This window comes from Pauljensenia sp. 20925_1_34 (assembly GCF_041432775.1).
In the GTDB taxonomy this organism is placed as follows: Bacteria; Actinomycetota; Actinomycetes; order Actinomycetales; family Actinomycetaceae; genus Pauljensenia.
In genome coordinates, this window is the sequence record NZ_JAPWAG010000016.1 from 1 (window position 1) to 55,972 (window position 55,972).

The window sequence follows — 55,972 nt, forward strand, 5'->3', positions numbered from 1 at the left end:
ACGCAGTGTCCTATCACCCTACCTATCCGCGAGGCGGAGCGCGTCCGGGCAAATAAAAATCCGACATCCGCGATCGGATGTCGGTGTGTGGTGGAGCTAGGGGGATTCGAACCCCCGACCTTCTCATTGCGAACGAGACGCGCTACCAACTGCGCCATAGCCCCAAGGACGGATATACCTTAGCACCCTCTCAGACGATCACGCAAGCCGACACGAACAGGCAGCCACCGGCCCACCACCGCAAGGCAAAGAACCGCGCCGCGAGCCAGGTGGCTCGCGGCGCGGCAACGACAGCAAGAAGCAGCCCTACTGGGCCCGGCGCGCGTCCAGGACGGCGTCCAGGTCCAGGGCGACGACCTGGTCTGCGACGACCTCTTCGGTGGAGCGAGCCCCAACCTGGGCGGTCTGCGCGATGGGGCGCGCGGGGATGGCCGCCGTGATGCGCGGAATACCGCGCAGGTCAGTGTCGGCATGGACGATGCGGCCGCGCACGCGGTCGCGGGAGGCGTAGGTCGGCGCGGGGATCGGGGCGACCGTCCATGCGCGCGCGGGGGTGTCGGCAACCTCAACGGCCTCGGGGACCTCGACGTTGAACACGAGGGAGGGCACGGAGCCAGTCGTCGGAGCAGACTCGGAGGCCGCAGGTGCGACATCAGACGACACGGACGCGCGCGGGGCAGCCACGGCCTCGTCGCGCGTAAACGAGCTCTGCGCGGGACGGGCCTTCGGCGCGGAGGCTGCGGGGCGTCCACCGCGCACGTCGGCGCGCAGCTTGGTCAGCAACTCAACCTCGCGCTCGGAGGCGCGCTGCGAGCGGATAGCCGCGACGCGGGAGGTCGACAGCGAGGCAACGAGAGCGGCAATCGGCAGGGCAATCCACGCCCAGGCGATCGAGGTTGCGGCAATAACGATGCCAAGGATCACGGTGGAGAGCGCGCACACGCCGGTGATGACCATGCGGCGGCGTCCCGCGGCGCTCTCGGCGGCGAGGCGCGCTGCGCGGCGGGCGCGCAGCCGGGCGATGTCTCGGACCGCCTTATTATTGCGGCGATCGATGACGGGCCGGGTACGTCCAGTGGTGGCCGTGTACATGCTTCCTCCGCTCGTCAGTGCGCGCCGAGCCAGGATCGTTCCACTGGCGCGATCGCACATATCTAATTCTGACGCATTCGTACGAATCATGCGCAGGCTCGGGGAGAATCGGTCAATTTCACGAGACTCAACGATGGCCATTCGGCGCGCGACCAACTGCGGTACGGTCGCGAGAAGCGAGACGAATACCGCTGCGATGACGAGTCCACCAATTTCCACCCCCTCAACGTAGGGTGGTTTGTGAGTAGCAAGTTTGCTCATATTGGGCGTGTCGGACTCTCAAACCTGACGGTAAGTTCTGAATCGATAACAATTATCACAGTAGTAACACGTGCCCCACCAGTATCGCCGAGGCCGGGGCAGTCAGCGCTCGACAGCCGCCCTTTCGGGACCCAAGGTGAGACTGTCGTCAAACATGCCTCCCTCTCCACACGAGAACACGACATTTCTCCCAAACGGTAGGGAACAACGGTGGACACCCACGCCTCGGGCCAGCATCCGCGCGGCGCCGACGTGCCGACGCCACGCACACCGTCAAACGCGGCCCACACACCCGCGCCCGCGCACTCAGCTAATCGCCGAGCTCCCCCAGCGCCGCTGCACGAGCCCACCCTCAGGCAGCGACTCGGCATCGATAAAGAACGCCACATGATCGGCCCACTGGCCCGCAATGTGCATGAAGCGGGGACGCAGCCCCTCCTCGACCAAGCCGAGACCTCGGCACACGCCCAACGAACGCTCATTCTCCGGGCGCACGCACACCTCAACCCGGTGCAGGCCGAGCTCCCCCACCACCAGATCAAGGACGAGCGCAGCAACCAGGGAACCCAGGCCTCGTCCCGCCCAATCCGACACGATCCAGTAACCCAGCATCCCCGACGACATCGCACCCCAGTGCACGTTGGAGACGGTGAACTGGCCGACGAAACGCCCATCGATCAGTACGCCAAAAACCAGGCCGGTCCCCTCGCGATGGTCGCGCTCGGCGCGGCGCATGTACTGCGAGAACGTGGGGATATGCTCGAGCGAGTCCGGAGGCAACGTCGCCTCCCACGGGCGCAGCCAGTGCCCGTCGGCGCGACGCACCGCATCGAGCGTCCGATGCTCCTGGCCGCGCACGGGACGCACGACGAGCTCGCGCGGGTTCGCGCTGCCGGGAGGGCCCGGACGTAGGAAACCGCGCCCGACCGGGTCAGCGACGCGCAGCGTGAGCATGTCGATGTCGCGCCCCCACACGCACCTGGAGCGCCGCAGGAAGCAGATCATTCGAGGACCAGGCACTGGAGGGTGTCCCCAGCGCGCACGTTCGTGACATCCTCGGGGACGACCGCCAGCGCGTTGGAGTCCGCGAGCGCGGACAGCAGCAACGAGGCCGGGGTTCCCATGACGGAAGCGTTGTAGCCGGCGCGCGGGGAGCCGGTCAGGCGCACGCGAACGAATTCACGGCGGCCGCGCGGGGAGTACCAGGAGCGGTCGATGACGGCGCGCACGACGGGGCGGTTGACGGCGGTCCAGCCCTGCATGTGACGCAGGGCGGGGCGCACGAAGACCTCGAAGCAGACCTGGGCGGAGACGGGATCGCCGGGCAGGCAGACGATCGGAGTGCCGGGGCGCCCCTCCTCGGCGCCGACGGTGCCCACGCCCATGATGTGGCCGGGCCAGGCGGCGACGCTGTCGAAACGAACCGTGCCGAGCGCCCCGAGGACCTCGCGGACCGTGTCGCCGCTGCCGTAGGAGATGCCGCCGGTCGTCAGGACGAGGTCGGCGCGCACCAGCTGGTCCTCGATCGTTTCGCGCAGGCGGCTTCGCTCGTCGGGGACGGCCGCGACGCGGAAAGTTTCGGCGCCGGCGTCAGCAACGGCGGTGGCCAGAGCGTGACCGTTGGCGTCGAAGACGGTGCCGGGGCGGGCCTCGCCGCCGGGTTCGACGATCTCGTCGCCAATAGAGATGATGACGACGCGCGGTCGCGGGTGAACGAGCACGTGGTCACGGCCCACGCCGGCCAGGAGTGCCATCTGGCGCGCGCCGATACGCGTACCGGCGCGCAGCACGGTGTCACCCTGCGCAACGTCCTCGGCGCGGCGGCGGATATTCTCTCCGCTGGCCGGGGCGGTGCGCAGGGCGACCTGGGCGACTCCGTGGTCGGTGAACTCGAGGGAGACCACGGCCTCGGCGCCCGAGGGCATGGGCGCGCCCGACGCGATACGGATCGCGGTGCCGGGCACGAGGGCGGCGGGGTCGACGGCCCCGGCGCGGATCTCCTCGGTGACGGGAAGCGTCACCGGCGTCTCCAGGGTGGCTCCCTCGCAGTCGCGCACGCGCACGGCGTACCCGTCACACGCGGACAGGTCAGCGACCGGGAGGTTGAAGGGGGCCTGCACGTCCTCCGCGAGCACGCAGCTCACCGCGTCGGCGAGCTTGACGTCGAGCGGGGGCACCGCGTGAGCGACGGCCTGGCAGTCCTGGTAGAAGTCGGCAACGCTTCGCATGGTTCTCAGTCCTCGAGCTTGGAGCGCAGGAACTCCCTGAGTTCCCCTCCAAGCGTCGGGTCCTCAAGGGCGAGCGTGACGTTAGCTTCGAGGTAGCCGAGTTTGTCCCCGGTATCGAAGCGTCGCTCGTCGATGACTACACCGTACAGCCCTCCACCCTGTTCTTCGGGGAGGTCGATCATGCGCGCGTACCCATCTGTGAGCTGATACTCACCGCCGGCGCCCGGTTCGATGTTTTCGAGGGCCGTGAACACGGCCGGGTCCAGCAGGTAGCGGCCGACGACCGCGTACTCGGACTTGACTTCCTCGAGCGGGGGCTTCTCGGTGACGTCCGTGATGCGCATGAGCTGGCCTTCCTCCAGCTCGACGCCCTCGGGAATCGGCAGGACCTCAACGGCGGTCGAGGCGTAGGCCGTGGCTTGCTCGGGGGTGACCTTGAGCAGGGCGACAACGCTACCGCCGAGCGCCTCGCGGACCTGGATCATCTTGCGCAGCAGCTGCGATCCCGGCTCCATGAGGTCGTCGGGCAGCAGGACCGCGAAGGGGGCGTCGCCCACGTGGGACTTGGCCTGAAGGATCGCGTGGCCCAGGCCCAGGGGGTGGCCCTGGCGCACGGAGTGGACGCGCGCGTACTTCTTGTACTCGTTGACGTACTCGAGAGCCTTTTCCTTGCCGGCCTTCTCCAGGTCGGCCTCGAGGCCGGGCTCGGCGTCGAAGTAGTCTTCGATGGCCTGCTTACCCGCGCGGGTAACAAACAGGACATCCTTGATGCCAGCGTCGGTGGCCTCGCGAACGATGTACTCGATCGAGGGGCGGTCGACGACGGGGAGCATCTCCTTGGGGACCGACTTGGTGATGGGCAGGAAGCGGGTTCCACGACCGGCCGAGGGGACAACGGCGTGCACGACGGGCTGATTTTTATCTGACATACTGCAAGGGTAGCGAAGAAACCGCCCGAAAGGGAGACGATGGCCACAAAAACAACTCTCCGCGCGGAGATTCGCGCTCGCCGCAGGGCTCGCCGCGCTGCCGCCGCGACCGACACCATCACACCCCCCTCCAAAACTAACCAAGCGCACACCTTCGTACACCACCGCGCCGAGGCGGCAGGAATCGCCTCCCAGGTACGCGCCCTGGCCTCGTCAATGGGCGGAGTCACCCTGCCCGCGCTCTTCGTCTCCACTCCCCTAGAGCCAGATCTCTCCCTCACGCTGGACCTGTTCCCTCGCGCGCTCCTGCCCATCCTCCTCGACGAGGCCGGGGCAGCCCTGCCGGGACCGCGCTGGGGCTTGTGGGAGGCTGGGCAGGCGTTGGTGATGCCAGGGCGGCCTCCCGCTCAGCCGCCCGGTCCTGCGCTCGGCGCGGATACACTCAAGAAGGCGGATCTGATTCTTGTCCCGGCGCTGGCGGCAAGCCCGGACGGGACACGCATGGGCCAGGGCGGAGGGTGGTACGACCGCACGCTCCCCCACCGCACGCCTTCGACGCCGGTGGTCGCCGTCGTCTTTGACGACGAGGTGCTCGCGCCGGGAACGATCCCCCGTGAGGGCCACGACGTGCCGATCGACGCGATCATGACGCCCACGCGCACGATATGGGTCCAGGACCGCTAAGACAGCCCCTTACAACGACCGGCGATGTACTTGACACTCGTTTGTCACGCAGCTCTCAGAGATTACTTTTCGGCTCAATTTCAGCAATCTTTGACCAAATTACAGAAAGTGCGACGAACATTACTCCCTAAATACTATCTTTCAGACCAAAGTCCCCCTAATGTTCTCCGTGGTAACAGCGCGCCCGCGTGGCGTCAGGCCCCGGCGGCTCCGGCCCGCCACGCCGATCCTCTCGGCGATCCAGTCTTGTCGGCAAAGCCGACACCCTTCACGACAGGAGATCCCATGCTTAAGGGCTTCAAGGAATTCATCGCTCGCGGCAACGTCATCGAGCTGGCCGTCGGTGTCATCATCGGTGGTGCCTTCAAGAACATCGTCGACGCCCTCGTTAACGGCGTTATCAACCCTCTCATCGCTGCCGCCGTCGGCAAGCCGGACTTCTCGAAGGCCTTCATCGTCACGTTCCATGGCACCGACATTACGTTCGGTGTTCTGCTGACCGCTGTCATCAACTTCCTGATCATGGCATTCGCGCTCTACTTCTTCCTCGTGCTGCCCATGAACTACCTGGCCAAGCGCATGAAGAAGTCCGAGGATGCGGCCCCCAAGGAGGTCTCCGACGAGGTCAAGCTCCTCACCGAGATCCGCGACGCTCTCGCCAGGGGCGACCGCGCCTGATCCTTGCCCCCTCTGGGGATAGCGGCGGGGCCGATACACATCGGCCCCGCCGCTTTTTTGTATCCACACGCCGACGTGTCGTACCCTCAACGCTGCAATGCGCCTCAGCACGCCTCAACGCAGCACACTGCCGCGCCGCAGCGCTGCGATGCGCCGCTGCACACAGCCGCACCCCCAAATCTCGCACGTAATTTGGGTACCCTTACTTTTCTGAGCACCCCAACAAACCGCATGATTCCAACGATGCGACTTCAAAATTTGAAATAGTCCGGGGGGAATTACGTGCGACATTGTTGGGGAACCATGCCTGAAGCGGCGTGACACGACACGTCATGGCGCAACGGAGCGTCGAGCACATTGCACACACGAAGGCGACAGAGGCCCCGCACCCGACAACTGGTCGCGCACACTCGTCGATCCGCAGCCGGGTCCCACAGGCGGGAACGCTAACCCGTCGATCCGCAGCTGGGCCCCACACGTGGGAACGCTAACCCGTCAATGCGCAGCTGGGCCCTATAGGTGGAGCATGGGCAACCTCGCCCATGCTCCACCTCAAGGGTTAACGTGCGCATCCAAGGGCGCGGGGCACCACCCATCGGGCCCATCAAGCCTCTCGCCTTGCTCAAAGCGCAGTCCACTTCGCCCAAATCGCGCCATTTTCGGCAATATTCACTGAAATGGACTGCGGTTTGGGACAAACCCCGATCACTGCACCGCACCGACACGCAGCCGGGCCCCACAGGTGGGAACGCTAACCCGTCGATGCGCAGCCGGGCCCGCAGGTGACCAGAAACAGGGCACCGGACAGAACTCGGCCTTAGGCTCGCGCCTGGGCGTGCGGGGGCACGTTGTCGAGCAGGCGCGCGTCGTTGGCTCCGTCGCCCCGCTCGGGGGCGTCGGCCATGGAGCCGGGGCGCGTGTCCTCGGGCCGTACGCGATCTTCCCAGGAGGGCGGCAGGCCCTCGGCAATGAGACGGCGGTCCACGTCGGACACGAAGCGCGCGACGCGGCGGCGCTTGCGCGGAGCGGGCTCACTCATCGCCGTAGCCCTCGTCGTCCGCGTCGGCGGCGTTGGACGCGGGCTTGGTACGGCGCACGACGTTGCCCAGGACAGCATCGGACTGGAAGCCGCGTCGCGTGATGCCCAGGGCCTCGCGCAGCTCTTCGGCGGTCTCCAGGTCGGTGCGCTCCACGCCGTCAGAACGCACCCAGGTGGCCATCTCGTCGAGCTGATCGTCGGAGTAGGCAGCCAGGGGCAGGCCCTTGGCGATCGCGGGTCGGGGCCCACGGTGCTCCTCGGAGGCGCGTTCCTTGCGCTTGATCTCCAGGAGCATGCCGGTGGTGTCCTCGTCGGCCTTCTTGCGGCGCTTGGATTCCTCGTCGAGGCCGTCGTCCAACATGGGCGGGCGCGGCTTGGCGGCGGGGGCCTCGTCAGGATCGTTCGCCGAGGCCGGGGCGTGGTCCTCGGAATCGGCGCGCTTCTCGGGATCGACCGGGTCGGCACGTTCCTCAGATTCGGTGTTGTCGTCAGCCTCGTCGGAGGCGGTCGGAGCTTCGGCAGGGGCCTCGTCCGCGTCGTCGTCGCTCACGCGCTCGGGTACGGCGACGGCGGGGACATCGGCGTGAACCTGCAGCTCGTCGAGGGCGTCCAAGACTGCGTCGACGATCGCGGAGCATTCCTTTTCCGGGTCGATGAACAGGGCCATGGACAGGGCGGTGTAGACGTGCCAGCCCTGGGCTTCGAGCCAGCGGGGTCGGGCGCGGTCGCGCACGCGCTGGCTGGGTTCGGCCAGGTATTCCTCGTCGTCGGTGAGGACCGCGAGGAGAAGGCGTCCGGGTGAGGCCGGGTGTCCGATGGCCAAGGGGACGCGCATGCCGCCGGGGATGCCGACGTTGGCGACGACCTCGAGGCCTCGGGAGTACAGGTGGTCGGCGAGGTCGACGAGCAGGCGGTCGGGTTCCCCGGCCAGGACCGGCCAGGCGTCCATGCCTTCGCCCGCGTGCCCTTCGGCGATTTCGAGGAGGTCCATGAGCATCCGCGAGCCTGCGTGGTGCAGTCGGTCGCGGTCGATGTCTTCGCTGTGCAGCGAGGACACGAGCGTGAGGTCGCCGCGCACGACGCGCAGCACCTCGGCCAGGGCGTCGGCTCCCTCCTCGGTGGACAGGATGCCGAAGTCGTGGATGACGCGTCCGTGGGGGGTCTTCGCGAAGCCGACGGAAAGGATCAGGGACTCGCGCGTGAGTCCGAGCGCCTCGGTGGGGCCGACAACGACGAAGGGTTCGGGGGTAGCGGGGTCGAAGAACGAGGCCAGGCCGGGCTCGTCGGAGCGCACGGCGTGCAGCGCTTCCTTGATGCGCCGCGCGTGACGGTCGGACATGGCGACGACGGCCAGGGAGCGCTCCGGGGATTCCACGGCGTGCTCGATGACGGCGTCGACGACGGCGCGCACTTCGGCCGTGGTCGATTCGATGGCGTGGGCACCGGGGGCGGGCATGCCGGTGGCCTCGACCCAGCGGGCGGACACGGGCGCGTTGGCGGCCGTCCACGGCACGGGGATGCCCGCGTGCTCGTAGCCGTAGCGGGCGAGCAGCAGCGCGACCTGGTCGTTGAGGCGGCGCGGGCCGGGCTCGACGCGCAGGGTCGGCAGGACGGAGGCCAGGGTGCGTGTCGCGCCGTGCTCAGAGGCGACCGCGAGGTCGTCGATGACGACCAGCTGGTGGCCGCGCGCGATGATGGGGGCCAGCTCCGCCAGGGGAAGCCCGTCGGCGCCGTCCAGTACGACCATGTCGAGGGTGCGGCCGGTAGGCGCCAGCATCGGCACCATCGCGGGGACCGTCATGAGGACGGGCAGCAGGTGGCGTACGAGCGGGTAGGCGATAAGTAGCTCGAGGTCGGAGGGCGCAGCCCCGTCCTCGAGGAGTTCGCGCAGCTCCTCGTACTGGCTGGGGCGAGCGGCCAGGGCGTTCGTGCGAATGCGGCGCACGCCCGTGATGGCCTGCGGGATGAGCGAGGCCACCTGGGCCTCGTCGAGGTCGCGTCCTTCGCGGGTCAGTTCCTCGAGGGAGGCGGGGTCGATGCCGCCGAGCGCGGGCTGGGCCGCGAGCATGGCGCGCAGCAGGGAGGCCCACCAGGCCAGGTCGAGCTCGGTGTCGATCTGGTTGTCGGCCACGGCGCGGTCGGCCAGGTCCTGGGCCAGCTTGTCGAGGCCGTGGACGGCCAGGCGCGAGCGCATCTCGAGGCGCGCGGGGATGTCGCGGGCGGCGGAGGTGTCGCCCGCCCACTTCTCGATGAGGGCCGACAGGCGCTGCAGGTGGGTGGCGACCAGGTCGGGTTCCTCGGCCACGAACACGGGGGCGATGGCGTCGAGGTCGTCGCGCACGGCGTCGGTCAGGGCCGAGATTTCTCCGATCTTGGCGGGCAGGATCGGCCAGGAGTCGTCGCCGCACACGGCGCACCAGGCGTCGCGGCGCTCCTGAACGCGGATGAGGGCGCGGTGCAGGTCGGGCACATGCACGCCGGGGCGCACGAGGTCCTGGGCCTGCTTGACCAGGCGCGTACGCTCGGCGCGGCTCATGGTGATGTCGTGGTCCTTGCGCCACTGCTTGGGGGCGGTTGCGATGACCATGTCGGCGGCGCTGCGCTCGAAGACGCGGGGCTTGAAGACGTCGAGGACGTCGGCGATGCCGTCGAACATGGCGAGCTGGCGGTCCCACTGGGCCAGCGTCGCGGCGGGCTTGATCCCGGCCTCGCCGGCGATGGCGGAGATGTGGACGCGCAGCTCAGGCAGGGCCTGAGCCAGCCGGTTGACGCGCACGAGAGCGTCGGAGGCCTGCTCGTCTGAGGTCAGGATCGCCGAGGACCAGGCGGAGGATGCGCCTGCGCTCAGGCGGCCGGAGTCGAGGGCTTCGCGCAGGAGAGCACGGGCGCTCTCGCCCTGGTCCGTGGCGATGTCGAAGAGGGCCTGCTCAGACAGGCGCACGCGCGTCGTTGGCGCGTCGTCACCGCTGGTGAGGTCTGTCAGAGCACGCAGCGCGTCGGCCGCGCACACGCCGAAGCGGCCGTAGGGCTCGTGCAGGGCGCGGGCGTAGGAGTCCAGGGAGGAGCGCACATGGCGCAGCCTCTGACGCATCGCGTCGACGGCCTCCTGGTCGACGACGGGCGCCATGTCGTCGATCGCTTCCTTGACGCGAGCGGCCAGGGAGCGCCTCGCGTCGGAGTATCCGTCAATGTTGGCGACGACGTCGGACAGGCCCAGGTCCGCCAGGCGCGAGTAGGCGGCGATCGAGCGCGAGGGCGCGGTGGACACATGCAGGACGGAACGCCCGGTCGCGGCGGCGTCCGCGAGGATCGCGGCCACGATGGAGGCGTCGTCGCTGTGGGCGGGAACGTCGATGAGGACGGAGCGCCCCTCGGAGGCGGCTTCGACGGCATCCTGCTGGACGGGGATTAGGTCGCCGACGCCCTTCTCGGCCCAGGGGTCACGGTCGCCGGGGTTGCGCGTCAGGGGATCGCCTGTCAGGTCGCGCAGCGCGTCCTGGTCCCCGGCGAGCGCGCGGATGACCGTGGAGTCAGCCAGGGCCTCGATGTCGGAGTCGAGGCTGGCGGACAGGGGGCCCGCGGGGTGGCTGAAGAGGCCGACGACCAGCTCGTCGCGCAGTTCGAAGCGCGCCAGGACGCCGCAGGCCTGGCGCAGGGCGCTCATGGCCTGGGAGGAGGAGAATCCATGGTGTCCGGTGGCCTGGGCGAGAATGTCGCGCCCGTCGATGTCGACGCCGGCGCCGCGCAGGGCGTTTTCGAGCTCGGGGGCCAGCAGCGCGCCGTGTCCGACGGCGATGAGCACGTCGTCGTCGCGCCGCACGAGGCGCACGGGGCGCAGGAGGGCGGGGGCGGTGATGATCTCGGTCCCGTGTCGCCACGACGCGGTTCCAATGGCCAGGTGGATGGGCCCTGTGCCGTGCGCGGCGGAGCGCTCCTCGGAGCGGGCGATGATCGCTCGGGCCCGGCCGAGCGCGCGTCCTAGGGCGATGGGTTCGCGGATGAGCAGGCTGAGGCGCACCGGGTGTTCGGTGAAGAGCTGGGCCAGGCCGCCGGGGTGGGCCTCGGTCAGCGACAGCGTCGGCAGGTTCTTGCTGTCGGCGGCGATGGTCTCCTCGAGTCGTGTGCGCCACGCGGTGCGCGCCTGACCGACAAGGGTGGTCGGGTGCGTCGACGTGGACGAGGCCTCGGTGACCTCGGGCTCTGGAGCGGAACGGCGCGAAAAGATACTAGGAACCACGTTTCCACCCTACGGCAGTAGCCCCTTATTGTGTGACGCGGCGCGCCCGGATGAGGTCGACCAGGGAAATGGTCACAACAGCTCCGATGATGAGGGCCATGCCGACGATGTCGGCACCCGTGTAGGAGCTTCCCATGATGAGGGCGGAAAAGCCGGTGGCAGCGATGGGTTCGACGCATCCCACGAGCGACGCGCGCACGGGTCCGATGCGGTCCACGCCCCACAGGTAGGCGGTGAAGGCGACAGCGGTGCCCAGCACGACCGTGATTGTCATGGCGAGTACAACGTCGGGCGTCCACGTGATCGAGTAACGCCAGACTCGCCCGACGAGGCCCACCCCGGCTCCGGCGATGATCAGGCCGTAGCCGACGACGAGCTCGGCGCCGTAGGCTGCGATGAGGCGCGCCGGTAGGAGCGTGTAGGTCGCGAGCGTGAGGGCGGCGACGGCTCCCCAGGCGAGCGTGACGGGCGTGAGAGCGAGGGTATCCAGTGACCCGTGCGTGGAGAGCAGAAAAGTGCCGGACAGGGCCAGGACGATGGCGACGACCTCGGCGGCGCGCGGCCAGCGGCGGTGGCTCAGGCACACCCAGACGACGATGAGAATGAGGCCGAGGTATTGGAGGACGGTGCCCGTCCCGGCGTTCGATGCGCGGATGACCTCCATGTAGCTAATTTGACAGGCGGCGAGGCCGAAGAGCGCGTAGACGACGAGGGTGCGCCAGTTGCGCGCGCTCGTGACGAGCTCACGATGGGCGGGGGTGATCCCACGCGAGCGAGCCAGGGCGGAGGCGATGGTGAGCACACCGGCAGTGAACATGCGACAGAAGCTAATGAGGGTGAGCTCAATGCCGTGGCCGGTCATCAGATAGTCGGCGGACACACCGGAGGCGCCCCAGCAGAGGGCGGCCACAATGGTCACAATGTACCCGACGGCATTGCGCATGAAAACCCCTCAACAGTGCCCCCGAGACGATTCGAACGTCCGACACCCGCTTTAGGAGAGCGGTGCTCTATCCCCTGAGCTACGAGGGCGTGACAAGTTGTCCGCGCCCACTGTAGCAAAGTGGGCGCGCCGTCGCCGCCTCATCCACCCCGGGAGGCGCGTCCTCGCGCGGGACATTGCGCACATAGACGAGGCCGGGGTCCCTTCGCAGGGACGCCCCGGCCTCGTCAGTGGCACCTTAGCGGCGTTCCCACTCCGTGTGGACGGCGGTCGCTCCCTCGCCCAGGTGGGCGGAGGGCACGACCATGACGGGGCAGGTGGAGTGGTGGAGCACGGTCTGCGAGGTCGATCCGAGGAGGACCCCGGCCAGGCCGCCGCGCCCGCGCGTGCCGACGACGACCAGGTCGACGGCGGTGGAGAACTCGATGAGCAGCGACGCCGCGGAGCCGTCAAGAGCGTGACGTGAGACGTGCATGTCGTCGCCGTCAAGGACAGCGTCAATGGCGGCGTCCATGCCTTCGCGGACCTGGGCGAGCAGCGCCGAGTGGTCAACGCCCGTCGGGGTCCACGCCATGACGGAGGGGCCAGCGGCGATCGGCACGGCCGAGACGGCGGTCACGCGAGCGTTCCACACGCGGGCCTCGTCGATCGCGCGCTTGAGGGCGCACGAGGGCTGGTCCGTGCCGTCGATGCCCACGACGATGCGATCGACGGGCGTGAACTTCTTGCCCGAGGTGTGGCGCGGAACCACGACGACGGGGCACTTGGCGTGCGCGGGCAGGGCCGAGGAGACGGTGCCAAGGAGACGATCGGCGAAGCCTCCCCCACCGCGCGAACCGACGACGATCATGTCGACCTCGGCGGAGAAGTCGATGAGGACGCCCGCCGGGTCGCCCGGCTCCGTCGAGCCGGACACGTGCGCGGCGCCGCGCTCACGGGCCAGCGCCTTGGCTTCCTCGACGACCTGTTCGGCACCGGCCTTGAGGGCCTCGTCGTCAAGAACGGCGTACCCGCCGTCGAGGGCGGCGGCAGAGTAGGAGGCCAGCGCGTAGGTGCACAGGCAATGGATGCGCGCTCCGGTGCGCGCGCCGCGATCAGCGGCCCATGTGACGGCGGCAAGGCTCTCCTTCGAGCCATCGACACCGACCAGAATGACTTCGGTAGAACTCATCATGTCCTCCTCGTGGTGGCAGTCACTTATATTGTGCCGTATTTTGACGCTGCGCGAAAGCCCAAGAGGCCGCAGACAAGACAATCGCCGCAGCCCGAGGGCTGCGGCGATTGTAAAGAGTTAACGCTGCTCAGTAGCGCACGTAGGTGGCGCCACCGCGCACCGGCGAGATCTGAGACAGGCGGCCGGGGACCGTCGCCTCAACCATCTGGCCGTTGCCGATGTAGATGGCGACGTGACCGGGGTAGGACACGATGTCGCCGGGCTGCGGGTCGGACACGATGGTGCCGCCAGCGGTCTGAGCGGAGGAGGAGTGGGGCAGGTTGATGCCAGCGGCCGCGTAGGCGTACTTGACCAGACCCGAGCAGTCCAGGCCAGCGAGGGTCTCGCCACCGTAGACGTAGGGGATGCCGGTCAGGCCCAGGGCGACGGACACGATGTCGGAGCCAGCGGCGTTCACGGCGGCCTGGCGGGCGGAGGTGTCGGTCGAGGTGGCCTCGCCGCGGGTCTCCGAGCGCGAGGCGGCGCCTTCGGAGTTGTCGTTGGCGGCGGCGGGGGCCGCAGCGGCGGGCGCCGGCTCCGGCTCGGGGGCCGGGGGCGCCTCGGCGGTGACGGACGCGACGACGTCATCCTCGGCGGTCCACGCGATATCGGGAACCTCAACCGTGGTGACATCATCGACCGCAATGGTCGTGGTGTTCAGGTCCGCGCTCTGCGGCTCGGACTGGGGGGTGGCCGGGGCGGCGTTAGCGACACCGGCGGCAATCGCGGTCAGCGCAACACCGGCTGCCGACGCGAAGGCGATCGGGCGAGCGGCGTTCGTGGGGGCCACGCCCTCGACCACAGCGGCGGTCATGGGGCGGCGTGCCAGGCGGTGACGCGGAGCAGGCTTAGAAGTCTTCACTCGTTTTCTCCCTGTTTCCCTGCGAGGTTAGCTGTCGGGTTCGGGCGGGAGGCCCGGCTCGGCGTGCGAGCTTCACCCCAAGGCTACGAGGAGCCGGAAATGGGTTCCCCGCGTGAGACGCTGTTTCCACACCATCCGTTGTCTCACTTCGGGTGCCGGATGGGCGGTTGGTCTGATGACCGGTACTCACTATAGCCTGCACAGCTGGTCAATGTCACGTTCCGGTAACACGTCAACACCCCTCAATACCCCACCGTTATCATTTCGTGACATTTGAGCCCTGCGATTTCGGGGAAAACTGGGCCTATCACTAACTCGTCACACTTATTCCATAATCCGAGATAGGCTCGTTTCCGTGCAAAACGAAGGCCGAGACCCGAATGGGCCCCGGCCTCGTCACACTCGCGCCTACTCGCCGCGCACGAACAGGTGAGCGGCCAGTGGCATCGCGATGGTCAGGTAACCGCGAACCTCCCCGGCCTCGTCGAGCGCGGAGACGCGCACGACGTCGCCGTGCGCCGACAAGCCCACGCGCGCGCCCGGACGCAGGCCCAGCTCGTCGAAGGCGGCCAGCAACTCAGGGGCAGCCTGGATGGGTTCGCCGATGCGCGCCAGGGTCAGCGCGCCCGACTCAAGCGAGCGCACCGCCAGCTCCGCGGAGTGCAGGCGCTCAGCACCGCTCACGCCCGGCAGGGGGTTGCCGTAGGGATCGAGCGTGGGATCGTGAAGCAGCTCCGCCAGGCGCGCCTCAACAGCGTCGCTCATCACGTGCTCCCATCGGCAGGCCTCGTCGTGGACCTGTGCCCACTCCAGCCCGATGACGTCGAGCAGCAGGCGCTCGGCCAGGCGATGCTTGCGCAGCACCTCGGTCGCATGCGCGCGCCCCTCCTCGGTCAGCTCCAGACGCCGGTCCCCCATCACGTGCAGCAGCCCATCGCGCTCCATGCGCGCGACCGTCTGCGACACCGTCGGCCCGGAATGTCCCAGGCGATCCACAATGCGGGCGCGCAGGGGCGTCACCCCGTCTTCCTCGAGCTCAAGAATGGTCTTGAGATACATCTCGGTGGTGTCAATCAGGTCTGCCACGTCGTCCTCCTTCAAGGGGCACCTACGAACACCAGGATAGGGTGACCTTCCTTTTCTTGGATGGAATCGACACACTCATGCGAAAAAGTGCGCGTCGTGACGTGCGCTTTTTCACCCTAATTCGATCAATGGGCATGATGGAAATAGATCCGCGCGCAGGGTTAGGCTGTGGACATGGTGGCTTTCCCCGACATTGACCCGGTCCTCCTGCCCGCCGACGGCCGCTTCGGCTGCGGCCCTTCCGTGGTGCGCATCGACCAGCTCGAAGCCCTCTTCACTCCCCTCCTCATGGGTACCTCCCACCGCGCGGCCCCCGTGCGCAGCGTCGTCGCCTCCCTCAAGGAGGGTCTGCGCACGCTCCTGAACATTCCCGACGGCTACGAGGTCGTCCTGGGCAACGGCGGCGCCTCCGCGTTTTGGGACGCGGCCTGCGCGTGCCTCATCTCCTCGCGCGCGGCCTTCGGCTCCTGGGGCGCTTTCGGAGCGAAGTTCGCCACCTCAGCCGAGCGCGCACCACACCTGGCCGCTCCCCTCATCGACGAGGCCGTGGCGGGTTCCCTGGTCACGCTAGCACCGCGCTCGGCCGCCGAGGGCGTCGACGCGTACGCCTACCCGCACAACGAAACCTCGACGGGCGTCACCTCCCCCGTCTACCGTGTGGATGCGCCCGGCGCGCTGACCCTCGTGGATGCCACCTCCATCGCGGGTGCCGCGCCCGTGGACCTCACCCAGGTCGACGCCTACTACTTCTCGCTGCAAAAGGCCATCGGTTCGGACGGCGGCCTGTGGGTGGCCATCCTCTCCCCCGCCGCCATCGAGCGCGCCCACGCTATCGAGGCCGCCCCGGGCGGACGCTGGATCCCCCAGTTCCTCTCCCTATCCGCCGCGATCGACAACTCGCGCAAGGACCAGACGCTCAACACCCCGGCCCTGGCGACCATCATCATGGCGCAGCGCCAGGTCGCGTGGCTCAACGAGCTCGGCGGAATGGAGGCCGTGAGCGCCCACTGCGCCCAGGCCTCGTCCCTCGTCTACGACTGGGCGATCGCACACCCGGCGCTCTACCCGTTCGTGGCCGAGGAGGCGTGGCGCTCGCCCGTCACGGCGACGATCGAGATCAACGCCGACGTCAAGGCCTCCGACCTGGCCGCGCACCTGCGTGCCCACGGCATCGTGGACATCGGCGCCTACCGCGGCGTGGGTGCCAACCAGCTGCGCATCGGCACCTGGCCCAGCGTGCAGATCGGCGACGTCGAGGCGCTCCTGGAGTGCATCGACTACTGCCTGGAGCGGGTCCTCTAAGCGCCTCGCGCCGCCGCGCGGTCCCCGGCTCTCAGCTCGGGTCGACCGAGCGGCGCGGTGCGTCCACAGAGGAACCACCCTCCACGCCCACCCACGGGAAAGAGGGACGTACCACGACGCGCCCCTTCCAGTGGATCATTGCCCACGCACCGCAGATGAGCGCGATACCCAGGGAGGCGATCCCGCCCACCAGGATCGCCCAGCGGGCCCCGAAAACCGCGCCCACACGGCCAATAATCGGCGATCCAATCGGCGTCGCACCCAGGTACACAAGCGAGTACATCGCCATGACACGCCCACGCATCTCCTGATCCGTACGCGTCTGCATGAGGGCGTTTGCACTCGTGTTCATCGTGAGCATCCCAAAACCCGTCGGGATTGACAGGAGAGCGAACCACCAGTAAGTGGGGGCCAGACCCAGCAGGATCTCGGCGCACCCGTAGAAGGCGGCACCCAGGATAATCGTGCGCAGACGAGGGATGCGGCGTGCAGCACCCGTCGCCCCCAGAATCGAGCCGAAAGCCATGAATGAGGAGAGTATCCCGAAGGAGCCGGCCGTCTTGCCAAACACGGTGGTCGCCATGAGCGCGCTGGTCATCTGGAAGTTCATGCCCAGGGCGCTCACGATGGCAATCAGCACGAGGATGATGAGGATGTCCGTACGCTGGCGTACGTAGGCTACGGCTTCGCGCAGCTGGCCACGAGCGCGCGGCACGAGCGTGCGCGGGTAGAGGCGGTCGCCGCGCATGAGCATCAGCGCGATGACGGGGGCGGCGAACATACCGGCGTCAATAAGGAAGACGGGACCCACCCCCCACCAGTCGATGAACAAGCCCGCGGAGGCCGGGCCAATGAGACGCGCCGCGTGGAACGCCGTGGCGTTCAGGGCGACAGCGTTCGCCATTTTGTCAAGCGGTACGAGTTCGCCGACGAAGGCCTGACGCGCGGGGGTATCCATTGCGGAGATAGTTCCCGAGACAAACGCCAGAACATACTGATGCCACAGCTGCCCCGTTCCTGTCAGGACGACGAGACCCATGATGAGAGAGACAACGCCGATGCCAGTCTGCGTGCACTGCAGGAGACGCCGCCCCGGGATACGGTCCGCGAGCACGCCCGCCCACGCGGAGAACAGGATGATCGGCAGGAACTGCAAGGCGGTGACGATGCCGACCTGCGAGGAATCGTGGTCGGTGAGGACCGTGAGCACGTACCAGTCTTGAGCCACGCGCTGTAGCCATGTGCCCGTCGATGCAATCAACGTTGCGGCGAACCAGTACCGATAGTTGACGTAGCGCAACGATGCAAACGTAGCCGACATGTCTTTCCTCCTCATCCTGTGCCCCTCCACGAACGAGGCCTGGGCGAAGCGCGCGATCCTCGTTCGTACGCGTTCTTTCAGAATACGACTGCCCCGCCGCAGCGACGCTGCGACGGGGCGACAAGTACGCGATAGGTGAGCAATCAGGCGGCGCCGAGGAGGCGCTGGATCGGACCCATCAGGAAGTAGATGACGAACAGGCCGGAGACCAGCCACATGAGCGGGTGGACCTTGCGGGCCTTGCCCACGACGAGCTGGATGACCGTGTAGGTCACGAAGCCTACGCCGATGCCGACGGACACGGAGTAGCCGAAGGGCATGAAGGCCACCGTCATGAAGGCCGGGATCGCGACCTCGGGGTCCTTCCAGTCGATCTCGAGGACCTGGGTCATCATGAGGTAGCCGACGAACACGAGGGCCGTGGAGGCGGACTCGGTCGGGACGAGCTCGACGAGGGGGGCCAGGAAGGTCGAGAGAAGGAAGAGCACGCCGGTGACCACGGAGGCCAGGCCGGTGCGAGCGCCCTCGGCGACGCCCGACGCAGACTCGACGTAGGAGGTGTTCGAGGAGACGCCGCCCACGCCGCCGGCCACGGCGGCCAGCGAGTCGATGATCAGGATCTGACGGGTCTTGGGCGGGTTGCCGTCCTTGTCGAGGAGGTCGCCCTCGGCCCCCACGGCCACCATGGTGCCCATCGTGTCGAAGAAGTCGGCGAGCATGAGGGAGAAGACCAGGAGGATGATGGAGACGACGCCGAGCTTGCCGAAGCCGCCAAAGAGGTCGACTTTGCCGAGCGTGTTGAAGATCGGAACCGCGATCGGGGAGCCCGTGAGCTCGGGGACGGTCTTACCCCAGCCGGTCGGGTTCGTCTCGGAGATGAGCTTGATGCCGGCGAAGAACTGGACGATGACCGCCATCACGGTGGAGGCGACGATCGAGATCAGCACCGCGCCCTTCACGCCTCGCACGTGGAGGATGATCATGAGGAACAGGCCGAACACGAAGACGAGGGCCGGCCACCCGTCGAGCGACCCCGAAATACCAAACTGGACGGGGGTCGCGCCCGTACGCACGATGCCCGCGTTGACCAAGCCGATGAGGGACACGAACAGGCCCAGGCCCACCGTGATGGCGGTCTTGAGGGCCGGTGGAACGGCGCGGAAGACAGCCTCACGGAAGCCGGTCAGAACCAGCAGGAAGATGAGGATACCTTCCCAGGCGATGACGCCCATGGCCTCGCCGTAGCTCAGGCCCGCGCCGCGCACCAGGGTGAAGGCGACGACGGCGTTGAGACCGAGGCCGGCGGCGAGCGCGAGGGGGTAGTTGGCGACGACGCCCATGAGGATCGTCATGATGCCCGCGACAAGCGCGGTGCCGGCGGCGATGCCCTCGTTCGTGATCGGACCGTCTTCGGGGACGGCACCGCCAAGAATCAACGGGTTGACGACCAGGATGTAGGCCATCGCGAAGAAGGTGACAATTCCACCGCGGATTTCGCGACCGATGGTCGAACCGCGCTTGGAAATCTGGAAGAACGAATCGAGTGACTGTGTGAAGCCGCCGCGGGACGGGGCGGTCTTTTCTTGGGTATTCACTGGTTAATCGTGCCTGGTCGCGCCCGGCGACGCAAACATACCCGCCGTGTTCCCACTTGTTGAGAAAGTACCCGGGAGTCGCCTCCCGGGTACTTCCTGTCAGTTCGTGTGCCGAGGCCTCAGTCGGCTTGACGCTGCCCGCTCTCCTCAGGGGTGTCCTCGGAGTGGTGCGCACCCTGCGCCTGCTCTGCCACGGCCTCGTCGGAAGGGGACTCCTTGACAGGGTGCGGCATCGGCTCGGCGTCCAGCGCGCCCTCATTCACGCGGGAAGGACGAACCGGCCAGGCCGTCCCATTCTTGGGCACGTCCGTCTCCGAATGGGAGCCGCACGTGTGATCCAGCGACACGACGGCACCGTCATCGGTCGCCCACTCGTTCGCGCACACGCCGAACATCTGGCGCATGCCGCCGCTCATCTTCACGAGGAAACCGCAGGTCGAGCAGGTGTTGCGCGCACGACGCCCCGCCTTCGGGCCGCGCTCCGACTCATACCAGCGCTTCGCAGCCTGGCTGCGCCCCTCCTCGGATAGGACGCGCGGGCGCCCCATGCCGGGTTCGCGCACGACCGGCAGGTCCGGGTCCTCGCTGGTGTCCTCGAAGCTGTGCTCCAGGCGCTCGTCGTCAGCCACGTAGGGCAGAGTGTCCTCGCGCGAAATATCCGAAGGCCGCAGGCGCTCCTCCCACGGCACCCACTCGGGGGCCAAGAGCGCGCCCTCGCGCGGGGTCATGTCGACCTCGCACACGGTGGCGACGCGCCCGCGCGGCACGCGCGCCACTGTCACCGCCCAGCACCAGCCCACGTAGCCCGCATCCGTGGAGGCGAAGTAGTGCGTACCCAGGCGATCCGACACCATCTCGAAACCCACGTGCTCACCGACAGGGCGCGGGTGCGCCACGGCCTCGGCGCCCGCGCGTGCCACGTCGAGCGCGGCCTCCAGGACGGCGTCCTTTTTCACTGCCCGCGTGCGGGCCACAGTCTTAGGCATCAAATTCCTCTGCGACGGCGCGCAGCACCTTCGCGATCTTGGTCGCGTTGTCCGGGTAGGATCCGCGGCGCAGCGCGGCGCTCGAGGAGTCGAGGAGCTTGATAAGGTCCTCAACCACGGGCACCATCGCCTGCGGCTTGCGGCGCTTGGCACGGGCAACGGAAGCTGTCTCCTTCAGGAAACGCACGCTGAGCGCCTGCGGTCCCTTGCGTCCGTCGGCCACCGAATACTCCACGCGAGCACCCACCCTGGGACTGCGCGCATCGGCCGGCAGCGCGGACGAGTGGAGGAAGACATCCGCCCCGTCGTCTCCCGCGATGAAGCCGAAACCGCGATCAGCGTCGAAGAACCTCACTTTACCGGTGGGCATGGTCCCCTCCTTCTCTCAATAGTCTCTCAGCCCTATGGGCTCCCCCTATCATAGGGTGCTCTCCCGCCCGGCGTCGGAGCCTTACGACTGCCTGTAGCGAACAGCACCGCTGCCCCCTCTTTCGCGTACACTGACCCTCAGCAGCACCCACGTTTCGCATAGTGCGTCACATCGCTGACCAACGCGCGCGCCGTGGTGTACGTTAGCCTGTTCACCACAATGCAGGAGGACCCCGTGTCACGAATCCGCCGCTTCAGCGTCGCCGCTATGCTCACCTCGCTCCTGATTGCGCTCGGTGCCCCCGCGTTCGCCACCTCCCCCGTTACCACGACCGGCATCGTGACCGACCCGACGGGGTGGCTGACTGACTCCGACCGCACCACCATCGAGACCGCTGCGCGCACCGCCCGTTCCAAGGGCGTCTCCGTCGATGTTGTCATCGTTGACAACTTCTCGAACATGGACGCGGCTCAGTGGTGTGAACAGACCCTGAAGAACTCGGTTGCCTCCAACGGCACCATCATCTACTACATCGGCTACGAGACACGAAAGGACGGGTCGTGCGTCAAAGGCGGATCGATTTCATCGAGCGTGCGCGCCGAGGCCCGCGCCGTCGCCGAGGCGAAACTCTCCAGCAACCCCCTGACGCCCTCCGACGCCGCAGCAGGAGCCGTCGCCTTCATTGACCACGTCGCTTCCAACAAGAATTCGACGACAAGCTCGACGGGCTCACACTCCTCGAGTTCTTCTAGCTCTTTCAGCTTATTCGGCACCGGACGTTCCTTGCTCCCCTCGATCCTGGTTGGATTCTTGCTGATCTCATACTTTGTTCGACGCAACTCGCGCCGCTCCGTTCCCACCGCCGCACAGACTCCCACCCAGCCCAGCAAGGTACCCGTCGCGAACGCGGCAGAAATGGCCACGTTGGCCAACCGTCAGCTCCTGGCCGCCGACGAACAGGTGCGCAGCGCCTCCGACGAACTCGACTTCGCGCGCCTCCAATTCGGCATCGCGGCAACGGACGAGTTCTCCCGCACCCTCGAGGCCGCCAAGGCCGCCGTCTCGCGCGGCTTCGACAACCAACAGCGGATGGAGGACGCCCACAGCGACGCGGAGAAGGCGTCCCTGGCCTCGGCCATCATGCGTGACCTCGGGACGTACATGAACCCCCTTAGCGCCATGCAGGACTCCTTCGAGCACAAGCGCTCCGAGCAGGCCAGCCTCCCGCGCCGTATCAGCGAGGCCTCCGAGCGCCTCGCCGAGCAGCGCGGCGACCTGGAGCGGGCGTCCACCGAGCTGGTCTCGATCAGCGGCATCTACCCCGCCCAGATGCTCGCTTCCCTGCAGGACAACCCCGAGCAGGCCCTGGCGCTCCTGGCAACCGCTGAAACCGCTATCGCGACTGCGAAGCGGGAGGTGGACAGCGACCGCACCCTGGCGGAGAGTTCACTGGATACGGCTCATCGCGCGCTCATGATGGCCAAGCACCAGACCGACGCGATCTTCTCCGCCAAGTCCGACCTGGACGCGATCCGCGAACGTCTGAGCACCGCTATCGGCTCCATCTCGGCCGACATAACGGACGTGACGAGCCTGGGCGCCGAGCCCGCCGTCTTCGACCCGCTGGTTGCCGACGCGCGCACCGCCATCGCCGAGGCCCAGGCCGCCCTCATGAACACGGGCGACCCGCTGGCTGCCCTCGAACACCTGCGCGCCTCCGAGGCCATGCTCGATTCCGCCCTCGCCCCCCTGCGCACCCAGCGCGAAAACAACCAGAAGGCACGCGCGAGCGCACAGTCCCAGATCTCCCTGGCAGAAACCGCCATCGAGCGCGCCCAGCGATACGTGCAGGGCCGACGCGGCGCCATGGACCTGAGCGTGCGCTCCACGCTCCACTCCGCCGAGCAGTCCCTCAAGGCCGCGCGCGAGAGCCTGGACGCAGACCCCGCCAAGGCCTCGACCCTGGCATCCGACGCCCGCGCCAGCGCCGATCGCGTCCTGGCCACGCCCCTGAGCGAGGCCGGTGCCCCCTGGGACAGTGGCCAATCCTCGCGCTCCACCTCGACGATGTCCTCGGTTGGCTCCTCACTCGGCGAGGCGCTCCTGTGGTCGATCCTCATGTCCAACTCCGGCTCGTCCTCCCACCACAGGAACAGGTGGGACAACGACCACGACTCGTGGAGTTCGGGTTCGAGCTGGGGCGGCTCATCGGGCGGCGGGGGCGGGATCTCCTCCGACCAGGGCAACTTCTAGTTGGCCGAGCGAGTGGCGACCATGGCCTCGTCGACTCAGCGCGGGTCGCGTACACTTGCCATGGAGCCGGGCAGCGTGACACAAAATACAGCGCACTGTCGACAAATCCGAGCGTGACAGTGTATTTTAATCTGTTCACCATCAACCAGGAGGGCACCGTGACACGGATCCGACGCCTCAGCATCGCCGCTGCTGCGACAGTGGCGATGCTCCCGTGCGCCGCTCCCGCGTTCGCCGTCGAGCCCCTGAGCGCCGACGGGACCGCCACCGTCGCCACGGCCGTCGCATCCCAGGCCTTCGGCAACGCGGCCTCAGCAGCGCCCGCGGCAACCGCGACCGGATCCGCATCCACAAACCCGACCACCTCCCCCAGCACATCGTCCTCATCCTCGTCCAGCAGCTCGTCCTCCTCCGGTAGCGGATTCAAGTGGGCGATGTTCGGCCTGGCGGCCGGCGTCTTCGGCTTGATCTCCTCGATCATCAAGCGCAAGCAGGACCGGGAGGACGAGGACCGAGCCACCCGAGCCTCCCAGGAGAGGTGGCAGGCCGCCACGCAGGCGGCGCAGTACACCGTCGAAGAGGCCAACCGCCGGTTGCTTGAGGCCGACGAGGAGGTGCAACGCGCCGACAACGAGTGCACCTACGCGAGGGCCCAGTTCGGTATTTCGGCCACCGAGCAGTTCGAGCGCCTCGTGACAGACGCGAAGGAGGCCGTCACCCGCGGTTTCGCCACGCTCGGCCGCATCCACGCGACCAACAACCCGGAGGCCAAGACGGCGCTCGCTACCGAGATCGTCACCGCCCTGGAGACGACCCTCGTGCCCCTGCGCGACGCCCAGCGCACCTTCGGTGCCAAGCGATCCCAGCAGGCCGCGCTCCCCGAGCGCATCGCGCAGGCCCGCGAACGCCTCGTCGAAGAAGCGGCAGACGTGGAGCGCTCACGCGAGGAGCTGTCGAGCATCGCGAGCATCTACCCCGAAAAGACGCTCGCGTCCCTCCAACCCAACCCCGACAAGGCGGCCGCTCTCCTCGAGTCCGCCCGCACCGCCCTGGACGCCGCCGAGCTGGCCGCCGACACGGACGCCGCGCGAGCAGCCTCCTCCCTGGACACGGCAGAGCGCGCGCTCCTCATGGCTCGCCAGCTCACGGACGCCATCCTCACCGCCAAGTCCGACCTGGACGCGATCCGCGAGCGCCTGGGAGCCGCCATCGCGGCCGTCACCTCCGACCTGGCCGACGCCGAACGCCTCCAGACCGACCCCGACCTCTTCGCGCCGCTCATCGCCGACGCGCACGAGGCGATTACCGCGGCGCAGTCTGCCCTCATCACGCTCGACAGCCCGCTCGGTGCCCTCGAGCGCCTGCGCCGCGTCCAAGCCAGGCTGGACGCCACCCTCGACCCCCTGCGCCACACGGACAGGGCCACTCCCCATCCTCCCTCCCACACGGGAAGGGGATGAGCACGCCCCTGGCGCGCCAGTAAGGGCCACACCATTCACCCACCGACCTGCGGGGCCATGGCCTCGCGCTCAACCCGCGCACGAGCGCACACCACACAAAGGAGAACATCATGGCTGAGAAGCAGACGATCCTGGGCCGCATCACCCAGCTGGCCAAGGCAAACATCAACGCGCTCCTCGACAAGGCCGAGGACCCGCAGAAGATGATCGACCAGCTCATCCGCGACTACACCAACTCGATCATCGAGGCCGAGAACGCGATCGCTCAGACCCTGGGCAACCTGCGCATGGCTGAGAAGGACTACGAGGAGGATGTCAAGGCCGCGGCCGACTGGGGCCAGAAGGCTGCCGCCGCCTCCGCGAAGGCCGACTCCCTGCGCGCCGGCGGTGACGAGGCCGGGGCCACCAAGTGGGACGACCTGGCCAAGGTCGCCATCGGCAAGCAGATCCAGTTCGAGAACGAGATCAAGACCGAAGAGCCCGCCCTCGCGGCCCAGCGCGAGGTCGCCGAGCGCCTCAAGAAGGGCCTGGCCCAGATGAAGGACAAGCTGGCCGAGCTCAAGTCCCGCCGCGATCAGCTGGTCGCCCGCGAGAAGACCGCCAAGGCTCAGGCCCAGGTCACCGACGCTCTCAACTCCATCAACATCCTGGATCCCACGAGCGAGCTGGGCCGCTTCGAGGACCGCGTGCGCCGCCAGGAGGCCATGGCTCAGGGCAAGGCCGAGCTGGCCGCCTCCAGCCTGGACGCCCAGTTCGCGGAGCTCGAGACCGACTCCTCGCAGCTGGAGATCGAGGCTCGCCTCGCCGCGCTGAAGAACAAGCAGTGAGCGGCGCGGCCTTGGCCGCGTGACAGACACACAGGCCGGGCGGCCCCGCGAGGGGCCGCCCGGCCTTGCTGTGCCGTTGTGGTATCTGTGAGGGTGCCGCGCACCCGGCACCGGGTCCTGCTTACAGGAAGGCCATCGGGTCGAAGTCGTCGATGTCGATGATGTGGAGCCTGGGCAGGCGCACCTGGAAGGCGCGCACGTCGTACTCGAGGTCGATGATCTCCAGGCCTCGTTCCTCCAGGTCGTGGAGCTGGGAGGAGAGGAACTCCTTGAAGCACATGACCGCGACGCGCCGACCCTGGTCCAGCAAAGTCTCGATCTGGGGCAGGAAGTCGGCGTCATGGCTGGCCAGGATGACGTCACCCGAGTCCAGGGAGGCGATCGCATCCATCGTGCGCTGGAGGCCAACGTCCACGACCTTCATCTCGGAGGGGCCCGACAGGGGGATCACCTGGTAGTCCATGGCGGTCAGCGCCTGGACGAATCCCATCGGCAGGAAGCCGGAGGAGCCGTTCAGGAAGAACAGGCCCTTGGCGCGCTGGTGCCAGCGCCCGTGCGCGCACTCAAGCACGCGATCCCAGCGGGGGCGCTCCTCGGGGTTGGGGCGTCGATCCAGGACCGACAGTCCCAGCGTCGCGTCAATATTTTCGCCGTCAACGACGAGATAAGTCGTTTGTTTATTAGAGCTTTCCATGGGGTCAATTGTAGATGACGCGGCGAGCGCCACTGTCGGCCTTGGGTCCTAGGACAGTGCCGGGGGCGGGCTCGAGCGCCGGACGGCTCACACCCCGTCGATGAAGTACGGGGCTTCGATCGCTTCGTGGGCGAAGCGCTGCGCCTCCTCACCGGCTCCGAGTGCCGGCGGACCGTCCAGGACAAGGGTCGCGAGGCCGTGAATGTAGGCCCACAGGGTAACCTCCGCGCGTGGGTCGTCGGTCCCGTATGCGAGCGCGGCCAGCGAGCGTAGTTGGGAGCGCGCAGCCAGGCTGGCCGCGTGAAGGCCCGGGTGTGCGCCCGCGTCGTACATGTCCGATCGGAACATGATTCGGAAGACCCCGGGGTTCGCCAGCGCGCAGGTGAGGTAGGCGTGTCCCGCGGCGCGCGTTGTGTCCTGCGGCGTACGCCCCTCGCTCGTCTCCCTCGCCTCACGCAGCGCCCGTTCGAGGGCGCGGTATCCCTCCTCGACGAGGGCGACGAGGATGGCCTCGCGCCCTCGGAAGTAGTGGTACGGGGCCTGGTGGGTGCAGCCCGCGCGTCGTGCGACCTCGCGCATGGACAGGGATGATGGCCCGCCCTCGTTGAGCAGATCGCGACTGATTGTGAGGATCGTCTCGCGCAGACCCTCGGGAGTCGTTGAGCGCGTCATGATCACAGTGTAGCCGAAACACCCCCGCGACTTGACAGCGTCTAGTTGGGCATGGTCCCATAAGTAGACACTGTCAAGTTTTGGGAGTTCTCATGTATGACGCCATCATCATCGGCTCCGGCATCGGCTCACTCACCACGGCCGGACTGCTCGCACGCACAGCCGGAGCGCGCGTCCTCGTCCTCGAACAACACACCACCCCCGGCGGCCTCACCCACTCGTTCCGTCGGATGGGCGCTTCCTGGGATGTCGGGCTGCACTACGTGGGAGACATGGAACCCGGATCACGCCCACGCCAGCTCTTCGACTACCTCACCGACGGCGCCCTCGCGTGGAACCGCATGCCAGCAGGCTACGACCGCTTCTACCTGCCCGGCCACGGCCTCGACGTCACAATTCCCGCCGGCGCCGACGAGTATCAACGCCTCCTCACCTCCCTGTTCCCCCACGAAAAGACAGCCATTCGCCGCTACTGCAGGGACGTGAAGCGCGCCTATTCCTGGATGTCACTGCACTACGCCCGCGAGATGGTGCCCCCGCGCGCCGCCCCCGCCGTCCGCCTCGCCCAACGCGCGCTCGCAGGCCACGCGCTCGAGCGGACGCAGCACTACATGGAACGCAGATTCCGCGACCCCGCGCTTCGCGCCCTCCTGACCACTCATTGGGGCGACTACGGCGTCGAACCCGCGCGCAGCGCCTTCGTCGCCCACGCCATGATCGTCGGACACTACATGAACGGCGCATGGTTTCCCCGCGGCGGAAGCTCACAGATCGCGCGCATGATCGAGAAGGGAATCACGAGCGCCGGCGGACGCATCCGCCTCGGGCAACACGTCGAAGAGATCCTCGTCGAGGACGGGGCCGCCGTCGGCGTGCGCGTCACCGACCACTCCGGTGCCGTGCCTCTCACCTACGAGGAGCGAGCGCCGATCATCATCTCCGGCATCGGCGCCCGCGAAACCTACCAGCGCCTGCTCCCCACAACCGGGCCAACCGGAGGGCTCACAGCGCGCGTGCGCGAACAGGTCACCGGCCTCGGCCACGGCGGCTCCGCCGTCACCGTCTACCTCACCCTCGACCACTACCCGGAGGGCGTGACCGGGGCGAACGTCTGGATCAACACGGACACGGGCCGCGCCGACCCGGCCCGTATGACCGCCGACCTCCTCGACGGGCACCCGCGCTCGGCGTTCATCTCCTTCCCGGGCATCAAGTCCGGGGAAGCGCACGCGACAGCGGAGATCATCTCGTTCGTCACGCCCGAGGCCTTCGAACGCTGGGAGGGAACGCAGCCGAAGCACCGAGGCCGGGACTACGAGGCCCTCACGTCATCCATGGCACGCGCACTCATCGACCTCGCCGAGAGCGCCGTGCCCGGCCTGACAGACGCCGTCCGATACGTCGAGGTGGGCACGCCGCTCACCGTCGAACACTACACGTCCCACGCCCGCGGCTGTTTCTACGGGCTACCCCTCACGCCCGAACGATTCCACGCAGACCTCGGCACGCCCTCGACCCCCATCACCAACCTCATCCTCACGGGACAAGACGCGGGAATGCCCGGAATCGTCGGGGCCGCCATGGCAGGACTCTCCGCCGCCTGCAAGGCCCTGGGACCCGCGGGATACCCGCGCATCAACCGGGCGCTGCGAACCGCACCCACCGGGGACCGTGCGCCGCACACCCCAACCCCGCAACCACGCGGCGACGCCGGGGCAGGCAGATACACGGCAACAGTGGAGCGCGCCAGCTGGATAACGCCCACCATCCGCGACATCACGCTCCAACTCCCCACGCGCGCGACATGGGAGCCGGGCCAGTACGCGCTCGTGCGGGTCGCCCCCTACCAGTGGCGCCCCTACTCCCTCGCAACACCCTCCGGGCGCTTCGTCAGGCTCCTCGTGGACACGCGCACGCGCGGACACGGCGCGGCGTGGGCCACCCACGCCACACCCGGGGACCAGGTCACCCTCGAACTCCCCTACGGACACTTCCTCCACGACGCGGCAACCGGCGACACCCACCCGGACGGCACTCCCCGCCGACGACGCATTTTCGTTGCCACTGGAACGGGTATCGCACCGTTCCTCGCGGAATTCGAGCAGGGTGTACGAGCAGATGACGTCCTCCTCCTCGGATTGGCCACCACGAGCGAGGACCCAACAACGCGTCTGGACACTCCCCTCCCGCGCGTCGTCCACTGCGTGAGCCGCGAGAATACACCCGGAACCTTCCACGGTCGCGTCACCCACTACCTGCGCGCCCACGGCATCGACACCCGCGCCGACTACTACGTGTGCGGCTCACCCCTCATGGTCGCCGACGTCACCCGCCTCATCCGCGACGCAGGCGGGCACGTCCACACCGAATCCTTCTAGCTCCTCACCACGCGCCGCACACGGCGAGGCCGGGACCGCTCGCGCAGCCCCGGCCTCGTCCCTCCGTCAGGAACGCGATCACTTCACGTCTTCGTCCACCCAGTCCAGGGTGCGGGTGACGGCCTTCTTCCACAGGCGGTAGGTGCGGTCGCGCTCGGCGGGCTCCATGGTGGGCGTCCAGCGCTTGCCTTCCTGCCAGTTGGCAACGACGTCGTCGGTGCTCTCCCAGTAGCCAACCGCCATGCCGGCAGCGTAAGCGGCACCCAGGGCGGTCGTCTCGATGACCTTCGGGCGAACGACGTCCACGCCGCACAGGTCGGCCTGGAACTGCATGACCAGGTCGTCGTGCGTCATGCCGCCGTCAACCTTGAGTTCCTTGAGCGGCACGCCGGAGTCGGCGTTCATCGCGTCGAGGACCTCGGCGCTCTGGAACGCGGTCGACTCCTCGACGGCGCGGGCGATGTGACCCTTGTTGACGTAGCGGGTCAGGCCCACGATCGCGCCGCGGGCGTCCGAACGCCAGTAGGGGGCGAACAGGCCGGAGAACGCGGGGACGAAGTAGACGCCACCGTTATCCTCGACCGTGCTGGCCAGCTCGCCAATGTCCGAGGACTTGACGATCATGCCCAGGTTGTCGCGCAGCCACTGGACCAGCGAACCGGCGACGGCAATCGAGCCCTCAAGGGCGTAGACGGCCGGCTGATCGCCGATCTTGTAGGCCACGGTGGTAAGCAGGCCGTTGTCGGAGAAGACGGGCTCGGTGCCGGTGTTCATGAGCATGAAGCAGCCGGTGCCGTAGGTGTTCTTCGCCATGCCCTTCTCGAAGCAGGCCTGGCCAAAGGTCGCGGCCTGCTGGTCGCCGAGGATGCCGGAGATCGGGGTGTCGATGAGCAGACCGTTCTTGCGTCCGTAGCCGTAGATCTCGGAGGAGGACTTGATCTCGGGGAGCATCGACATGGGGATGCCGAAGATCTCGCAGACGTCCTCACGCCACTGAAGGGTGCGGATATCCATGAGCATGGTGCGCGAGGCGTTGGTGACGTCCGTGCAGTGCACGCCACCGTTAATGCCGCCCGTCAGGTTCCACAGGACCCAGCAGTCGGTGTTGCCGAAGAGCAGGTCGCCGGCCTCGGCGCGCTCGCGAGCGCCCTCAACGTTGTCGAGGATCCACTTGATCTTGGAACCGGAAAAGTAGGGAGACAGGCCCAGGCCGCAGATCTGGCGGAAGCGGTCCGGGCCCTCGTCGCCCTCGAGTTCCTTGACGATGTCGGAGGTACGCATGTCCTGCCAGACGATCGCGTTGTAGACGGGCTCGCCGGTGTTCTTGTCCCACACGACGGTGGTCTCACGCTGGTTGGTGATACCGACGGCCGCGAGGTTGTGGCGGTTGATCTCCGCCTTCTGCAGGGCCTCGGCGACGACGGTGCGGGTGGTCTCCCAGATTTCGATGGGGTTGTGCTCCACCCAGCCCGGGTTCGGGAAGATCTGGGTGAATTCCTTCTGTCCGACGGAGACGATCTCGCCGGAGTGGTTGAAGATGATCGCGCGGGTCGAGGTGGTGCCCTGATCGATGGCGAGAACGAACTTTTCGGTGGGGGTCATGAGTGTCCTTTCGGAGGCGTTATCACGTCGTTGTGTGTGCCGCGCCGGGCCACCTGCGCGGCTTGAGGGGCATCAGCGCCCCTGCGAACTTGTTATTCCCCAGCGCTGGGGATGGTGCGGGCGAGGCCACCGTGGCCTCGCCCGCGCACTCACTCTCAGGCGAGAATGAGGTAGTAGAGAACGGTGCCGACGACGGCGCCGATGATCGGGCCGACGACGGGAACCCAGGAGTAACCCCAGTCGGAGCCGCCCTTGCCCTTGATCGGCAGGATCGCGTGGGCGATACGGGGGCCGAGGTCACGGGCCGGGTTGATGGCGTATCCGGTGGGGCCGCCCAGCGAGTTACCGATGACAACGATAATCAGCGCGACGCCGAGGGGGCCGACGTGGGTCTCGGTGTAGCCGGAGACGAAGATCCACAGGATCAGGACGGCGGTGCCGATGGCCTCAGTGAGGCAGTTCCAGCCGTAAGAGCGGATCTCGGGGCCGGTGGAGAAGACACCGAGCTTGAGGGCGGGGTCGCAATCCTCGTCGAAGTGCTTCTTGAAGGTCAGCCAGCACAGAACGGCGCCGGCGAAGGCACCGAGGAACTGAGCGACGATGTAGACCGCGACGTTGGTGCCGGTGACGGGAATGTCACCCGCCAGGGTGACCTTGGGGTCGAACATGTGGGCGACGACCTTGGCGATCGTCACCGCGGGGTTCAGGTGGCCGCCGGTGCGGAACGCGACGTAGACGCCGGCGAAGACCGCCAGGCCCCATCCCCAGTTAATGAGGAGCCAGCCGCCGCCCTTGCCCTTGGACTTGGGCAGCAGGTTCGTGGCGACAACGCCGCCACCGAGGAGCAGCAGGATCGTGGTGCCGAGGAACTCAGACCAGAAAATCTGGCCCGTGGTAGGGACAGCCGCCTCTGCGGCTGCTGGGAGCAGTGTTGAGAGCATGTTTCCTATCTTTCTCCGACGCGCCTTCACGTCGGGTCACGGTGGTATTCCGCCGATAACTGTGTGCCATCGAACAGTATCCACGCGGATATTGTTGACGGATCACACCAAGTATTGCACTTCATGCACGTTAGCCCAAACTGAATGCACGTTCGTTCAATACCCAATATGTGACCCTGACCATCTGTCGCACTAAATGTAGCTTCATCGCGACACGGATGAATACTCAAAATCACACATCTGCACGCTTGTGCATGGCACACTAGAAAACGTGACAATACGTGACGAACAGGCGCACGAGGCAGCCTCGATGTACTACCTGCAGGGGCAGACGATGGAGACAATCGCCCGCCACCTGCAGATATCGCGCTCTTCCGTATCCCGTCTGCTCGCACACGCGCGAGAGGTCGGGCTCGTTCGCATCTCCGTGTCCGCTTCCCCGGGCACGAAGGGCACGCTCGCTGGGCAGATCGCCGACCTGTTCGGCGTGCAAGTCTCCGTCGTCCCCGTCCACGACGTCCACACCGAGGTCAACCGCCTCCACAACGTCGCCCTCGTCGCCGCCGAACACCTCGTCGACATGCTCTTCCCCGGGGTCACCCTGGGCATCGCCTGGGGCAACACAACCGCGGAAGTCACTCAGGCCATGCCACACGTGTCCTTCGCTGGTTCGACGGTCGTCCAGCTCAACGGCGCCTCGACGGCCACGGAATCTGGCATGCCCTACGCCGAGGCCATCATCTCCCGCGCCGCCAAAGCCATCGGCGGGCGGATCGTCAACTTCCCGGTGCCCGCCTTCTTCGACTACGCCGACACCAAGAAAGCACTGTGGCGCGAGCGCTCCGTCCAATCTGTCCTCGACACGATCGACAACACGGACGTCGCCCTCTTCGGCGTCGGATCTATGTCCGCGCGCCTGCCCTCCCACGTCTACTCGGGAGGCTTCCTCGAGCCCATCGAAATCGCCTCCGCCCAAAACGATGGGGTCGTCGGCGACGTGTGTACCGTCCTCATCCGTGAAGACGGCTCCACCAACATGCCCCTCAACGAGCGAGCCTCCGGCCCCACACCCGACACCCTCAAGAAGATCCCCCGACGCCTGTGCGTTGTGTCCGGCGCCTCCAAGGCCCTTCCCCTCCTGGGTGCCCTGCGCGCCGGAGTGGCCACCGACCTCGTTCTCGACGACGGCGCAGCCCACGAGCTCCTCGACCTCGTCCACACGCGCGCCCTGCACTCCCGGACGCGCCTCTAACGCCCGCGCGCACCTGACAGCGAGAAGGGCCCCAGCCTCGTCCATGGAAGGAACGAGGCCGGGGCCCTTTCGTCGACTCAGATCAGCCCAGGCGCTTGACCAGCGGGAACGGAATCGTCTCGCGGATGCCCTGGCCGGTCAGGACCATGAGCAGGCGGTCGATGCCCATGCCCATGCCGCCGCACGGCGGGAAGCCCTGTTCCATGGCAATGAGGAAGTCCTCGTCCATGACCATGGCCTCGGGGTCGCCGTTGGCGGCCGCGAGGGCCTGCGCCTCGAAGCGCTCGCGCTGGACGACCGGGTCAGCCAGCTCGGAGTAGGCGGTGCCCGTCTCGAAGCCGCGCACGTACAGGTCCCACTTTTCGGTGAGGCCGGGGCGCGAGCGGTGGTAGCGGGTCAGCGGGGAGGTGTCCTCCGGGAAGTCGTAGACGAAGGTCGGCGCCCACAGCTTGGAGGCGACGAGCTCCTCGAAGATGTCTTCCACAATCTTGCCGGACACGGCGTAGTCATCGACCTCCAGGCCGATGCGCTCCGCGTACTTGACGAGGGTCTCGCGCGGCGTCTCCACCGTGATCTCCTCGCCCAGGGCCTCGGAGGTGGAGCCGTACAGGTCGATGCGGTCCCACTGCCCCGACAGGTCGTACTCGGTGCCGTCGGCCAGGCGCACGATTTCCTCACCCTCGGACAGATCGAAGGCGTCGCGCGCGGCCTGCTGGATGAGGTCGCGGGTCAGGTCGGCCATGCCGTTGTAGTCCGAGTAGGCCTCGTAGGCCTCCAGGGACGTGAACTCGGGGCTGTGCGAGGAATCCATGCCCTCGTTGCGGAAGTTGCGGTTCATCTCGAAGACGCGATCCACGCCGCCGACGACCGCGCGCTTGAGGTAAATCTCCGTGGCGATACGCAGGTAGAGATCGGTATCGAGCGCGTTCATGTGCGTGATGAAGGGGCGGGCAGCCGCGCCGCCGTGAATCATCTGCAGCATCGGCGTCTCGAGCTCGATGTAGTCGCGGCGGAAGAAGTTCTCGCGGATCGAGCGGTTGACGGCCGCGCGGATGCGGACCATGTCGCGCGCGGCGGGGCGCGTAATGAGGTCGAGCTCGCGGCGGCGGATGCGCTGATCCTCGGACAGGGTGACCTCTTCGCCGTCCTCGGTGGTCCACGTCTTGGGGAGGGGGCGCAGCGCCTTGGAGGCGATGGCCCACGACGCGTCGGGGGCGGGCAGGGCGCTCGAGGCGGCCTCGTAGGCGGCCTGAGCCTCGGGGGTGACCTCGGCGGGGGCCGCGAAGATCGAGAGCTCGCCGCGGCGCGAGGAGATCACGCGGCCGTGAACGAAGAGGTGGTCGCCCAGGTCGACGTCGTTCTTGTAGGCGGCCAGGGACTCAGCGCCGACGGAGGCGGCGGAGAGCATGACCTGGATCTTGTTGCCTTCGCCGTCCATGAGGGTCGCGAAGCACAGCTTGCCGCCGTTGCGCGCGAGAATGACGCGGCCAGCCAGGCCCACGTAGTCCGCGGTCTCTTCGCCGGCCTCAAGGTGGGCGTACTTCTCGCGCACCTTCTTAATGGTGGTCGTGATCGGCAGGAGTACGGGGTAGGCGGGGATGCCAGCCTCCATGAGGCGGGCACGCTTGGCCGCACGAACCTTGACCTGCTCGGGGGTGTCGTCGGCGGGGGCTTGCGTGGGGGTGGAAGAAGAATCGGTCATGCGCCCTATCGTAGCGGGTTATGAGGACGCGACGAGGCAGTGGCCCGGTTGGGCAGATCACGAAGTGTCCGGCCCGTTTCCTTCTCGCGCTGCCAGTGGGACTCCCCGACGTTCGTTCATTAGGCGGTGAGAGCGGCCAGCGAGAACGTGGTAACCCCACCCCCGAGCGTCATCGTTGGACCATCAGCCGTCACGACAGCAGCGAAGGAAGGCGCCCCCATGCGCTCATCGTCAACCACCTCAAGGAATCGCATCAGACTCTTGGCTCCAGCAGGTATCGCGGGCTGTCCGAGCTTTACCTCAATCACTCCCCATCGACCGTCAGGGAGCTCGACAACCACATCGACCTCGCGTCCCGCCTTATCTCGGTAGTGCATAACATGCCCCCCAAGCTCCTGCATGTAGGTGCGCAGGTGCTGGACAACCATCGATTCGAACCAGAGTCCCGCCGTGTTCAAGTCCGCGAGCAGCTGACGCGAGGATGCTCCCAAGGCCGCAGCAGCCAGCGCCGGATCAACAAAGTGAACCTTAGAGGCGGAGCGAATAGCAGTCTTCGAGCGTATCTGCGGAGACCACGCGTCTTGTTCCTCGACAAGGAAGATACGTTCCAACGAACCGATGTACCCGCTCACGGTACGCGGCTGAATATCACCCACGCCTCGCATATCCGCCGCGATCGTTGTCAGCTTCAGCTCGGACGACAGGTTGCGCGCCAGCGAGCGCAGCAAGGCTGTCACTGTTCGCGGGTTACGGCGAGGTTCATCATCCAGGCGCGCAATGTCACTGACAGCAACATCCTCAAGGTACGCGCGCAGATTACGCTGGGCGTCCTTCTCTACCACATCAAGGTCTGCGGGCCACCCTCCATGCACGAGGGCAGAGAGCATTGTGGGAACATCCATCGGCGAGGTGAGAGCAGGGGTGGGCAGATCACCGTTAAAGAGGCCCCCGAGCGAGACCGTTCCAACTCCTAGCCCACGCTCTTCGAGAGTCATAGGGCGCATCCGCAGACGCACGAATCTGTGTGCACCGGAGTGTCGCATCGCATCTGGAGCGGGAACCGACGACCCGGTGAAGATGAACTGCCCCTTCATGCCACGCCGATCAATCTCATGCCTGGCCGTATTCCACAGCTCGGGCGCCAGCTGCCACTCATCAACGAGGCGCGGCGTCTCGCCCTCGAGCAGCAAGCGCGGATCCACCTGGAGAGCAGCTGCAACACTAGGCGAACCATCATCGAGGATCACAACCGATGCGGCGTGGTGGCGCCCCGTCTGTGTCTTGCCGGACGCACGGACACCATCGATCAGCACACCACCCGAGGCTCGCAATGCAGATTCGACGCTGCGATCAAGAATACGCGACCGGTACATTTTCCCTCTCTTTCAAGGAAAAAGTAGCATATAAAGCTGTTGTAGCGCATGTTTTGGCCATATTTCATCGCATGTTTTGGACGAACATTAGCGCATGTTTTGGCTGCATTGTAGCGCGCGTTTCGGACGTAAAGGTACGCATGTTGCACCTACCTCGGCTCCGGCGTCACCTCTTCACGGCAGCTGGGCCCCACTGGTGGCAGTGGTAACCCCTCTCTGCGCAGCTGGGCCCTATAGGTGGAGCATGGGCGACCCCGCCCACACTGCCACCTATCGGGTTAACGTGCGCATGAAGGGGCCCAGGCACCCACCTATCAGGCGTTCCCGCCTATCGGGTTGCCGCGCTCTCATGAGCGCGACTCACGGCGTCGCGGGTCCCCACGATCCGTACTGCATCGACATTCAGGAGCAGAAAGCGCCCCAGATACGCGAAGCACCCACTGTCACCAGTGGGCGCTTCGCCGTGCTGTCACGCGTTGGTTAGACACCGGAGCTCTTCAGGCCCAGCTCGCGGGCGCGCGGACTGTCCTCGGGGACGGTGCCCGCGTGATCGCCGGCGCAGACGATCCGGTTGGCCTCGTCGACGAAGACGACGGCGGGCGTGACCTGGCGCACGAGGGATTCGGGCACCTGGGCGTAGGCCATGATAATGACGAGGTCACCGACACTCACCTTGTGGGCGGCCGCGCCGTTGAGCTGGATCGTGCCGCTGCCTCGCTCGCCCGCGATCGTGTAGGTCGAGAGTCGCTCGCCGTTGTTGACGTCGACGATGTCGACCTTCTGCCCGGGCACGATGTTCGCGGCGTCCAGCAGGTCCTCGTCCACGGTGATCGAGCCGACGTAGTGCAGGTCGGCGCCGGTGACGACGGCTCGATGGATCTTACCGATCGCCATCTCGCGGGTCATTTCCATCATGCGAGGTCTCCCGCGCGCTCAGCAAGGCGAGCGTCAGGACCGGAGGCGTCGCGCAGCGGCACCTCCATGTTGTCGATGAGGCGCGTCGTGCCCACCTTGGCGGCGATGAGGATGCGTCCCTCGCGCGAGCCGTCGGACAGGATCGTGGGCGCGGCCGCGCCTTCTCCGACGGGCACGGACTCGGTGCCGGCCAGGATCTCGAAGGTGCCCGCGTCCACGAGCGCGATGTAGTCCAGGTCGATGCCGCCCTCGGCGTCAATCACCGAGCGGCACTGCGCCACGATGTCCGCGGGAGCGGCCCCGGCCTCGGCGGCCTCGGCGCCGCGACGAAGCGCGCGCGAGAGGGCACGGGCGCGGATGCGCTCGTCGTCGCTCAGGTACTGGTTGCGGCTGGACAGCGCGACCCCGTCTTCCGCGCGCACAATCGGCACAGGGTGGACGCGCACGGGGACGTCCAGCTGGGTGAAGACGGTGCGCAGGACGGCCAGCTGCTGGGCGTCCTTCTGTCCGTACAGGGCCACGTCGGGGCGCACGAGGTTGACGACCTTGGTGCACACGAGTGCGACGCCCGCGAAGTGCGTGGGGCGCGTCTTGCCCTCGAGAACGCGCGCGATGGGGCCCGGGTCGATGGTCACGGTCGCGGGCGCGGGGTACACGTCCTGGGGCGCGGGCGCCCACACGAGGTCCGCCCCCACCGTCTCGAGCGCGTCCATGTCCGCGTCCAGGGTGCGCGGGTAGGCATCGAAGTCCTCGCCGGGCGCGAACTGCGTCGGGTTGACGAAGATCGTGACGATCACGTGATCGGCCAGTTCGCGGGCTTCGCGCACGAGCTGCAGGTGCCCGTTGTGCAGGGCGCCCATGGTCATGACGAGGGCCTTCGTGCCAGGCAGACGCGTCAGGGCGTCGGCCAACTCTGCGCGCGTGTGGGTGAGGATGGGACGATGGGTCATGTTTCTATTCTTGCAAATCGTGACCCTTCGGCGCGAAATAGAGTCGCTATCCTCACGCCCGCGTTATGGACGAGGCCTGGGCGCAGTCGCGCTGTGTCGCGCAGGAAGGGCTGGGTCAGGATGCCCGGCACGTTCAGGCGCCGGGGTCGAGGAGGGCGGCTTCGACGGCGGTCGCGGCGCGTTCGTCGAGGAGGCGAGCCTCGCGCAGCAGCCGGGTCAGGGCCCGAGTCATGTCGGCGTAGGTGTCGCGCTCTCCCGCGAGCGCGTCGCGGGCACTCAGGCAGCGGGCGTGCGCGGCGATTGTTCCGGCGTCGCCTCGGGCGGCGGGTCCGGAAATGCCGGCGGTTCCTTCGGTGAGGGCCCGGTCGAGGGCGGCCTCCAGGAGGGGGCGGGCGTACAGGGCGGGGTCGGAGATGCCCGCTTCGGTCAGGATCCGCATGGTCTGCACGGTGATTCCGGCGATGAAGTTGGCGCCGTGGGCCAGGCCCGCATGGTAGAGGGCACGGTCCTCCTCGGCGACGACGACGGGCTCGCCGCCCATTTCGACGACGAGGGCCTGCGCGATCGGCAGGAAGGGGGCGGCTGCCGTGACCGCGAAGGGCGTGCCGACTAGGCGCGCGACGTCCACGCTGGTGCCTGTGAAGGTCATGGCCGGGTGGATGGCCAGGGGAATTGCCCCGGCGCCCGCGGCCGCGCTGAGCAGGCCGACGCCCGAGGCCCCCGACAGGTGGATGACGATGTGGCCACTCTGCCAGGCGCCGAGGTCGGCCAGCCCGGAGGCGAGAGGGCCGATCTGGTCGTCGGGGACAGCCAGGATAACGACCTCGGAGCGTCGGACCACCTCCTCTGGGGAAGCGAGGGGCACCCCGGGCAGCATCGCGTCGGACCGCTCGCGCGAGGCGTCCGAGGAGGCGCAGACGGCGACAATCTGATGTCCGACGGCGCGCAGGGCTGAGCCGATGACGGGGCCGACGTGGCCCATGCCGATGATGCCGATGCCGAGGCGTCCGGGGGTATTCATGGTGTCATTGTCGCCGATCCGCGCCTCACTCGCCGCTCGCCGTCGGCCGAGAGGTCGCCTCGACAATCTCGGTGACGCGCGAGAGCCATCGCTCGGGGGCCTCGGCCTCGCGCCGAATCTTCGAACCCTCGGACAGTTGCGTGCACAGGCGCAGTGAGCGGCCATCCCCGACATGCTCGGCCGTGGAGGCGACCCTGCCGGGCACCAGCTCGGCGCGCACGGTGGCGACGCGGCGCCAGCGCTGGATGGGGCCCTGGTGCAGCGACACGGACTGGATGTGCGTGAGCGGGATGATCGAGAATCGCAGGTTGAAAAAACCGTCGCGAATCGCGAACACAGCGTCGGTCACGCTGAAGGCTCGGCGGCTGTAGACGATGGGGTCCAGGATGCGCGCGCTGGGCGGAATCGGGGTCATCCAGCGGTCCTCGCGCGTGCCCGCACGCAGCGACGTCAGGAAGCCGTCGGGATCGTCAACCCCCAGGTCTGGAATCGCGATCGCGATGGCGCGCAGGAGATCGGCGCGGTTACCAACGGGCAAAAGCACGTCGGAGGCAACGTCCACTTGCATGCGATCCTTGTTGTTCGACTCATCGTTGGTCGTCTTGGCGTTGCCCGCCTGCGTGATCTCGACGCGATACCAGCCGAAGATGCGCCAGATAAGAGGCTGGGTGACCTCCAGTGCATGGATGCGCCCCGGAGGGATCGTCACGTGACGGCGAGCCGTCAGGCCTCGCTTGATATGCACGCCGTCGGCCGCGATCGAGGCCGTGAAGCCGAACTCACGGTCGAAGCGCGCCCACACGCTACACAGGAGACTGAAGGCGCCAACGAGGATACCCACGAAGCTCATGACCGACTTGACGCCGACGTAACCCACCAGGAACCCGTTGAGGAACAGCAGGAAGACACCAGAGATAAGCGCCACCGCGTTGTTGAAGGTCGCCAGCATGGAGGCCAGCAGCTTGACGAACCCGACCTTGAACACGCGACGCTCGGGGGCTTCCAACGGCGAGGCACCGCTTCGGCGGCCCACGGTCGAAGCCACGGCATCGGCAGAAGGATCCACGACCTCGTCAATCGCGCCCGAGGCCAGGGCGAGCAGGAGGGCACGCAGCTCCTCCAGGCGGCGGGCACGCAGCAGGCCCAACTTGATGCTCGAATCCGCCCCGCCCGCGACCTCAATATCGAGAAATCCGAGGCCGACGATGCGGCCCAGCAGCGAATACGACACGTTGACGGCCTGGATGCGCGACAGCCGCGCGTGACGCTGCGCGCGACCGAGGATGCCGCAGCGATACCACACGGCCGTGGAAGTCACCGCGTAGCGCGTCGTCTTCCACGACAAGTACCAATACAGGCACGACACAGCAGCGACGATCGCGGCAATCGCCGCGATGCCCAGAAAAATAGCGCCAACATTGAACTCCGAGGCCACCTCGTCGCCCGACATCCAGGAGACGATCGCCGAGGCGTTGGCCACGGTCGCCACCCCCACGGCACTGACGACCGTGCCCACCACGCGCCGCGCATAGGTCAGCGGATGAAGATGGTGCCAATCCTCGGGGGCAATCCCGTGCGCGGACAGGTCCTTGCTCATAGGCCCATCAGCTCCGCCGAACCACGCTGGGCCAGCACGTCACGCAGACGGGCCGCCTCGGCGACCGGCACGCCCTCAAGCTTCGCGTCGGTGTGCGCGCTCGCGGTCGAAAGCTTGATGGTCGCGATGCCCATGAAGCGCAGCACGGGCCCCTGGTAGATGTCGACATACTGGATACGGCCGTAGGGAACCATCGTCAGCCTGCGGAAGATGATGCCTCGGCGGATCACGAAATCAGTGTCGGCCAGGGCGTAGCGCAGGGCGCGCACCTGGGCGAGAACCAGCAACAGGCGCAACAGGGCGATGAACGCTGGGATGAGCATGAGCCACCACAGCGCGTTGATATCGACGATGAGGACGAGCACTGAAATCGCACCGCACAGGGCGCCGCACAGGGCAAACGTGTTGCCGAGGCGCAAGGCCGCGAGCTTGGTGGAGACATGCTGAAATTCGACACCCTCGGGGGAGAGGATGTCCACTTTGCTTCGAGATGACATGCTTCAATTCTTGCATAACCTATCCGCGCTTTTTCTTGTTGGCAGGAATGAGCCTCCGCCAAGCCTGTGACCAAGCAAACGCCCAACCTCCCACCATTCACACCCAACTATCAGGAAACACCCAGGCTCATCCGGGACACTACAACCATGAGCACCACTGGAACCGAGGCAAAACTGCTCGTCGTCGACGACGAGCCGAACATCCGCGACCTCCTCGCCTCCTCCCTGCGCTTCGCCGGCTTCGACGTCGTCACCGCCGAGGACGGCAGCGGCGCATTTCACGAAGCACAGGCCTCGCGCCCCGACCTGATCGTCCTGGACGTCATGCTCCCCGACATGGACGGCTTCACCGTCACACGCCGCCTGCGCGACGCCGGCATCACCACCCCGGTTCTCTTCCTCACCGCCCGCGACGACATGCGCGACAAAATCCAAGGCCTGACCGTCGGCGGCGACGACTACGTCACCAAGCCCTTCGGACTCGAAGAGGTCGTCGCCCGCATCCGCGCCATCCTGCGCCGCACCATGGGCGCCGAAGAAGACGATGCCTTCCTGCGCGTCGGTGACCTCGTCATCGACGAGGACGCGCACGAAGTCACGCGCGCCGGCGTCCAAATCGACCTGTCCCCCACCGAGTTCAAGCTCCTGCGCTACCTCGTCATCAACGCCGGACGCGTCGTGTCCAAGATGCAGATCCTCGACCACGTATGGGAATACGACTGGGACGGCGAGGTCGCCATCGTCGAGTCCTACATCTCCTACCTACGCCGCAAGCTCGCAGTCGAGGGCGCCTCCGGCGAACTCATCCACACCAAGCGAGGCGTGGGCTACATCCTGCGTGCCGAGGAGTAACGTGCACCCCAGCCTGGCTCAACGCGTCGAGGCCTGGTGGGACGCCAAACCCCTCGCCTCTCAGCTCGTCACGCTCATCACGCTCCTGCTGGCCACCGGCCTCTCTCTGTCCGGCACGGTCATGATCGGACTCCTCCAGCGCCATCTCACCTCGCAGATCGACGACCAGCTGATCGCGACCGCGCACACGATCCAGATCTCCGCGTCCTCCGCGACCTTCGCCGCCGACGGCCAGGGCGGCATCCCCACCCTGTACTACGTCCACATCCGCGACGCCAACGGCCAAGACCGCTACCTCTACTCCGAGGACACGCTCAAGGCCTCGGGCACGCCGCTCCTGCCCGACCTGGTCGACACCTCGTCCGCGCCGGTCTCCTCCTTCCGTACACTGCCCGTGACCGTCTCCTCCTCGAAGATGGGCCTGGGCTGGCGCGCACTCGTCGTGCCCGTGTACGACCAAAGCACCGGGACATTCTCCGGCTACATGACGATCGCCCTGCCCCTGGCTGACGTCCAACACACCCTGCGCACCACGGCCTCGTACTTCGCGGTCGCCGGCTCCATCATCGTCGTCATCGGAGCCTGGGCGGCCCGCTTCCTCGTGCGCCGAGCCCTCCTCCCCCTGCGCTCCATTGAATCCACGGCCGGAAAGATCGCCGCGGGCGACCTCACGAAGCGCGTCACACCACACCCCCCGACCACCGAGGTCGGCTCCCTGTCGCTCTCGCTGAACTCGATGCTCACCCAGGTCGAGCAATCCTTCGAGGCCCGCCAGGCCTCGGAACAAAAGATCAAACGCTTCGTCTCCGACGCCTCCCACGAGCTGCGCACGCCCCTGGCCGCCATCTCTGGATACTGCGAACTCTACTCCATGGGCGGCGTGCCCCCCGAGCGCTTCGAGGAGGTCATGGGACGCATCGGCTCCGAATCCGCGCGCATGGCCACGCTCGTCGAGGACCTGCTCACCCTGGCCCGCCTCGACGAAGGCCGTCCCCTCGACATCACCGAGATCGACCTGGTCAAGCTGGCAGACAACGCCGTCTTCGACCTGCAGGCGCTCGACCCCACGCGCACCGTCGGCCTGACCGGTATCAGCGGGCGCACTCCCCCCATGACCCTCATCGTACCCGCCGACCGCGACCGCATCTCCCAGGTCTTTACCAACCTCATCGGTAACATCGTGCGCTACACCCCCGACGGATCCCCCGTCGAAATCGCGCTCGGCCGCAGCGGCGACACCGCCATCGTCGAGCTGCGCGACCACGGGCCCGGCATCGACGAAACCGACCGCGGTCGCGTCTTCGAACGCTTCTACCGCGCCGACACCTCGCGCAACCGCAGGTCCGGCGGATCGGGCCTCGGCCTGGCCATCGTCTCCGGAATTTTGGCCGCACATCGCGGAAATGCCTCGCTCACGAAGACCAAGGGCGGCGGCCTGACCGTGCGCATCGAGCTGCCGATGACGTGAAAGACGTAACGAACCGGCAGGCAAGCGCCCGCTTTCCGCGCGTTTTTCACCTTTTTTAGCCCGACAGTTGCCAATAAACCTTAAAATTTGTGCTCGTTTTCTTACCAGCGAACGTGACCGCGAGGGAAAATCGCACTAGCATGGCTCGGGTATTCCTCAACTAGGAGAGTGGCCCATGGGTGCACAAGCACCTCAGTGGCTGCTGACGTCGTTCGTCGACGCCATGCAGCAGATCGGCGCGACCGCGACCGAGACAGACCTTGAACATGAGGGCGCAGACCTCATGCAGCGCTGGAACGCACCCAACCGTCAGTTGCACAACGTGCGTCGGCTCATGAACACGCTGACCCATATCGACGAGATCGCATCGTCCGCGCACGACCCCGACATCCTGCGCGTCGCAGCGTGGTACCACGGCGCCTTCCTCAACAAGGCCCTTGAGATCAAGCTGGGCGGCTTCCAGGCGAACTTCGCGGCCACTCGCTGCATCGACCACGCGCACAACCGCCTCACCAACCTCGGCGTCGCCGACGAGGTCGTTGCCCGCATCGACGAGCTGATCGCGTTCCTCACGCGCCACCGCGCTCCCCGCTCCGACTTCGACGCGCAGGTGCTCGTGGACGCCGACCTGGCTGGCTTGGCGTGCAGCCCGCAGGACTACAAGAAGCTGCGCACATCCCTGCGCGCCGAGCTGAGCGAGCTCGACGATCTGCAATTTGTCAAGGCGCGCCTCGCTCTCGTCAAGAAGCTCCTGAGCTACGAGACCATCTACCAGTCTCCCCTGGGTTCCGCTTGGGAGAACACCGCCCGCGCGAACCTTGAGGTCGAACTGACACGCCTCGACCGCGAGAGGGCTCAGCTGTGCGCGGCCACTCCGACCGAGGACGCCGACGATTCGGATGACTCCGATGACGTGGAAGAGGTCGAGGATGATTCGGTGACCTCGACGGGCACGCTCATCATCAAGCGCCGCTCCATCAAGAAACGCATCCCCGTCGTGTCCCCCGACAACGAGGTCACGTCGACCGGCGTCCTTCCTCGCAAGATCGAGGATCTGCACGACACCGACGAGGACGAGGAAGCCACCTCCTCCCTCGAGTCCGCCGTGGAGTCCCTGGACCTGCCCAACGCCGACTGAGCGTTTCACGCTTGTTTCACGTTCCCCCCGTCCGTTGGCGCTGCCAACGGACGGGGGGAATTGCGACCATAGAGCTTCGACACGCCGGCGACACGCCGACGCAAGGCTTCTATGGTTGCAAAACCCCCCGCGCCAACTCATCCCGCGCAGCGGCTTCCTGCCCCCCACCCTGGGGACGTATCCACAGGGACAAGCCACGGCCTCGTTTATGCACAGGCCCTGCGCGTGTCGCTGCCCTATCCACAGGGCACGGATTGGGGCTCGACTCGCATCACTCGCGAGCGTAGCGTCGATGGTGACGGGCCCACCCGGGGCCCCACAAAGGAGTGACATCATGACCGCTTTCGCCGTTGACGCCGCCGAAATCTCCACCGCCTCAGCGCGCGCCTGCGCAACCGCAGCCACGATCCGAACGGAGGTCGACAGCCTCATGACCCAGCTGCTGGCTCTCCAGGATTCCTGGACGGGCGGGGCACAGGTCAACTTCCAGGAGACCATCACTCAGTGGGAGGCCATCCAGACGCAGACTCACGACAGTCTCGACACGATCTCGACCCAGCTCGAGTCCGCCGCCTCCACATACTCGGACGCGGAGGCGCACACGACCGCCCTGTTCGACGGGTGCTACTGACGCGTCGGGGGCGGGACTCTCACGAGTCCCGCCCCCCAGGCGTGTCAGCGTCGAGCTAGGTGGCTCAGTACATGCCGCCCATGCCGGCGCCCGCGTCGTCGCCACCGGCGGCCGGAGCCTCGGGCTTGTCGGCGACAACAGCCTCGGTCGTCAGGAACATGCCCGCGATCGACGCGGCGTTCTGCAGCGCGGAACGGGTGACCTTGACCGGGTCGGAGATGCCGGCTGCCATGAGGTCGGTGTACTCGCCGGTCGCGGCGTTCAGGCCGTGGCCGGGCTCCATGTTGGCGACGCGGTCGGCGACCACGCCACCCTCGACGCCCGCGTTCTCAGCAATCTGCTTGAGGGGGGCGGAGACGGACAGGCGCACGATGTTGACGCCGGTCGCCTCGTCGCCGGTGAGGGAGTCGAGCGTGGGCAGCGCCACGGCGGCGGCCTGGATCAGGGCGACGCCGCCGCCGGCGACCAGGCCCTCTTCGGAAGCCGCGCGAGCGTTACGAACGGCGTCCTCGATGCGGTGCTTGCGCTCCTTGAGCTCGACCTCGGTGGCCGCGCCGGACTTGATGACGGCGACGCCGCCAGCCAGCTTGGCGAGGCGCTCCTGGAGCTTCTCGCGGTCGTAGTCGGAGTCGGTGTTGTCGATCTCCTGGCGGATCTGGCGCACGCGGGCGTCCAGCATGTCCTTGTCGCCAGCACCCTCGACGATGGTGGTCTCATCCTTGGAGACGACGATCTTGCGGGCGCGGCCCAGCAGCTCGAGGTCAGCGTTCTCGAGGGAGAGGCCGACGGTCTCAGAGATGACCTGGCCGCCCGTCAGGATGGCCATGTCCTGCAGCATCGCCTTGCGGCGCTCGCCGAAGCCGGGGGCCTTGACGGCCACGGACTTGAAGGTGCCACGGATCTTGTTGACGACCAGCGTGGCCAGGGCTTCGCCCTCGACGTCCTCGGCGATGATCGCGAGGGGCTTGCCGGTCTGCATGACCTTCTCCAGGACGGGGACGATGTCCTTGACGTTGGAGATCTTGGAGTCCATGAGCAGGACGTAGGCGTCCTCGAGGACGGCTTCCTGGCGTTCCTGGTCGGTCACGAAGTAGGCCGACAGGTAGCCCTTGTCAAAGCGCATACCCTCGGTGGTCTCCAGGGTGGTGTCGAAGGAGTTGGTCTCCTCGACGGTAACGACGCCTTCGGCGCCGACCTTGTCGAAGGCCTCGGCGATGAGCTTGCCGATGGCGGGGTCGTTGGCGGAGATCGAGGCCGTGGCGGCGATCTGCTCGGTGGTCTCGACGGGCTTGGCGTCAGCGTGCAGCTGGGCGACGATGGCCTCGACGGCCTGGTCGATGCCGCGCTTGAGGGCGATCGGGTTGGAGCCGGCGGCGACGTTGCGCAGGCCCTCGTGGACCAGCGCCTGGGCCAGGACGGTCGCGGTGGTGGTGCCGTCACCCGCGACGTCGTCGGTCTTCTTCGCAACTTCCTTGACCAGCTCGGCGCCGATGCGCTCGAAGGGATCGTCGAGGTCAATTTCCTTGGCGACGGAGACGCCATCCTTGGTGATCGTGGGGGCGCCCCACTTCTTGTCGAGCACGACGTTGCGGCCCTTGGGGCCCAGCGTCACCTTAACGGTGTCGGCCAGCAGGTTGAGGCCGTTCTCCATGCCGCGACGGGCATCCTCATCAAACTTGATGATCTTGGTCATTGGGAATATATCCTTCCGCGATGCGGATCGGGTCCGATGCCCGCGACGGACGACCGCGCTTGGAGGCGGCCTCATCGGACCTGTGGTCTTGTCACTCTCCATGTTGGAGTGCTAGGTACGATTCTGGCACTCACCCTCCCAGAGTGCAAGGCGAGGTCTGCGCCTTGAGTCCGATGCGCTCAGGGCGTAACGACTGCTCCACATACGCGGGCAACACGCACAACCGCGGCAGCGGGCAGCATCTTCGGCCGACGATCGCACACAGGAATTCGACCCACGCGCCTGATAAATCAAAAGTCGCACGTAATTTGGGTGCCCCGGCCTCGCCCCTCCCCAAAAGTCGCACGTAATTTGGGTACCCTCACTTTTCTTAGGACCCAAGAAAACGTTGCAATTCCAACGATGTGATTTCAAACCTTGAAATACACGCGAGGGAATTACGTGCGACATTTCTGAGGAACCACAGCGTCAGGCGCCACAGCGTCAGGCACTACAACGTAAGGCCCTCAAAGGCACGACAAAGGCATCGCAAAGGACACTAAGCAAAACACAACTCAAGCCCACAAAACGCCCAGGCCACCTCGCGCGGAATCACGCCACAACGACACGACAGGAAACGGCTTAAACACCCCCAAACCCGGGACTTGACAAGCCGCCCGGCCCCACGTGGGGCCGGGCGGCTCAGTGACGATACGGTGAGCGTTAGCGCAGGACGACGACCACGTCAGGGTCGCCCAGGCCGCTTTGCTGGCGGACCGCGCTAATGCCAAGCTTGGAGGCAATATCTCGTGCGGTGGCCTCCATGCTGGGATCCTCGTAGAAGACGGCAGAGGTCTGCGTGGCCCAGCCGTCGGCGTTGGCCGCGGAGGTCCCGGCGTAGCCCGCCTGGTTGAGGATGCTAGCCTGGGCGGCCGCGTACCCCTGGGTTTCGGTGCCGTTGAGCACCTGGATGACCGCGCCGTGATCCGGCTGCGAGGACACAGCCGAGGAGGAGGGGCTCGGCGAGGGCGTGGTTCCGCTCTGAGGGGCGGAGGGCGCGGCGGCGCTGCTGGGCGCGCTCGGGGCGGGCGCGGCGGCGCTGCTCGAAGCCGTGGGGCCGGGCGTCACTTTGACGGTCGTGTCCTGCTGGCGCGACAGGGCGGTCGCTGCCGCCCAGCCGAGCGCGGGAACGATCACGAGGATGGCCAGGAAGGGCCACACGTTCTTCCACGTGGACGGCTTGGGGCGGTGCATGCCGACCGGCATGTCTTCACCGGCACGGTCAAATTCATCCCTGGGGTACGAAGAGCTCACGTCATCAGACTATCGGAAAAGAGCTGGACTGGCTCGTGTGGCACGCGGGAAGTGTGTGGCACCATGTGCAGGGTTAGGCTGGTGTCATGAGTGAATACAATCCGCGTCCGTTGGCTGATTTGATTGACCCGGGCTGGGCCCGAGCGCTCGCTCCGGTCGAGGACCGCGTCCACGAGTTGGGCGCGATGTTGGCCGCAGAGGTCAAGGAGGGGCGCGGATATTTGCCCGCCGGCACGGATGTGCTGCGCGCGTTCACGTACCCCTTTGATCAGGTGAAGGTGCTGATTGTGGGGCAGGACCCGTATCCGACGCCGGGCCACGCGATGGGCTTGTCTTTCTCGGTTCACCCGGGCGTCGAGATTCCCAGGTCTCTGGTCAATATCTTCCGAGAGCTGACGGAGGATGTGGGGTGTGCGACGCCGACGTCGGGCGATCTGACGGGGTGGAGTGAGCAGGGTGTGTGCCTGCTCAACCGCGTGCTGACGGTGCGCCCGGGCGCGCCGGCGTCGCATCGCGGGCGTGGCTGGGAGGAGGTCACGCAGTGCGCGATTGACGCGCTGGTGTCTCGTCGTCGGCAGGATGGTTCGTCTGCTCCGCTCGTGGCGATCCTGTGGGGTAAGGACGCTCAGTCGTTGACGCCTCGCCTGGGTGACACGCCGATCATCGCTTCCCCGCATCCGTCTCCCCTGTCGGCGTATCGCGGCTTCTTCGGGTCACGCCCGTTCTCGCGCGCGAACGAGCTCCTGGAGGCTCAGGGGGCGCGGGGCGTGGACTGGTCGCTGGGGTAGGCTCGCCCGTCGTCTTCGTGACGAGGCCGTGGCTGGGTTGCGCGACATCGGTGCCGCGGTGAGGACTCCGTGGAGCCGGCTATCGGACTCGAACCGATGACCTGCTGTTTACAAGACAGCTGCTCTACCAACTGAGCTAAGCCGGCGGCGGTCACTAGTGTGCCATAGGTTGGGGTGGGTGCGCGCGGGCGAGAATGAGATGCACCGCGCGTTCACGCTCGGACGGGGGGCGCGCTCGCGACGCCGATGGATATGACGATGGGGTGGGACCGACGCATCGGTCCCACCCCATCGCTACGAGAGACTCAGTCGGAGCCGGTCGTCGTTTCGCCGCTTTGCGATTCCTCGGCGCCGCTCTGGGCGGGCGGCGTCGCTCCGGGCTCAGTGAGAATCGAGGTCGTCGGAGTGGAGGTCTCATCGATGGCGAAAAGCTGCTTGAAGGACTCTCGGGTCTCTTCCAGGGTGGAGCCCAGGGGCACAACGCTGGCGTGATCCTTGACGAACTCGGGGGTGCCCAGCTTCTGGGGATCGCGGCCTTCGTAGGTCGCGCCACTCCAGGCGGCAGAGGAGTCCTTGAGGTAGGACTCAACTGCATTGACCGGGAAGGTGGCGATGACGTCCTCGGGGACGCCAACCTCGCTGGCGATCTGCTTGACCTGCTTCCAGGAGGCATCCATGTTCCGAACGACCGTGCCGTTACCTGACTGGAACTGGGTGCGGAAGTAGGCCAGGAGCGCGTGGTGGAATTCGATCCACTTGTCCGGCGCCTTCTGGGCGACGACCAGGGAGGCGCCCGTGGCGGGCTTGAGGTAGTCCATGTTCACGGTGATGACGGGCTGAAGCTCGAGGTTGTAGTGGCCCTGAGACGCCCAGGTCGTCAGGTCCTCACCAAGGATCGAGTCAACGTCCGCACAGGCGTGGCACGAGTAGTCGAAGTACTCGGTGAGCGTGGGCAGGTTGGGGTCAGGCTCGGCGGACACGCCGTTGCCGTTGACGATAATCGGACGCCCGTCGGCGAAGACGCCCAGGACCTCGGAGGCATCGACATTGCGAGCAGTGTTTTCCTCGCTCTTTTGCTGCCAGATGACGGCACCGACGGCTCCCGCGATCCCCAGCACGACGAGGGTGACGACGGAGATGACGACGATGCGCACGCGGCGATCCGCGCGCTCCTGGGCCAGGCGCATATCAGCTGCTTTAGCGCGCAAGGGGTCGACGGCAGGGTTCTTTTTCTGAGCCATGACCTTACCTTCCATACTTAGTTGAATATTGCAAGATTATCGGCGGTCACATCAACTCGCCTAGTGCGACATGCCACCCGTACCGACCATCCAAGAGATGAGTAGGAAGCCCACGCACACGATCACGAGGATGCCGCGACCCCAGACGGGGCGAATGAGCGAACGCATCGAACGGGACACACCTACGCGCAGGTCGGAGGCGAAGGGCATGAGCCATGCTGTCACGACCATCACGGCCGCGAGGGCCCAGACGATGATGGCGCCGGCGGGGTCGCTCAACCAGAAGGAACTGCGCTGTACGCGCAGGGCGGTGGCGATCTGCGTGGGCCATCCCCACTGGACGGATCCGTCGTGAGCATAGGAGACGATGATCCAGATCAAATACGGAAGCAACGCCCCGACGGCGAGCGCTGCGATCGTGGCGCCCAGCGATCGTGCCAGCAGGACGGGGGACATGGCGATGACGGCCGCATCGTCGCTGGACCTGGGTCCGTGCACGGCGCGCCGCTTCTCCAGCCAGCGGTCGATCGCGCCGACCAGCCCGAAGGCGGTCAGGGCGACGCCGACGATCAGCGTGCCACTCAGACCAAAGAGAAGGGGCAGGGACGCGAGCGTCACCAGGACGACTCCGCCGGAGATCCAGGCCCCCTCGCCCCAGAAAGAGGACTGATTCGAGCGTTCCGCGTCCTGGTCGGACTGTGAACGGGGCTGCCATGAGACCGGCTGCCCCTCCTGGCGCACCTGAATACGAGAGCCAGCGTTCGGTCCCCCCGCTGCGCCGGGGACCGCGTAGCGCGGGGCTCCCGTGGGGGCGGGCAAGCCGGAGCGCGGGGCTCCCATGGGGGCAGGGCGACCGGACAGTGAGCCAGTCAGGGGCGCGTAGGCGCCGCTCGCCGCGGCGTACGAGGCTCCCCGGCCGGGGTAAGCGCCAGGATGACCCGAATGGGAGCCGCGATCGTAGGGCCCCAGCTCCTCGGCCGACTCGCCCTCAGTGTCCTCGTCCCAGTCCTCACCCTCGTCCGACTCGTCCCAGTCCTCGCCCTCGGCGTCCTCGGACTCAACCCAGCCCTCGTCCTCGCCGTCCCAAGCGGAATCCTCGTCATCAACGGTGTCCGAGGCCTCCTCGGCCTCGTCCCATACCGTCTCCGCGGCGGAATCCTCCCACTCGTCCTTCCCCCAGGACACAGATTCGGTGTCGACCTGCTCGGTGTGATCATTGGCGGCCGTGAACTCCGAGGGGTCGCGGCGCGGGTGGACCGGGTAGGTGACGGCGCGCGCGCCGACGCTGCCCGGGCGCGAGGTGGTCATTTCCTCCCACTCCGGAGGAGCGGCGATTTCCTGCGGCTCAGAGTTGATGGACTGGGTGCGCTCGCCGGTGTCGAGCAGCTGCGCCCAGTTGACGGTGACGTAGTCGAGCTCGCCGGGCGCCCAGCCAACGGCGCTCATGAGGTGTGCGACGATCAGGGACGGCGAGGGACGAAGGTCCGGGTTGGCCGACAGGCCACCGCCGAGGGCGTCGGCGACCATGGGATGCAGGCCGGACAGGTCGGGCTCACCTTCGATGACGCGCATCATGGTGGCCATAACGTCGCCCTTACCGAAGGGCGGGCGCCCGGTCGCGCACGACAGCAGGGTCGCACACCAGGCCCACCAGTCGGATTCCTTGGTGGCGGGCTTGCCTCGCAGGAGCTCTGGAGCTGTGTAGCCGGCCGAGCCGGAGACGAGGCCGGTGCGGGTCAGGTGCTGATCGTCGACCGCCATCGCAATGCCGAAGTCGATGAGGACGGGGCCGCGCGACGAACAGATGATGTTCGAGGGTTTGATGTCTCGGTGAATGATGTTGGCGTGGTGAACGGCCGCGATCGTCGAGGCCAGGTGATAGGACAGGGCGGCCACGCCGCGCAGCGGAATCGGCCCGGAGGACAGGATCTCCGCCAGGGTCGGCCCTTCGACATACTCAGAGACAACGAAGGGCTGCGTCGCATCGATTTCCGCGTCGACGATGTGCGCGACGAAGGGAGAGCGCACCGAGTTAACGGTGCGAGTCTCTCGTTCGAGGCGCGCCCGAGAGTCGTCCGACGTTGCGAGCGCAGGGTGCATCGCCTTGAGGGCGACACGCGTGCCACCCTCATCTTCAGCTAGCCACACCGTACCCGCGCCGCCCGTTCCGAGCCGGCGGATCAGTCGGTAGCCTCCTAGGTCCTTTCCTTCTTCCACGCCCCCAGCCTACCGGTCCTACCGCGGGCGCGCGCCCACCTGCGGGCCAAACCACGGCCTCGGCAAGGAAAACGAGGCGGCTCCCACACCCGAACGCCACCGAGCGGATCCACCATCCGACCGGGACTGTACACGCGCGGGCGTCCGTGATAGGTTCAATCCTGGTCGCACGCACGGAAAGATCCGGGCACGCACCCCGTGGGCGAAGACGCTCCACGGTCACCCCACAACGGATCGTCCGGCACGTACCTGCCGGTGGGAAGGAATTGAACATGGCAAGCGTAACCTTCGATCACGCGTCCCGCGTCTACCCCGGTGCCGATAAGCCTGCTGTCGACCAGCTGTGCCTCGACATCGCGGACGGTGAGTTCCTCGTCCTCGTCGGCCCCTCCGGCTGCGGTAAGTCCACCTCCCTGCGCATGCTCGCAGGTCTGGAGGACGTCAACGGCGGTCGCATCCTCATCGGCGACAAGGACGTCACGGATGTTCCCCCGAAGAACCGCGACATCGCGATGGTCTTCCAGAACTACGCGCTCTACCCGCACATGTCCGTGCGCGAAAACATGGGCTTCGCCCTGAAGATCGCGGGCGTGCCCAAGGAGGAGATCAACAAGCGCGTTGAAGAAGCCGCGAAGATCCTCGACCTGGAGCCCTACCTGGACCGCAAGCCCAAGGCTATGTCCGGTGGCCAGCGTCAGCGCGTCGCCATGGGCCGTGCGATCGTTCGTAAGCCCCAGGTGTTCCTCATGGACGAGCCGCTGTCGAACCTGGACGCGAAGCTGCGTGTGCAGACCCGTACGCAGATCGCCTCCCTGCAGCGTGAGCTCGGCGTCACCACCGTGTACGTCACCCACGACCAGACCGAGGCCCTGACGATGGGCGACCGCATCGCGGTCCTCGCCGGCGGCCTCCTCCAGCAGGTCGGAACCCCGCAGGAGATGTACGAGCGTCCCGCCAACGAGTTCGTCGCCGGCTTCATCGGCTCCCCCGCCATGAACCTGGGCACCTTCACAGTGGACGGTGAGTGGGCCAAGATCGGCCCGGCGCGCGTGCCGCTGTCGGAGGCCACCCGCGCGGCCCTGACCCCCGAAGACGGCGGAAAGATCAAGATCGGTTTCCGCCCCGAGGGCCTCGAGGTCGTCGACGAGACCGTCAAGGGCACCATCCCCGTCGAGGTTGACTTCGTGGAGGAGCTCGGCTCGGACGCCTACGTGTACGGCCACCTGGTCGGCGACGAGAAGGGCGAGGGCCTGGGCTCCGGCGCCGAAGGCACCTCCAAGCAGCTGATCGTGCGCGTCCCCCCGCGCACCGCCCCCGGCCGCGGCGGCGTCCTGTACGTGCGCATCCGCGAGGGCCAGCAGCACAACTTCTCGGCCGCCACGGGCGTTCGCCTGCCCGAGTGACGCACACCTAGCGCTCACCCCCCTAGCAGCCCCAGCCTCGTTCGTTCATCTCCCGAACGAGGCTGGGGCTCGTTCGTGGGCGCGCCGACGCACGCACGTGTTGTACGCCGCGAAGTGTGCCTGACCTACTGTCGGGCTATGCGGGAGCCGCGAGAGATGAGAGAATGAGGGCATGACTTTGGACATTACGGCGGCCGCGGCCGAGCCCGCGCTCCTCGACCTCCCTTGGGACATTCCTCTGGAGGAGTGGCCGTCTTCCCTGCTCGCCGCGCTCCCCCGCGGCATCTCTCGCCACGTCGTGCGCTTCGTGAACCTGTCGGGTCGCGTTCTGGCCGTCAAGGAGATCGGCGAGACGGTGGCCCACCACGAGTACGACATGCTGCGCGACCTCTCGCGCCTGGACGCACCCTCGGTCGACCCGGTCGCGGTCATCACGGGCCGCGTCGGAGCGGACGGCGAAGAGCTCAACGCGGTGCTCATCACCGAGCACCTACAGTTCTCTCTCCCCTACCGCGCACTGTTCTCCCTGTCGATGCGTGAGGACACCGCGACGCGCCTCATCGACGCGCTCGCCCTCCTCCTCGTTCGCCTCCACCTCCTGGGCTTCTACTGGGGCGACGTCTCCCTGTCGAACACGCTGTTCCGCCGCGACGCGGGCGAGTTCGCCGCCTACCTGGTGGACGCCGAAACCGGCGAACTGCACTCCAAGCTCACCCCCGGCCAGCGCGAGTACGACGTTGACCTGGCCCGCACAAACATCATCGGCGAGCTCATGGACCTCCAGGCCGGCGGCTACTTCCCGATGGAATCCGACCCCATCGACGTGGGCGACCGCATCCGCACCCAGTACGACCTGCTGTGGACCGAGGTCACCGCCGAAGAATACTTGCCCAATGACCAGCGCCAGTATCTGGTCAGTGAGCGCATCCGGCGCCTCAACGACCTCGGCTTCGACGTGGCCGAGCTGCGCATGGCCTCGGACGACACCGGTGAGCACCTCGTCATTCAGCCCAAGGTGGTCGACGCGGGACACCACAACCGCAAGTTCATGCGCCTGACGGGCATGGACGTCGGCGAGCATCAGGCCCGCCGCCTCCTCGCTGACATCGACGTGTGGCGCGCCACCCACGACATGCAGGACGTTCCCCTGGAGGAGGCCGCCCACGAGTGGCTCACCGACGTCTTCACCCCCATCGTCCGCGCGATTCCCCGCGAGCTGGCGGGCAAGCTGGAGCCCGCGCAGCTGTACCACGAGTACCTCGAGCACCGCTGGTACATGGCCCAGCAGGCCGGCCACGACGTCCCGCGCGAGGAGGCCCTCGCCTCCTACATCACCAACATCCTGCAGTCGAAGCGCGACGAGGCCGTCCTCATCGAACCCGCTTCGGAGCGTTCCTCCTCGTTCAACGCGACATCGCACCCCGACCTATGGTGAAGGGGTACCGATACTCACCCCCCGCACGCTAGGAGCCATCATGTCTGATTTCCCCCGAATTTACGCCCACCGCGGCGCGTCCTCGCTGGCGCCGGAGAACACGATCGCCGCGTTTTCGAAGGCCATGGAGGTCGGCGCCCGCTGGTTCGAGTTCGACGTGGACATCATCGGCGACGGATCCCTGATCGTCATCCACGACGACACCCTGGATCGCACGACGACGGGGTCCGGCTCCTACTACCAGCTCGGGTTCTCGGACATCCGCCGACTGGATGCGGGCCGCTGGTTCTCGGACACGTACCGCTTCGAGCGCATTCCCGAGGCCGCGGACGTGCTCGCCTTCGCGCACGCTCAGCAGATGGGCGCAAACCTGGAGATCAAGCCCTGCGCGGGCGGCGACCGCCTGCGCGAACGCCTCATCGAGGCCCTGGCCGTCACGCTCGCCGGGGACAAGGTCCCCTCGCGCCTCCTCGTATCCTCCTTCGACCATGAGCTGCTGGCGGCCTTCCACGAGGCCTGCCCGTCGGTTGCGCTCGGCTGGCTCATCGAGCGCGCCTCCGAGGAGTGGCGTGAGGGCGCTACCGCCCTCGGCGCCGCGGCGATCCACCCTGGCGTTGAGGGGCTCACCGAGTCTGACGTGCGCGCCATGCGCGACGCCGGCTTCGAGGTCAACGTGTGGACCGTCAACGACGTGGAGCAGGCCCGCGAGCTGGCCTCGTGGGGCGTCACGTGCATCTTCACGGATCGCCCGCAAGATTTCCCCGCCGAGGCCTTGGCGCGCTAAGGGGTAGGCACGCCCGCTCCCCTCACAGACGTAACGGCCGGGGTCGCTGACGCGACCCCGGCCGTTTAC

At 67.0% G+C, this 55,972-nt stretch carries 45 protein-coding genes, 3 tRNA genes and 1 riboswitch; of the genes, 16 read left to right on the forward strand and 32 right to left on the reverse strand.

Features of this window, described 5'->3' with window-relative positions; translation table 11 throughout:
* Nucleotides 1–88: 88 nt before the first annotated feature.
* The 5 genes from O3669_RS07050 to O3669_RS07070 form a co-directional block, all read right to left on the reverse strand.
* Nucleotides 89–164: transfer RNA gene (locus tag O3669_RS07050), tRNA-Ala, on the reverse strand.
* Nucleotides 165–306: 142 nt separating this feature from the next.
* On the reverse strand, nt 307–1,353 hold the full coding sequence (locus tag O3669_RS07055; protein ID WP_371524184.1) for a hypothetical protein: 1,047 nt from the start codon (nt 1,351–1,353) through the stop codon (nt 307–309).
* Nucleotides 1,354–1,659: 306 nt separating this feature from the next.
* Nucleotides 1,660–2,358 (reverse strand): GNAT family N-acetyltransferase, encoded by a 699-nt coding sequence (locus tag O3669_RS07060; protein WP_371524214.1) that lies wholly within the window; start codon nt 2,356–2,358, stop codon nt 1,660–1,662.
* Nucleotides 2,355–3,581, reverse strand: coding sequence for a gephyrin-like molybdotransferase Glp (glp, locus tag O3669_RS07065; protein ID WP_295919108.1), 1,227 nt, complete (start codon nt 3,579–3,581; stop codon nt 2,355–2,357). Before glp ends, O3669_RS07060 begins: the two co-directional genes overlap by 4 nt.
* Before the next feature lie 5 nt (nt 3,582–3,586).
* A complete protein-coding gene (locus tag O3669_RS07070; RefSeq protein ID WP_371524185.1) occupies nt 3,587–4,510 on the reverse strand; it encodes a UTP--glucose-1-phosphate uridylyltransferase in 924 nt (307 codons plus the stop codon).
* Between the two features lie 39 nt (nt 4,511–4,549).
* Here O3669_RS07070 and O3669_RS07075 point away from each other — a divergent pair, with 39 nt between their 5' ends.
* On the forward strand, nt 4,550–5,194 hold the full coding sequence (locus O3669_RS07075; protein WP_371524186.1) for a 5-formyltetrahydrofolate cyclo-ligase: 645 nt from the start codon (nt 4,550–4,552) through the stop codon (nt 5,192–5,194).
* A gap of 285 nt (nt 5,195–5,479) precedes the next feature.
* Complete coding sequence (gene mscL / locus O3669_RS07080; RefSeq protein WP_371524187.1) at nt 5,480–5,872, forward strand: large conductance mechanosensitive channel protein MscL; 393 nt, start codon at nt 5,480–5,482, stop codon at nt 5,870–5,872.
* A gap of 817 nt (nt 5,873–6,689) precedes the next feature.
* On the opposite strand, the gene O3669_RS07085 is transcribed toward mscL, so the two are convergent.
* The 7 genes from O3669_RS07085 to O3669_RS07115 all read right to left on the reverse strand — a co-directional run bounded on the left by O3669_RS07085 (nt 6,690) and on the right by O3669_RS07115 (nt 15,252).
* Nucleotides 6,690–6,911: a toxin gene (locus tag O3669_RS07085; RefSeq protein WP_371524188.1), complete on the reverse strand. Its 222-nt coding sequence runs from the start codon at nt 6,909–6,911 to the stop codon at nt 6,690–6,692.
* Nucleotides 6,904–11,148, reverse strand: a complete 4,245-nt coding sequence (locus tag O3669_RS07090; protein WP_371524189.1) for a prevent-host-death family protein — start codon at nt 11,146–11,148, stop codon at nt 6,904–6,906. The genes O3669_RS07085 and O3669_RS07090 overlap by 8 nt, the downstream gene beginning before the upstream one ends.
* A 25-nt stretch (nt 11,149–11,173) precedes the next feature.
* A complete protein-coding gene (locus O3669_RS07095) occupies nt 11,174–12,091 on the reverse strand; it encodes a DMT family transporter (RefSeq protein WP_371524190.1) in 918 nt (305 codons plus the stop codon).
* A 16-nt stretch (nt 12,092–12,107) separates the two neighbouring features.
* A tRNA-Arg gene (locus O3669_RS07100) sits at nt 12,108–12,180 on the reverse strand.
* 149 nt (nt 12,181–12,329) lie between these two features.
* Nucleotides 12,330–13,262: a universal stress protein gene (locus O3669_RS07105; RefSeq protein ID WP_295920491.1), complete on the reverse strand. Its 933-nt coding sequence runs from the start codon at nt 13,260–13,262 to the stop codon at nt 12,330–12,332.
* Between the two features lie 130 nt (nt 13,263–13,392).
* Entirely contained in the window at nt 13,393–14,166 is a 774-nt protein-coding gene (locus O3669_RS07110) for a C40 family peptidase (RefSeq protein ID WP_315283064.1), read from the reverse strand.
* A 2-nt stretch (nt 14,167–14,168) separates the two neighbouring features.
* Nucleotides 14,169–14,325, reverse strand: a riboswitch (cyclic di-AMP (ydaO/yuaA leader).
* A gap of 249 nt (nt 14,326–14,574) precedes the next feature.
* The gene (locus O3669_RS07115; protein ID WP_371524191.1) at nt 14,575–15,252 is read right to left on the reverse strand and encodes a metal-dependent transcriptional regulator; all 678 of its coding nucleotides are present in this window, start codon (nt 15,250–15,252) and stop codon (nt 14,575–14,577) included.
* Between the two features lie 174 nt (nt 15,253–15,426).
* On the opposite strand from O3669_RS07115, the gene serC reads away from it, so the two are divergent.
* On the forward strand, nt 15,427–16,554 hold the full coding sequence (serC, locus tag O3669_RS07120; protein WP_371524193.1) for a phosphoserine transaminase: 1,128 nt from the start codon (nt 15,427–15,429) through the stop codon (nt 16,552–16,554).
* Nucleotides 16,555–16,585: 31 nt separating this feature from the next.
* Here the strand turns inward: serC and O3669_RS07125 are convergent, their stop codons facing one another.
* The 4 genes from O3669_RS07125 to O3669_RS07140 all read right to left on the reverse strand — a co-directional run bounded on the left by O3669_RS07125 (nt 16,586) and on the right by O3669_RS07140 (nt 20,826).
* Nucleotides 16,586–17,875, reverse strand: a complete 1,290-nt coding sequence (locus O3669_RS07125; RefSeq protein WP_371524194.1) for an MFS transporter — start codon at nt 17,873–17,875, stop codon at nt 16,586–16,588.
* Nucleotides 17,876–18,018: 143 nt separating this feature from the next.
* On the reverse strand, nt 18,019–19,470 hold the full coding sequence (locus O3669_RS07130) for an NCS2 family permease (RefSeq protein ID WP_371524196.1): 1,452 nt from the start codon (nt 19,468–19,470) through the stop codon (nt 18,019–18,021).
* Between the two features lie 119 nt (nt 19,471–19,589).
* Nucleotides 19,590–20,456, reverse strand: coding sequence for a DUF3027 domain-containing protein (locus tag O3669_RS07135; RefSeq protein ID WP_314769445.1), 867 nt, complete (start codon nt 20,454–20,456; stop codon nt 19,590–19,592).
* A complete protein-coding gene (locus tag O3669_RS07140) occupies nt 20,449–20,826 on the reverse strand; it encodes a cold-shock protein (RefSeq protein ID WP_295918398.1) in 378 nt (125 codons plus the stop codon). Before O3669_RS07140 ends, O3669_RS07135 begins: the two co-directional genes overlap by 8 nt.
* 234 nt (nt 20,827–21,060) lie before the next feature.
* Here O3669_RS07140 and O3669_RS07145 point away from each other — a divergent pair, with 234 nt between their 5' ends.
* From O3669_RS07145 to O3669_RS07155, 3 genes are all read left to right on the forward strand, one after another.
* A complete protein-coding gene (locus O3669_RS07145; RefSeq protein ID WP_371524197.1) occupies nt 21,061–23,079 on the forward strand; it encodes a TPM domain-containing protein in 2,019 nt (672 codons plus the stop codon).
* A gap of 113 nt (nt 23,080–23,192) precedes the next feature.
* Nucleotides 23,193–24,539 (forward strand): hypothetical protein, encoded by a 1,347-nt coding sequence (locus tag O3669_RS07150; protein ID WP_371524198.1) that lies wholly within the window; start codon nt 23,193–23,195, stop codon nt 24,537–24,539.
* A gap of 110 nt (nt 24,540–24,649) precedes the next feature.
* Nucleotides 24,650–25,366: a PspA/IM30 family protein gene (locus O3669_RS07155; RefSeq protein ID WP_295918392.1), complete on the forward strand. Its 717-nt coding sequence runs from the start codon at nt 24,650–24,652 to the stop codon at nt 25,364–25,366.
* Between the two features lie 121 nt (nt 25,367–25,487).
* Here O3669_RS07155 and O3669_RS07160 read toward each other — a convergent pair whose 3' ends face one another.
* Both O3669_RS07160 and O3669_RS07165 read right to left on the reverse strand, forming a co-directional pair.
* Entirely contained in the window at nt 25,488–26,060 is a 573-nt protein-coding gene (locus tag O3669_RS07160; protein ID WP_371524199.1) for a nuclease, read from the reverse strand.
* Between the two features lie 87 nt (nt 26,061–26,147).
* Complete coding sequence (locus O3669_RS07165; protein WP_371524200.1) at nt 26,148–26,732, reverse strand: TetR/AcrR family transcriptional regulator; 585 nt, start codon at nt 26,730–26,732, stop codon at nt 26,148–26,150.
* 92 nt (nt 26,733–26,824) lie between these two features.
* Between O3669_RS07165 and O3669_RS07170 the strand changes: the two genes are divergently transcribed.
* Nucleotides 26,825–29,110: an FAD-dependent oxidoreductase gene (locus tag O3669_RS07170; RefSeq protein ID WP_371524201.1), complete on the forward strand. Its 2,286-nt coding sequence runs from the start codon at nt 26,825–26,827 to the stop codon at nt 29,108–29,110.
* Nucleotides 29,111–29,188: 78 nt separating this feature from the next.
* On the opposite strand, the gene glpK is transcribed toward O3669_RS07170, so the two are convergent.
* Nucleotides 29,189–30,712, reverse strand: coding sequence for a glycerol kinase GlpK (gene glpK / locus O3669_RS07175; protein ID WP_315283081.1), 1,524 nt, complete (start codon nt 30,710–30,712; stop codon nt 29,189–29,191).
* A 155-nt stretch (nt 30,713–30,867) separates the two neighbouring features.
* Entirely contained in the window at nt 30,868–31,653 is a 786-nt protein-coding gene (locus tag O3669_RS07180) for an MIP/aquaporin family protein (RefSeq protein WP_295918384.1), read from the reverse strand.
* Nucleotides 31,654–31,963: 310 nt separating this feature from the next.
* On the opposite strand from O3669_RS07180, the gene O3669_RS07185 reads away from it, so the two are divergent.
* Nucleotides 31,964–32,905 carry a sugar-binding transcriptional regulator gene (locus O3669_RS07185; RefSeq protein WP_295967683.1) on the forward strand — a complete coding sequence of 314 codons (942 nt, stop codon included), beginning with the start codon at nt 31,964–31,966 and terminating at the stop codon, nt 32,903–32,905.
* An 82-nt stretch (nt 32,906–32,987) separates the two neighbouring features.
* On the opposite strand, the gene O3669_RS07190 is transcribed toward O3669_RS07185, so the two are convergent.
* The 7 genes from O3669_RS07190 to O3669_RS07220 all read right to left on the reverse strand — a co-directional run bounded on the left by O3669_RS07190 (nt 32,988) and on the right by O3669_RS07220 (nt 40,960).
* Nucleotides 32,988–34,607 (reverse strand): lysine--tRNA ligase, encoded by a 1,620-nt coding sequence (locus O3669_RS07190; protein ID WP_371524202.1) that lies wholly within the window; start codon nt 34,605–34,607, stop codon nt 32,988–32,990.
* 119 nt (nt 34,608–34,726) lie between these two features.
* Nucleotides 34,727–35,980, reverse strand: a complete 1,254-nt coding sequence (locus O3669_RS07195) for an ATP-binding protein (RefSeq protein ID WP_371524203.1) — start codon at nt 35,978–35,980, stop codon at nt 34,727–34,729.
* A 480-nt stretch (nt 35,981–36,460) separates the two neighbouring features.
* Nucleotides 36,461–36,895, reverse strand: coding sequence for an aspartate 1-decarboxylase (gene panD, locus O3669_RS07200; protein ID WP_295968272.1), 435 nt, complete (start codon nt 36,893–36,895; stop codon nt 36,461–36,463).
* Nucleotides 36,892–37,845 (reverse strand): pantoate--beta-alanine ligase, encoded by a 954-nt coding sequence (panC, locus tag O3669_RS07205; RefSeq protein WP_371524204.1) that lies wholly within the window; start codon nt 37,843–37,845, stop codon nt 36,892–36,894. Before panC ends, panD begins: the two co-directional genes overlap by 4 nt.
* A 133-nt stretch (nt 37,846–37,978) precedes the next feature.
* A complete protein-coding gene (locus O3669_RS07210; RefSeq protein WP_371524205.1) occupies nt 37,979–38,866 on the reverse strand; it encodes a Rossmann-like and DUF2520 domain-containing protein in 888 nt (295 codons plus the stop codon).
* Nucleotides 38,867–38,891: 25 nt separating this feature from the next.
* Nucleotides 38,892–40,463 carry a PH domain-containing protein gene (locus O3669_RS07215; RefSeq protein ID WP_371524206.1) on the reverse strand — a complete coding sequence of 524 codons (1,572 nt, stop codon included), beginning with the start codon at nt 40,461–40,463 and terminating at the stop codon, nt 38,892–38,894.
* Nucleotides 40,460–40,960 carry a PH domain-containing protein gene (locus tag O3669_RS07220; RefSeq protein ID WP_314770229.1) on the reverse strand — a complete coding sequence of 167 codons (501 nt, stop codon included), beginning with the start codon at nt 40,958–40,960 and terminating at the stop codon, nt 40,460–40,462. Before O3669_RS07220 ends, O3669_RS07215 begins: the two co-directional genes overlap by 4 nt.
* Before the next feature lie 147 nt (nt 40,961–41,107).
* Between O3669_RS07220 and O3669_RS07225 the strand changes: the two genes are divergently transcribed.
* The 4 genes from O3669_RS07225 (at nt 41,108) to O3669_RS07240 (ending at nt 45,049) form a co-directional block, all read left to right on the forward strand.
* Complete coding sequence (locus O3669_RS07225; protein WP_314770227.1) at nt 41,108–41,812, forward strand: response regulator transcription factor; 705 nt, start codon at nt 41,108–41,110, stop codon at nt 41,810–41,812.
* Nucleotide 41,813: 1 nt separating this feature from the next.
* Entirely contained in the window at nt 41,814–43,280 is a 1,467-nt protein-coding gene (locus O3669_RS07230; protein WP_295918364.1) for a cell wall metabolism sensor histidine kinase WalK, read from the forward strand.
* Nucleotides 43,281–43,455: 175 nt separating this feature from the next.
* Nucleotides 43,456–44,418, forward strand: coding sequence for a hypothetical protein (locus tag O3669_RS07235; protein WP_371524207.1), 963 nt, complete (start codon nt 43,456–43,458; stop codon nt 44,416–44,418).
* A 334-nt stretch (nt 44,419–44,752) separates the two neighbouring features.
* Nucleotides 44,753–45,049 carry a WXG100 family type VII secretion target gene (locus tag O3669_RS07240; RefSeq protein WP_295918360.1) on the forward strand — a complete coding sequence of 99 codons (297 nt, stop codon included), beginning with the start codon at nt 44,753–44,755 and terminating at the stop codon, nt 45,047–45,049.
* A 64-nt stretch (nt 45,050–45,113) separates the two neighbouring features.
* Here the strand turns inward: O3669_RS07240 and groL are convergent, their stop codons facing one another.
* Together groL and O3669_RS07250 are read right to left on the reverse strand one after the other, a co-directional pair.
* Entirely contained in the window at nt 45,114–46,742 is a 1,629-nt protein-coding gene (groL, locus tag O3669_RS07245) for a chaperonin GroEL (RefSeq protein WP_371524208.1), read from the reverse strand.
* Between the two features lie 702 nt (nt 46,743–47,444).
* Nucleotides 47,445–47,987 carry a LytR C-terminal domain-containing protein gene (locus O3669_RS07250; protein ID WP_371524215.1) on the reverse strand — a complete coding sequence of 181 codons (543 nt, stop codon included), beginning with the start codon at nt 47,985–47,987 and terminating at the stop codon, nt 47,445–47,447.
* A 134-nt stretch (nt 47,988–48,121) separates the two neighbouring features.
* On the opposite strand from O3669_RS07250, the gene O3669_RS07255 reads away from it, so the two are divergent.
* Nucleotides 48,122–48,823, forward strand: a complete 702-nt coding sequence (locus tag O3669_RS07255; RefSeq protein WP_371524209.1) for a uracil-DNA glycosylase — start codon at nt 48,122–48,124, stop codon at nt 48,821–48,823.
* Nucleotides 48,824–48,893: 70 nt separating this feature from the next.
* On the opposite strand, the gene O3669_RS07260 is transcribed toward O3669_RS07255, so the two are convergent.
* The 3 genes from O3669_RS07260 to O3669_RS07270 all read right to left on the reverse strand — a co-directional run bounded on the left by O3669_RS07260 (nt 48,894) and on the right by O3669_RS07270 (nt 52,281).
* Nucleotides 48,894–48,969 (reverse strand) — tRNA-Thr (locus O3669_RS07260).
* Nucleotides 48,970–49,128: 159 nt separating this feature from the next.
* A complete protein-coding gene (locus O3669_RS07265; protein ID WP_371524210.1) occupies nt 49,129–50,064 on the reverse strand; it encodes a DsbA family protein in 936 nt (311 codons plus the stop codon).
* A gap of 60 nt (nt 50,065–50,124) precedes the next feature.
* Entirely contained in the window at nt 50,125–52,281 is a 2,157-nt protein-coding gene (locus O3669_RS07270) for a protein kinase (protein ID WP_371524211.1), read from the reverse strand.
* A 272-nt stretch (nt 52,282–52,553) separates the two neighbouring features.
* Here O3669_RS07270 and O3669_RS07275 point away from each other — a divergent pair, with 272 nt between their 5' ends.
* From O3669_RS07275 to O3669_RS07285, 3 genes are all read left to right on the forward strand, one after another.
* Nucleotides 52,554–53,684, forward strand: coding sequence for an ABC transporter ATP-binding protein (locus tag O3669_RS07275; protein ID WP_371524212.1), 1,131 nt, complete (start codon nt 52,554–52,556; stop codon nt 53,682–53,684).
* Nucleotides 53,685–53,856: 172 nt separating this feature from the next.
* Nucleotides 53,857–55,119, forward strand: a complete 1,263-nt coding sequence (locus O3669_RS07280) for a DUF4032 domain-containing protein (protein ID WP_371524213.1) — start codon at nt 53,857–53,859, stop codon at nt 55,117–55,119.
* Nucleotides 55,120–55,159: 40 nt separating this feature from the next.
* Complete coding sequence (locus O3669_RS07285) at nt 55,160–55,903, forward strand: glycerophosphoryl diester phosphodiesterase (RefSeq protein WP_315283688.1); 744 nt, start codon at nt 55,160–55,162, stop codon at nt 55,901–55,903.
* Nucleotides 55,904–55,972 lie beyond the last annotated feature (69 nt).

Excerpts from the sequence above, each read along its gene's own strand:
- O3669_RS07155 (WP_295918392.1), top strand. The coding sequence starts at position 24,650 with ATGGCTGAGAAGCAGACGATCCTGGGCCGCATCACCCAGCTGGCCAAG.
- O3669_RS07255 (WP_371524209.1), top strand. The coding sequence starts at position 48,122 with ATGAGTGAATACAATCCGCGTCCGTTGGCTGATTTGATTGACCCGGGC.
- O3669_RS07210 (WP_371524205.1), bottom strand. The coding sequence starts at position 38,866 with ATGAATACCCCCGGACGCCTCGGCATCGGCATCATCGGCATGGGCCAC.
- O3669_RS07185 (WP_295967683.1), top strand. The coding sequence starts at position 31,964 with ATGTACTACCTGCAGGGGCAGACGATGGAGACAATCGCCCGCCACCTG.
- O3669_RS07275 (WP_371524212.1), top strand. The coding sequence starts at position 52,554 with ATGGCAAGCGTAACCTTCGATCACGCGTCCCGCGTCTACCCCGGTGCC.
- O3669_RS07220 (WP_314770229.1), bottom strand. The coding sequence starts at position 40,960 with ATGTCATCTCGAAGCAAAGTGGACATCCTCTCCCCCGAGGGTGTCGAA.
- O3669_RS07075 (WP_371524186.1), top strand. The coding sequence starts at position 4,550 with ATGGCCACAAAAACAACTCTCCGCGCGGAGATTCGCGCTCGCCGCAGG.
- panD (WP_295968272.1), bottom strand. The coding sequence starts at position 36,895 with ATGATGGAAATGACCCGCGAGATGGCGATCGGTAAGATCCATCGAGCC.
- serC (WP_371524193.1), top strand. The coding sequence starts at position 15,427 with ATGGTGGCTTTCCCCGACATTGACCCGGTCCTCCTGCCCGCCGACGGC.
- O3669_RS07265 (WP_371524210.1), bottom strand. The coding sequence starts at position 50,064 with ATGGCTCAGAAAAAGAACCCTGCCGTCGACCCCTTGCGCGCTAAAGCA.
- O3669_RS07280 (WP_371524213.1), top strand. The coding sequence starts at position 53,857 with ATGACTTTGGACATTACGGCGGCCGCGGCCGAGCCCGCGCTCCTCGAC.
- O3669_RS07125 (WP_371524194.1), bottom strand. The coding sequence starts at position 17,875 with ATGTCGGCTACGTTTGCATCGTTGCGCTACGTCAACTATCGGTACTGG.
- O3669_RS07215 (WP_371524206.1), bottom strand. The coding sequence starts at position 40,463 with ATGAGCAAGGACCTGTCCGCGCACGGGATTGCCCCCGAGGATTGGCAC.
- O3669_RS07055 (WP_371524184.1), bottom strand. The coding sequence starts at position 1,353 with ATGAGCAAACTTGCTACTCACAAACCACCCTACGTTGAGGGGGTGGAA.
- O3669_RS07225 (WP_314770227.1), top strand. The coding sequence starts at position 41,108 with ATGAGCACCACTGGAACCGAGGCAAAACTGCTCGTCGTCGACGACGAG.
- O3669_RS07250 (WP_371524215.1), bottom strand. The coding sequence starts at position 47,987 with ATGCCGGTCGGCATGCACCGCCCCAAGCCGTCCACGTGGAAGAACGTG.
- O3669_RS07180 (WP_295918384.1), bottom strand. The coding sequence starts at position 31,653 with ATGCTCTCAACACTGCTCCCAGCAGCCGCAGAGGCGGCTGTCCCTACC.
- O3669_RS07285 (WP_315283688.1), top strand. The coding sequence starts at position 55,160 with ATGTCTGATTTCCCCCGAATTTACGCCCACCGCGGCGCGTCCTCGCTG.
- O3669_RS07240 (WP_295918360.1), top strand. The coding sequence starts at position 44,753 with ATGACCGCTTTCGCCGTTGACGCCGCCGAAATCTCCACCGCCTCAGCG.
- O3669_RS07070 (WP_371524185.1), bottom strand. The coding sequence starts at position 4,510 with ATGTCAGATAAAAATCAGCCCGTCGTGCACGCCGTTGTCCCCTCGGCC.
- O3669_RS07095 (WP_371524190.1), bottom strand. The coding sequence starts at position 12,091 with ATGCGCAATGCCGTCGGGTACATTGTGACCATTGTGGCCGCCCTCTGC.
- O3669_RS07165 (WP_371524200.1), bottom strand. The coding sequence starts at position 26,732 with ATGACGCGCTCAACGACTCCCGAGGGTCTGCGCGAGACGATCCTCACA.
- O3669_RS07135 (WP_314769445.1), bottom strand. The coding sequence starts at position 20,456 with ATGCCTAAGACTGTGGCCCGCACGCGGGCAGTGAAAAAGGACGCCGTC.
- glpK (WP_315283081.1), bottom strand. The coding sequence starts at position 30,712 with ATGACCCCCACCGAAAAGTTCGTTCTCGCCATCGATCAGGGCACCACC.
- O3669_RS07170 (WP_371524201.1), top strand. The coding sequence starts at position 26,825 with ATGTATGACGCCATCATCATCGGCTCCGGCATCGGCTCACTCACCACG.
- glp (WP_295919108.1), bottom strand. The coding sequence starts at position 3,581 with ATGCGAAGCGTTGCCGACTTCTACCAGGACTGCCAGGCCGTCGCTCAC.
- O3669_RS07160 (WP_371524199.1), bottom strand. The coding sequence starts at position 26,060 with ATGGAAAGCTCTAATAAACAAACGACTTATCTCGTCGTTGACGGCGAA.
- O3669_RS07195 (WP_371524203.1), bottom strand. The coding sequence starts at position 35,980 with ATGTACCGGTCGCGTATTCTTGATCGCAGCGTCGAATCTGCATTGCGA.
- O3669_RS07105 (WP_295920491.1), bottom strand. The coding sequence starts at position 13,262 with ATGAGTTCTACCGAAGTCATTCTGGTCGGTGTCGATGGCTCGAAGGAG.
- O3669_RS07060 (WP_371524214.1), bottom strand. The coding sequence starts at position 2,358 with ATGATCTGCTTCCTGCGGCGCTCCAGGTGCGTGTGGGGGCGCGACATC.
- mscL (WP_371524187.1), top strand. The coding sequence starts at position 5,480 with ATGCTTAAGGGCTTCAAGGAATTCATCGCTCGCGGCAACGTCATCGAG.
- O3669_RS07085 (WP_371524188.1), bottom strand. The coding sequence starts at position 6,911 with ATGAGTGAGCCCGCTCCGCGCAAGCGCCGCCGCGTCGCGCGCTTCGTG.
- groL (WP_371524208.1), bottom strand. The coding sequence starts at position 46,742 with ATGACCAAGATCATCAAGTTTGATGAGGATGCCCGTCGCGGCATGGAG.
- O3669_RS07140 (WP_295918398.1), bottom strand. The coding sequence starts at position 20,826 with ATGCCCACCGGTAAAGTGAGGTTCTTCGACGCTGATCGCGGTTTCGGC.
- O3669_RS07235 (WP_371524207.1), top strand. The coding sequence starts at position 43,456 with ATGGGTGCACAAGCACCTCAGTGGCTGCTGACGTCGTTCGTCGACGCC.
- O3669_RS07190 (WP_371524202.1), bottom strand. The coding sequence starts at position 34,607 with ATGACCGATTCTTCTTCCACCCCCACGCAAGCCCCCGCCGACGACACC.
- panC (WP_371524204.1), bottom strand. The coding sequence starts at position 37,845 with ATGACCCATCGTCCCATCCTCACCCACACGCGCGCAGAGTTGGCCGAC.